The sequence below is a fragment of the Rummeliibacillus sp. NPDC094406 genome (assembly GCF_044763875.1).
Lineage (GTDB): Bacteria > Bacillota > Bacilli > Bacillales_A > Planococcaceae > Rummeliibacillus.
In genome coordinates, this window is record NZ_JBIWGZ010000003.1 from 230,501 (window position 1) to 271,443 (window position 40,943).

39 protein-coding genes are annotated in these 40,943 nt (G+C 35.7%); 4 read left to right on the forward strand and 35 right to left on the reverse strand.

Annotated elements, in window-relative coordinates:
* The first annotated feature begins 694 nt into the window (after positions 1 to 694).
* Genes ACIQ4I_RS09530 through ACIQ4I_RS09540 form a run of 3 tightly spaced genes read left to right on the forward strand, consistent with a single transcriptional unit; the run spans position 695 to position 3,139 of the window.
* Entirely contained in the window at positions 695 to 922 is a 228-nt protein-coding gene (locus tag ACIQ4I_RS09530; RefSeq protein ID WP_403095662.1) for a FeoA family protein, read from the forward strand.
* Positions 919 to 2,931 carry a ferrous iron transport protein B gene (feoB, locus tag ACIQ4I_RS09535; RefSeq protein ID WP_403095664.1) on the forward strand — a complete coding sequence of 671 codons (2,013 nt, stop codon included), beginning with the start codon at positions 919 to 921 and terminating at the stop codon, positions 2,929 to 2,931. Before ACIQ4I_RS09530 ends, feoB begins: the two co-directional genes overlap by 4 nt.
* A gap of 19 nt (positions 2,932 to 2,950) precedes the next feature.
* Positions 2,951 to 3,139: a FeoB-associated Cys-rich membrane protein gene (locus tag ACIQ4I_RS09540; RefSeq protein ID WP_403095666.1), complete on the forward strand. Its 189-nt coding sequence runs from the start codon at positions 2,951 to 2,953 to the stop codon at positions 3,137 to 3,139.
* Positions 3,140 to 3,245: 106 nt separating this feature from the next.
* Here ACIQ4I_RS09540 and ACIQ4I_RS09545 read toward each other — a convergent pair whose 3' ends face one another.
* The 7 genes from ACIQ4I_RS09545 to ACIQ4I_RS09575 form a co-directional block, all read right to left on the reverse strand.
* Positions 3,246 to 4,019 (reverse strand): IclR family transcriptional regulator, encoded by a 774-nt coding sequence (locus ACIQ4I_RS09545; RefSeq protein ID WP_403095668.1) that lies wholly within the window; start codon positions 4,017 to 4,019, stop codon positions 3,246 to 3,248.
* Between the two features lie 77 nt (positions 4,020 to 4,096).
* Positions 4,097 to 5,254 carry a CaiB/BaiF CoA transferase family protein gene (locus ACIQ4I_RS09550; protein WP_403095670.1) on the reverse strand — a complete coding sequence of 386 codons (1,158 nt, stop codon included), beginning with the start codon at positions 5,252 to 5,254 and terminating at the stop codon, positions 4,097 to 4,099.
* Positions 5,255 to 5,361: 107 nt separating this feature from the next.
* On the reverse strand, positions 5,362 to 6,171 hold the full coding sequence (locus tag ACIQ4I_RS09555) for an enoyl-CoA hydratase/isomerase family protein (protein WP_403095672.1): 810 nt from the start codon (positions 6,169 to 6,171) through the stop codon (positions 5,362 to 5,364).
* A 12-nt stretch (positions 6,172 to 6,183) separates the two neighbouring features.
* Complete coding sequence (locus ACIQ4I_RS09560; RefSeq protein WP_403095674.1) at positions 6,184 to 7,251, reverse strand: acyl-CoA dehydrogenase family protein; 1,068 nt, start codon at positions 7,249 to 7,251, stop codon at positions 6,184 to 6,186.
* Entirely contained in the window at positions 7,248 to 8,396 is a 1,149-nt protein-coding gene (locus ACIQ4I_RS09565; protein WP_403095676.1) for an acyl-CoA dehydrogenase family protein, read from the reverse strand. Before ACIQ4I_RS09565 ends, ACIQ4I_RS09560 begins: the two co-directional genes overlap by 4 nt.
* A gap of 997 nt (positions 8,397 to 9,393) precedes the next feature.
* Positions 9,394 to 10,890: a class I adenylate-forming enzyme family protein gene (locus ACIQ4I_RS09570; RefSeq protein WP_403095678.1), complete on the reverse strand. Its 1,497-nt coding sequence runs from the start codon at positions 10,888 to 10,890 to the stop codon at positions 9,394 to 9,396.
* Between the two features lie 377 nt (positions 10,891 to 11,267).
* Entirely contained in the window at positions 11,268 to 11,567 is a 300-nt protein-coding gene (locus ACIQ4I_RS09575; protein WP_403095680.1) for a hypothetical protein, read from the reverse strand.
* Between the two features lie 181 nt (positions 11,568 to 11,748).
* Here ACIQ4I_RS09575 and ACIQ4I_RS09580 point away from each other — a divergent pair, with 181 nt between their 5' ends.
* Positions 11,749 to 12,591, forward strand: coding sequence for a DUF2268 domain-containing putative Zn-dependent protease (locus tag ACIQ4I_RS09580; RefSeq protein WP_403095681.1), 843 nt, complete (start codon positions 11,749 to 11,751; stop codon positions 12,589 to 12,591).
* Between the two features lie 21 nt (positions 12,592 to 12,612).
* Here ACIQ4I_RS09580 and ACIQ4I_RS09585 read toward each other — a convergent pair whose 3' ends face one another.
* The 28 genes from ACIQ4I_RS09585 to hemW all read right to left on the reverse strand — a co-directional run bounded on the left by ACIQ4I_RS09585 (position 12,613) and on the right by hemW (position 40,794).
* Entirely contained in the window at positions 12,613 to 13,320 is a 708-nt protein-coding gene (locus tag ACIQ4I_RS09585; RefSeq protein ID WP_403095682.1) for a class I SAM-dependent methyltransferase, read from the reverse strand.
* Positions 13,321 to 13,498: 178 nt separating this feature from the next.
* Entirely contained in the window at positions 13,499 to 14,452 is a 954-nt protein-coding gene (locus ACIQ4I_RS09590; protein WP_403095684.1) for a cation diffusion facilitator family transporter, read from the reverse strand.
* A 14-nt stretch (positions 14,453 to 14,466) separates the two neighbouring features.
* The gene (locus ACIQ4I_RS09595; RefSeq protein ID WP_403096125.1) at positions 14,467 to 14,790 is read right to left on the reverse strand and encodes an ArsR/SmtB family transcription factor; all 324 of its coding nucleotides are present in this window, start codon (positions 14,788 to 14,790) and stop codon (positions 14,467 to 14,469) included.
* A 916-nt stretch (positions 14,791 to 15,706) separates the two neighbouring features.
* A complete protein-coding gene (gene recO / locus ACIQ4I_RS09600) occupies positions 15,707 to 16,528 on the reverse strand; it encodes a DNA repair protein RecO (RefSeq protein WP_403095686.1) in 822 nt (273 codons plus the stop codon).
* Positions 16,529 to 16,551: 23 nt separating this feature from the next.
* Complete coding sequence (gene era / locus ACIQ4I_RS09605; protein ID WP_403095688.1) at positions 16,552 to 17,463, reverse strand: GTPase Era; 912 nt, start codon at positions 17,461 to 17,463, stop codon at positions 16,552 to 16,554.
* Positions 17,450 to 17,857 (reverse strand): cytidine deaminase, encoded by a 408-nt coding sequence (locus ACIQ4I_RS09610; RefSeq protein ID WP_397539356.1) that lies wholly within the window; start codon positions 17,855 to 17,857, stop codon positions 17,450 to 17,452. The genes era and ACIQ4I_RS09610 overlap by 14 nt, the downstream gene beginning before the upstream one ends.
* 9 nt (positions 17,858 to 17,866) lie before the next feature.
* Positions 17,867 to 18,229 carry a diacylglycerol kinase family protein gene (locus ACIQ4I_RS09615; RefSeq protein WP_403095690.1) on the reverse strand — a complete coding sequence of 121 codons (363 nt, stop codon included), beginning with the start codon at positions 18,227 to 18,229 and terminating at the stop codon, positions 17,867 to 17,869.
* Complete coding sequence (gene ybeY / locus ACIQ4I_RS09620; RefSeq protein ID WP_403095692.1) at positions 18,216 to 18,704, reverse strand: rRNA maturation RNase YbeY; 489 nt, start codon at positions 18,702 to 18,704, stop codon at positions 18,216 to 18,218. Before ybeY ends, ACIQ4I_RS09615 begins: the two co-directional genes overlap by 14 nt.
* Positions 18,705 to 18,720: 16 nt before the next feature.
* Positions 18,721 to 20,850 carry an HD family phosphohydrolase gene (locus tag ACIQ4I_RS09625; protein ID WP_403095694.1) on the reverse strand — a complete coding sequence of 710 codons (2,130 nt, stop codon included), beginning with the start codon at positions 20,848 to 20,850 and terminating at the stop codon, positions 18,721 to 18,723.
* Between the two features lie 268 nt (positions 20,851 to 21,118).
* Entirely contained in the window at positions 21,119 to 22,075 is a 957-nt protein-coding gene (locus tag ACIQ4I_RS09630; RefSeq protein ID WP_403095696.1) for a PhoH family protein, read from the reverse strand.
* Between the two features lie 2 nt (positions 22,076 to 22,077).
* Positions 22,078 to 23,196, reverse strand: coding sequence for a sporulation protein YqfD (locus ACIQ4I_RS09635; protein WP_403095698.1), 1,119 nt, complete (start codon positions 23,194 to 23,196; stop codon positions 22,078 to 22,080).
* A gap of 5 nt (positions 23,197 to 23,201) precedes the next feature.
* The gene (locus tag ACIQ4I_RS09640) at positions 23,202 to 23,441 is read right to left on the reverse strand and encodes a hypothetical protein (RefSeq protein WP_403095699.1); all 240 of its coding nucleotides are present in this window, start codon (positions 23,439 to 23,441) and stop codon (positions 23,202 to 23,204) included.
* Between the two features lie 50 nt (positions 23,442 to 23,491).
* Complete coding sequence (locus ACIQ4I_RS09645; RefSeq protein ID WP_403095701.1) at positions 23,492 to 23,947, reverse strand: hypothetical protein; 456 nt, start codon at positions 23,945 to 23,947, stop codon at positions 23,492 to 23,494.
* Between the two features lie 30 nt (positions 23,948 to 23,977).
* The gene (gene floA, locus ACIQ4I_RS09650) at positions 23,978 to 24,988 is read right to left on the reverse strand and encodes a flotillin-like protein FloA (RefSeq protein WP_403095703.1); all 1,011 of its coding nucleotides are present in this window, start codon (positions 24,986 to 24,988) and stop codon (positions 23,978 to 23,980) included.
* A gap of 10 nt (positions 24,989 to 24,998) precedes the next feature.
* Positions 24,999 to 25,754 (reverse strand): NfeD family protein, encoded by a 756-nt coding sequence (locus ACIQ4I_RS09655; RefSeq protein ID WP_403095705.1) that lies wholly within the window; start codon positions 25,752 to 25,754, stop codon positions 24,999 to 25,001.
* A gap of 88 nt (positions 25,755 to 25,842) precedes the next feature.
* The gene (locus ACIQ4I_RS09660; protein WP_403095707.1) at positions 25,843 to 27,834 is read right to left on the reverse strand and encodes an ABC1 kinase family protein; all 1,992 of its coding nucleotides are present in this window, start codon (positions 27,832 to 27,834) and stop codon (positions 25,843 to 25,845) included.
* A 195-nt stretch (positions 27,835 to 28,029) separates the two neighbouring features.
* Positions 28,030 to 28,203 carry a 30S ribosomal protein S21 gene (gene rpsU / locus ACIQ4I_RS09665; protein ID WP_004227078.1) on the reverse strand — a complete coding sequence of 58 codons (174 nt, stop codon included), beginning with the start codon at positions 28,201 to 28,203 and terminating at the stop codon, positions 28,030 to 28,032.
* Positions 28,204 to 28,321: 118 nt separating this feature from the next.
* Entirely contained in the window at positions 28,322 to 28,990 is a 669-nt protein-coding gene (gene deoC / locus ACIQ4I_RS09670; protein WP_403095709.1) for a deoxyribose-phosphate aldolase, read from the reverse strand.
* A 659-nt stretch (positions 28,991 to 29,649) separates the two neighbouring features.
* Positions 29,650 to 30,456, reverse strand: a complete 807-nt coding sequence (locus ACIQ4I_RS09675) for an SDR family NAD(P)-dependent oxidoreductase (RefSeq protein ID WP_403095711.1) — start codon at positions 30,454 to 30,456, stop codon at positions 29,650 to 29,652.
* A 207-nt stretch (positions 30,457 to 30,663) separates the two neighbouring features.
* The gene (locus ACIQ4I_RS09680) at positions 30,664 to 31,548 is read right to left on the reverse strand and encodes an N-acetylmuramoyl-L-alanine amidase family protein (RefSeq protein WP_403095713.1); all 885 of its coding nucleotides are present in this window, start codon (positions 31,546 to 31,548) and stop codon (positions 30,664 to 30,666) included.
* 84 nt (positions 31,549 to 31,632) lie between these two features.
* The gene (mtaB, locus tag ACIQ4I_RS09685) at positions 31,633 to 32,967 is read right to left on the reverse strand and encodes a tRNA (N(6)-L-threonylcarbamoyladenosine(37)-C(2))-methylthiotransferase MtaB (protein ID WP_403095715.1); all 1,335 of its coding nucleotides are present in this window, start codon (positions 32,965 to 32,967) and stop codon (positions 31,633 to 31,635) included.
* Positions 32,968 to 32,982: 15 nt separating this feature from the next.
* Positions 32,983 to 33,720, reverse strand: a complete 738-nt coding sequence (locus ACIQ4I_RS09690; protein WP_403095716.1) for a 16S rRNA (uracil(1498)-N(3))-methyltransferase — start codon at positions 33,718 to 33,720, stop codon at positions 32,983 to 32,985.
* 12 nt (positions 33,721 to 33,732) lie between these two features.
* Entirely contained in the window at positions 33,733 to 34,677 is a 945-nt protein-coding gene (prmA, locus tag ACIQ4I_RS09695) for a 50S ribosomal protein L11 methyltransferase (protein ID WP_403095718.1), read from the reverse strand.
* A gap of 18 nt (positions 34,678 to 34,695) precedes the next feature.
* On the reverse strand, positions 34,696 to 35,814 hold the full coding sequence (dnaJ, locus tag ACIQ4I_RS09700) for a molecular chaperone DnaJ (RefSeq protein WP_403095720.1): 1,119 nt from the start codon (positions 35,812 to 35,814) through the stop codon (positions 34,696 to 34,698).
* A 245-nt stretch (positions 35,815 to 36,059) separates the two neighbouring features.
* Positions 36,060 to 37,889, reverse strand: coding sequence for a molecular chaperone DnaK (gene dnaK, locus ACIQ4I_RS09705; protein ID WP_397539373.1), 1,830 nt, complete (start codon positions 37,887 to 37,889; stop codon positions 36,060 to 36,062).
* Between the two features lie 45 nt (positions 37,890 to 37,934).
* A complete protein-coding gene (gene grpE, locus ACIQ4I_RS09710; RefSeq protein WP_403095723.1) occupies positions 37,935 to 38,510 on the reverse strand; it encodes a nucleotide exchange factor GrpE in 576 nt (191 codons plus the stop codon).
* A gap of 25 nt (positions 38,511 to 38,535) precedes the next feature.
* Complete coding sequence (gene hrcA / locus ACIQ4I_RS09715; RefSeq protein WP_403095725.1) at positions 38,536 to 39,561, reverse strand: heat-inducible transcriptional repressor HrcA; 1,026 nt, start codon at positions 39,559 to 39,561, stop codon at positions 38,536 to 38,538.
* A gap of 99 nt (positions 39,562 to 39,660) precedes the next feature.
* The gene (gene hemW, locus ACIQ4I_RS09720; RefSeq protein WP_403096126.1) at positions 39,661 to 40,794 is read right to left on the reverse strand and encodes a radical SAM family heme chaperone HemW; all 1,134 of its coding nucleotides are present in this window, start codon (positions 40,792 to 40,794) and stop codon (positions 39,661 to 39,663) included.
* Positions 40,795 to 40,943 lie beyond the last annotated feature (149 nt).

The following is a 40,943-nucleotide window of genomic DNA, read 5'->3' on the forward strand; positions in this document are numbered from 1 at the left end:
TTTTTATGACTAGTGAAATATATTAAAAATCAAACATTGACCCCTAGTCCCACTTGTAAAAAAGTAAATAAAAAGCCTTGCTAAATGACACAGCAAGGCTTTTATTTTTTTCTAAATATATCTTATTAGTATCTATAGGTTATTCGAAATCAACCTAAAATTGACTTCTTCTAAGAGTATTCTTATGAATCTGAAAGACAGGAGTAAGATCAATAATTTTTACAGCATTTTTAAAGTTTAGCCATGTAAATCAATTTCATAATCCAATTATTTAATAAAGTACACGAACATTAAATGGGCCATTGTTATATACCATATCTATTAGAACATTGTCTATGAAGCGGAAGATGGCGACTCCTGCGGGAAAGCGAGACAGGTGAGACCCCGCAGAGAAGCGCGGAACGGGCTTCCGAGGAGGCTCAACGCTCGCCCGCGGAAAGCGCCATCTGGAGCGGCATACTGAGTAAATACTGAGTAAATACTGGAAATGAAATATTATTCGAATTATTGAGTTGTTTATTTAGAAAATATTTGTATTTTTTAACTAGAAAAACATTTATGAAATTGATTCATGTATGTTGCATACCATATAATGCTTTCTATAAAAAAATTCCCATTCTAGTATCGACTATCTAATTGAGAAATGTTATCATATAATCAAAAAGTAATATCCTTGTCTGTTGGAGGAATTCAAATGTCACTTAATGAGTTAGAACTTGGAGAAAAAGCGGTAATTATTAATTTGTCTAATTTAAATAGATATGTAAAACGAAGATTATTAGATTTTGGAATTTTAGAAGGTGAAGAAATAGTGCTAAAAAATCGTATGCCATTTCATGGTCCTTTTATGCTTGAGCATAATGGGCAAATTTTAGGAATTCGTTTTAAAGAAGCATCATTAATCGAGATTAAACCATCATGATAAATATTGCATTAGTAGGAAACCCAAATACAGGAAAAACCTCACTATTTAATTATCTAACTGGTTCATATGAATATGTTGGCAACTGGAGCGGAGTTACCGTTGAAAAGAAAGTTGGTACATTAAAAAATAAAACTGGACATCTCATTGATCTTCCTGGTATTTATACTTTAAGCCCATTATCAAAAGATGAAAGTGTTGTTTCAAACTATTTTATTTCTGAATCCTTTAATGGCATTGTAAATATAGTTGATGCATCCCAATTAGAACGCAATTTAGTTTTGACAATTCAACTCCTTGAATATGGAAAACCAATTGTGATTGGCATGAACATGTCAGACGTTGCAAAACAAAGAGGAATTTCATTAAATGAAGAAAAACTTTCAAAAGAATTGAAAGTACCTGTCATTTCGATAGTTGCTCGCTCCGGTAAGGGCTGTAACATAATGATGGATCAAATTTCAACTATCGAAACAAAGGATCAACACCCTCTTAAACTTGATTATGGTGAAATTTTGGAAAATGGGATTGACGAGTTTTTTGAACTAATTCCATCACAAACAGTTCAAAACCTTCCACTTCGATGGCTTGCACTGCAATTCTTTGAAGGTAATCAAACCGTACGGAGCTATTTAAATACGCTTACTTCTAGCGAGAAATTGGATGAACTATTTAAAAAAGTAGAAAATCAAATTAAGAATTCTAGCAATATTCAAAGTCTATCACAATGGATCTATAGCGTTAGAAAGGATTATATTTCTTCTATTTTAGATCAATCTCTAGAAAAAGAACGTACTAATCAAATTCCGTTATCTGATCGAATTGATGCGATTGTTACAAATAAACTTTTTGGAATTCCAATCTTTCTAATATGTATGTTGTTTATGTTTAAACTAACGTTTGATTGGTTAGGAACTCCGCTTTCAGATTCACTAGATTATTTTATATCAGGTCCATTAACTTCGTGGATTTCCACATTACTTCAAAGTTTAGGGACTTCTAATTTCATTCAGTCATTAGTATTAGATGGAATTGTAGCTGGTGTCGGTGGAGTAATCGTCTTTATACCGCAAATTTTTATTTTATTTTTCTTCATTTCATTTCTTGAAGATTCTGGGTATATGGCGCGTGCAGCACTTGTGATGGATAAGCTAATGGAATCAGTTGGCCTAAACGGTAAGGCTTTTATTCCAATGATTATCGGTTTTGGCTGTAATGTCCCAGGTGTTATGGCAGCAAGAACAATTGAACAACCGAAAGAACGATTAATCACCATTCTGTTAACACCTTTAATGTCATGTTCAGCAAGATTACCTGTTTACGCATTATTTGTAGGAGCTTTTTTTGCTAAACATCAAACGATGATTGTGTTTTTCCTTTATGTATTAGGAATTGTTTTAGCACTTCTTATGGCTAAAATATTCTCTAAAATATTACTAAAAAACGAAACATCTATATTTGTTGTAGAATTACCGCCTTATCGAATTCCACAAACTAAGACATTACTTCGTAGCACTTGGGATAAAGGAAAAGGATTTATCCGTAAAGCTGGTACCTTTATATTCGGTGGATCTGTAATCATTTGGTTATTATCTTATGCGGGCCCGAATGGACTAGGCGTAGAGATGGATGATAGTTTCCTTGCGATAATTGGTGGATTATTTGCACCTATACTTGCACCACTAGGATTTGGTACTTGGCAAGCAGGTGCATCTCTGTTAACTGGATTTTTGGCAAAAGAAGTGGTTGTATCAAGTATGAACATTATTTATCATGCACCGAACATGGATAGTCTACAAGGCTTATTGACACAGGCTTATACACCACTTTCTGCATTTAGTTTTATTGTATTCATACTGTTGTATGTACCTTGTTTGGCTACTGTTGGTACGATCAAAAAAGAAACAGGTTCGACAAAGTGGACATACTTTTCAATTATTTACGCATTGATACTAGCCTATATTATTTCGTTGATCATTTATCAAGGCGGTAAGTTGTTAGGATTCTAGCTGAAAGGAAGCGGGACAAATGATTGCCAGTATTATAATAGGTACTATCATTTTTGGATATGCAGGTTGGACAATTTACCGTCATGTTCAAAAAAGTAAAGAAGGTAAATGTGGAGCTTGTGAATTGAAAAATAATTGTAAAAGTGGCTGTGATATCAGCGCATTGCAATCAAATTCTAAAAACCATTTTGAATCATTAAATAAATAATTATTAAAATCAAAGCTCCCCTCTTCTATTTCGGAAGAGGGGAGCTTTTTACTAGTACTCTTTATTAATCTAATAAGAAAATTGTATTCGATAGAAGTATCAGTTTTTAATAAAGTTGTGATTCAATTGCTTTCGATGCCGCAAGTACACTTTCTGTTAGTTGAGTTTTATCATAATCATCGTTTCTTACAACAGGAATAACAATAGTAATGGAAGCTACTGGTCGACCATCAGCTAATCGAATAGGAGCACTGACAGAAAATGCACCTTTTACTCGTTCACTATTGCTGATCGCATAACCTTGTTGGCGAATTTCCAGTAAATTCTCTCTTAATTGTTCCTTGGAAATAATCGTATTTTCCGTTATTCCAATTAACTCAACTTCCTCTAAATATTGTTCAAACTCATCTATAGGTAAAAAAGCAAGCAAACTTTTTGAAGAAGCACCAGCATAAAGTGGAGATGAATCCCCTACATAAGTTTTGGTGCTTAAGGCAAATGTACTTTCAAAGTTTAATATACATCTACGCTCTTTTCCATCAATTACGTTTAGAGATATACTCTCACCCGTTGATTCATTTAATTTGCTTAATATTGGTTTTGCTACTGTTAATAAGCTAGATTCTTCTTCTACAAGTCTTCCTAGAAAAAGTAAGGATAATCCTAATTGATACTGTTTCGTTCTTTCATCCTTATGAAGAAATCCTTCACATACTAGTGTAGTAAGGAATCGTTGTAGACTGGATATTGCAATGCCTGTTTTTTTATTCAGTTCGGTCATTGAAAGCTGTGGTTCTTCTTTACTAAATGCATTTAATACCTTAATAGCCTTCTGCACGGACTGCATGGTGTAATTATTGCTATTATTTTCTTTGTACATCCAACCACCGGCTCTCTATCATTTTTCTTCTCTTACTATATCAGAGTTATTCGATGATTGGTTAAAATAAATCGACATTAGCCATTTTTACTATCCGCAGCTATATGGAAAAATTGATTGGTATGCTCACCTAGAATCGGCGGTGCTAATTTATAATCAATGTTTAATCCAGAAAATTGCATAGGGTTCTTAATGAATTTCACTTTCCCATATTGTGGATGTTCTATTTCTCCAATCATATCTCTTGCAATGAGTTGTGGCTGTTCTAAAGCTTCAGCAATTGTATTTACACGGCCACCTGGAATTTTAAAGTTTTGTAATTGTTCAATCCACTCATCTCTCGTTTTTTGAAGTAGGATTTCTGCTATTTTTTCAACTAGCTCCCTTTCATTCTCTTTCCTTTTCGTATTTGTTTTGAAACGCTCATCTTGAGCCCATTGTTCTCTGTCAATCATCTTACAAAACTTTTCAAATTGACGATCATTTCCGACACAGACCATTAAAGGACCATCCGAACATTGAAATACTTGATAGGGTGCAACATTATTATGGCTATTTCCAAGCCTTTTCGAAATTGTTCCTCCGTTTAAATAACTACTTGCGACATTCGCCAAGTTGCTAACTTGTACATCTAATAAGGATAAATCAATACATTGGCCCTCATTTGTAATATCACGCATTCGTATTGCAGCTAAAATACTGATAGCTACATAATGTGATGTCAAAATGTCAGCAATCGGTATGCCTACTTTTGTCGGATCCCCATCTATTGCACCAGTTACATCCATTAATCCACTCATTGCTTGAATAACTGGATCAAATCCCGGTTCAGTAGCCAATGGACCAGTATGACCAAATCCAGTAACCGAGCAATAAATGATTCTCGGATTTAATTTCTTACAGTCCTCATATCCTAAGCCCATTCTTTCCATATCGCCTGTTTTGAAATTTTCAAGAATGATATCTGCATCTAACAGTAACTCTTTAAAAACTTGACGATCATTTTCTTCTTTCAAATTTAATATGATTGACTTTTTGTTTCTATTCGCACAAAGATAGTACGTACTTTGGTCATTCGTAAACGGTCCCCAATCACGCGTACTATCCATACCATTTGGATGCTCCACACGAATTACTTCTGCTCCTAAATCTGCCAAAATCATTGATCCAGCTGGTGCTGCATAGACACGAGATAAGTCTAAAATACGTACATCTTCTAATGGCTGTTTCATCATTTATCACCTACTCTCATCGATTTTTCTGTAGCTCTCTTATGATTAATAACAAGATGCTTCCGCATTCTAATAACATAGAGCGTGGACGAAAATAACGCCTCTATGAATTACTTATTGAATACCGATTTTCTCTTTTCAACCACTGCTTTTACGCCTTCTTTGTAATCAGGTAATTCTGTCACTAGACCCATTTTCGATGAAATATAATCTAAAGATGAACGTAAACTCATAGATTGACTTTGGTACACAGCTCGTTTAGTGAGTTGGATGACTGTTGCTGGTCCATTTGCTAATTTCGATGCATATTCAAGTGTAAATTGTTCAAGCTCGTGATCTGGAACGACAAAAGTAACAAGCCCTTTCTCTTTTGCTTCTTGAGCAGTTAATACTCGTGCAGTCCAAAGCATGTCTAATGCTTGATCAATTCCAACAAGTTTCGGTAGAAAATAGGCACCACCATCACCAGGGACAATGCCAACGTTAACGTAACTTTCTGATAATTTAGTAGTCTCTGCAACAATTCGAATATCACACATTAAAGCCATATCTAATCCTGCTCCAAAGGCAAACCCATGAACTTGTGCAATTACTGGCTTATCGATTTCTTCTAGTAATAATGGCACACGCTGAATTTTCTTCCATAAAGAATTTTTTCGCGCAAGTGCTGTTGATGTTACATCATCAGAACTTTCAAAGAAGCCTTTATCAGACCCCATCGCCTTAATATCGCCACCTGCACAGAAGCATTTACCATTCCCTTTTACGATTAAAGCCCGGATATCATCCGAATCGCGAACAGTTTCCAATGCGTGAATCCAATTTAATATCATTTCTTCACTAAAAGCATTCATGCTGTTAGGACGGTTTAAAGTGATTGTGGCAATATGATCCTGGACATCAAATAATAAGTCAGTCATCTATAGTCCCCCTTAATATGTTTGGTAAACTTTATTCGCAATTGTTAAGCTCTCCCAAAGACTTTCATCTGATTGGAGTAGTTCATTTGCCAAAATTTCACTCCATTCAGATTGAGTAACACCTTCATCGCGGTAAGACCATAGTCGTCGCGTATATTGATGTAAATTATGTTCATGTGTAACACCGATTGCCCCATGAACTTGATGTGCTGAAGTGGAAACTGTTTTAGTCGCTTCATCTATACGAATTCTTGTAAGAATTACTTCATTTTGATGACGATTTTCTACTAACGCTGCAATCATATTATCTACAGCTGATCTAATAATTACAGTTTCACCAGCTAACAATGCTAGATGTTCTTGTACAAGCTGGAAGCGATGAATTGGACGTCCAAATTGTTCCCTTTCTTTCGTGTACTGTACCGTTAAATCATTAATTTTTTCAATTGTACCTGCCATCAAGGCAACCTTCGCAGCCGTTTCAACATGCATAATGGTTTGCAATTGTTCTGATGTAAGGGCTACAACACTTTTGTGTAATACTTTTACATTTTCAAGTATTATTGTATCTCGGGGTTCGCAAGATAGATTTATATTTTGTTCTAGAAACGTATCTTCTATAGCAACTTTTACTAGATAGTCGCCTTCCTCCGCTTTCGCGATTGCGACAAGCTCATCAGCATGTCGAGCCCAAGGGACATTCGTTAGTGTACCTCTTACCGTTTGATCGCCAGTGAAAACTAATTTCTCATTGGTATTTACTGTATACGTTACTTTTCGTTCTGTTATAGGAAGTTTAACAAGCTCCAATAAATAGTTGGCAAATGTATATTCAACAAATGGAATTGGAACAGCATATTTTCCAACTAGACGGTAAATGTTCAGTAGATCCTCTAAATCCCCATCTGCACCACCTGCATCTTCAGATATAGTAACGCCCAACATTCCATTATCATTTAATATAGACCATACGTTTTCTGCCCACTTTCCTTCCTCAACGAGGTCAACAGTTTCTTTCTGTACATGGTCTTTAAAAATTTTCTCGACTACATCGATTAACATATCTTTAATTTCACTCATCCAGCAACAACCCCTTTCGCAATGATTCCATATAGTATCTCTGTTGTTCCTCCCCGAATTGTAAAACCAGGAGAATGTAAAATGGATTCTGCGAGTAAGCGATCCAATTTACGATCTGCATCTTTTCGTGGATAAGTTGTTACTAATAAACGTGCAATTTCAGGGATACTTTGCTCAAATTTTGTTCCAATCGCTTTCACTAATGCTGCTGGGATTGCAACTTCTCCACCTTCTTCAAGTACTTTTGCAACACCGATTGATAAATTTCTTAAACTCCATAATTGTGCAACCAGTTTTGATACCTGGGTTAATCCTGCTATATCATTTTGACGTTTTAATTCAGCGATTAATTCTTCTAGGAGTGGGAAAGTACTTAAAATTCGTTCAGGACCACTGCGTTCGAATGCTAACTCAGCTAGGCCCTGCTTCCATCCGTTGCCAAGTGTTCCAACAACTCTGTTATCCGGAACGAAAACATTTTCGAAAAATACTTCATTAAAATGATGCTCTCCCGTTAAATATTTAATCGGTACAATGCTAACACCTTCTGCATGTAAATCTATAATGAGTTGGCTTAAACCATTATGCTTTTTGACTCCATCAAATGGCTCCGTTCTTACAAGCGTGATCATATAATGAGCATCATGAGCATTACTTGTCCATGTTTTCGAACCATTGAGAATCCAGCCACCGTCTACTTTTTCAGCTTTTGTACTAACTGATGCTAGATCTGAACCACTATTAGGCTCACTTAAACCAATAGCAAAAAAGCACTCACCATTTGTGATTTTGGGTAAGAAAAATGCTTTTTGATCTTCTGTACCATAGCGTAAAAGAAGTGGTCCCGATTGTCGGTCAGCAATCCAATGTGAAGCAACCGGTGCACCTACTGCTAGGAACTCTTCTGTTAAGATGTAACGTTCGATTGAGCTACGTTCCTGGCCACCATATTTTTTGGGCCACGTCAAACCAATCCAACCCTGTTCACCGATTAATTTAGAAAAAGATGGATTACAACCGCTTAACCATGAATCACATTTCGTATTAAATGTTCCTTTTTCAAGCTCCTTTTGCAAAAAAGAACGTACTTCTAAGCGGAATTTTTCTTGCTCTTCTGTAAATTGTACTGTTGGCAACTTAACCATTTAGCTCCTCCTTTTACCGTTATGCGGTAACTATTATTGTATATGCGTATTTTACCAATAATTCGAGATTCACACAATTTATTTTTTCAGAAAATTCAGAAATAGTTATTTGGAAAAAGTTTATTTTCTTAGGTTAGATTTAGAAAATCCAATAAATGTTCACTTTCTTGAATTCAAAATAATATACTAAAATAAATTAATTTCTAATAATTTTTCTTTTTCAACCTAATTGAATCAATTTCATAAGTCCATTTTCGGTTTTAAAATACAAACATTTTAAAACATTAACTTTTCCATATTCAAATTTGGATGTTCCGCTACAGACGGCGCTTTCCGGGGCTTGGCCTCAATCTCCTCGTTAAAGTAAGCTCACTTTGCTAGCTTCTACTTAGTAGCACTAAGTTTAGGGTACTGGAAAGTGTTTAAAAACAAATATTAATAGTATTAATCTGTTTTCTACATGATGTGGAATTAGCTTCGCTTTCCGCGGGCGAGCGTTGAGCCTCCTCGCTCACTTCGTTCACTGCAGGGTCTCACCTGTCTCGCTTTCCCGCAGGAGTCTACGCTAATTCCACATCAACAAACATAGCAATACAAGATTTTTATAATAAATTTTCATCTATTTTACTTTTTCAGTTCCTTTTCTACGTTCCTGAGGGGGTCTGCTCAAGCTTTTCCTGTAAGTCTATGAATAATCTTCACTTAATTAACATCGCACGAAGGAAATGCGAATGCATTTTTGAGGACTCGCCGTCTGCAGTGATGAAGCAATGACCAAAGTTGGATACCATTAAATGTTCGAATACTTTTTATAAATTTTGTATTATGAAATTGATTAAACTGAAAATTTATAAAAAAAGCATTCACTAGTGTTTTACACACAGTGAATGCTCTAGATATTCTTCTAATTTATCATGCAATTTGAAGTAAGGTTTGTTTCATGCATAAGTTGTAACTCTTTTTGAATTCTCATCCTACAAGTAAAATGACTAATTACTTACCTGTTGCGTAATGAGTTTTTCAATACTTTTCCGCTAGCATTCCTAGGGAGAGTATCCACCAATTCTATTTCTTCTGGTAATTTATACTTCGCTAATTTCTTAGAACAAAATGCAATAATTTCTCCTTCAGTTAATTGCTTACCTTCTTTTAATACGACGAAAGCTTTCGGCACTTCTCCATAAATTTCATGAGGAATACCTACTACTGCTCCTTCTAATAATTCAGGAATTTGATATAATACTTCCTCCACTTCTACTGGATATACATTTTCTCCGCCACGAATTATCATGTCTTTTTTACGGTCTACAATATATAATAATCCGTCCTCATCAAATCTTCCTAAGTCCCCACTAAATAACCAGCCATTTTGAATTGTTCGTCTCGTTTCCTCTTCATTTTTCAAATAACCTTTCATAACTTGCGGCCCTTTTACAACTATTTCTCCGACCTGACCAACTGGTAAGGGTTGACCAAACTCATCTACTACTTGTACTTTTGTCAAAGGTAACGGCTCCCCTACAGATCCTACTTTTTCAAGTGCATGATGATCTTTTAGTGTAGAAGTAGCTGGTGAATTTTCTGTTTGACCATATAAGTTTTGGACCTTTACTTCCGGATAAAGTGCTTTTATTTTACGTATTAATTCAAATGGCATTGGAGCAGCGCCATAGGTAAACAAGCGGAGATTAGGTAAGTGTAAACTTTCCATCTTTGGTATATTCAATAAAATACTGTACATAGACGGTACTCCAAAGAAAATAGTAATATTCTCTTTTTCCAATGTATTTATCGTTTGCTCAGGTGAAAATGCCTCCTCGATAACGATCGTTCCTCCTGCGTAAATAACAGGAATACACAACACATGACTTGCTGCGCAATGGAATAATGGTGCAATTATATGCATACGATCTTTCGAATTAAGATCCATTGCTTGTCCCCAAATTTCTGCAGCTGCACTTACATTGCCTGCTGTCAACATGACTCCTTTTGGTTTTCCAGTCGTGCCAGAAGTATAAAAAACAACTGTTGTCGTATCTGCATCAACATCAACTTCTTTATATGAAATCATCTGATCATTGAATACCGCTTCCAGTGTTTCTTGACCACCTACTTGTAAATAATCTTGAAAATTATTAGTAGTCTCAGGTAATTCATTTAAAATAGATTCTAAACGAACATCATATATCAGTGCCTTTGCTTCCGAATGATTGAAGATATAGTCAATCTCTGTTGCAGTTAATTTTGTATTGACTGGCATTACTGTAAAGCCACCGAGTTGGCAAGCATAGTAACATGTTAAAAAATAATCTGAGTTAAATAAGTACACTGCGATTATGTCTTCTTGTTTATAGCCTTTCATTTGAAAATAACCAGCTAATCTTTTTGCTTGCTCGTAAAACTTCGCATAGGTTGTATTTCTACCATTAAATTGAGTGATCAAATGATTTGGTTGTTTTTTTGCATATAATTCCAATTTTTCTGAAACGAGCATCTTTAAATCCCCCTTAGTATATTTTTCATAAATAACTCCACAACATTTCTTTATTTTCTATTTTGAAACTATTATATTTATGAGTTTTCCATAGTATGCTATTTTTTTGAACACATAGTTATTTTTTTCTTATTTAAAGCTCTTCATTTCGGGTTGAAAGCCAAAGCTCATGATTGTTTTATTGAAAAATAAAATTAACTCCACCTATTAAATCAAGCGATTTAGTAGGGGGAGTTATAATAAAACGGACGCTGTTTATTCTTGCACTCACTTTATAAATTTCACTGTATGAACAAAACTTAGATGTTAAATTTATCGAAGCTTTTCTAAATTAGGGATGTTACATATTAAATACTTAACGAAAATCTCTTGCCTACTTACCAGAAAAACACTGAAGCTAAACCAATTCCAATAATTGTACCAAGTGCTATACCAATACCGAATGCAGCAACACGACGTCTACGGAAACCAAAAAACGGTGTATTGAAACCGAATCCCGGCCCACCTAACCCAAATCCTAAACCATAGCCTCCCATATTTCCATGCGGGCGAATCCAGACCATATCACGATCAACACGTGTAATTTCTCCCACATGAACACTACCATCCCTACATCTAATTCTCACCATTTTTCCATGATGTTGACAACATAAATTATATACATTAGACGGATTCATTATTATCCCCCCTCCATATTTTTTTACATACAAGTATGCCTTGCTATTATATGAAGTGAATCCTACTGCCAAGAGGACAACGGTCTAGACATCTTAAAGTTGTTATACATCTTTAATTTTCAAAAACAAAGCGCTTATTGCTACATATGATACAAATAAAAGATTAAAAGGGATGAGGCATTTGTCAGTTATTCAGACTCAAAAATGGCTATATGATTTTGTAGATCGATGTAAGGAAGAATCAATTATGGATATGGGATCTATACAATGTGAAACCCTCTGTAATCCTTTAAAAAAGGTATTTCCGAAAGTAAATCCTCAAGTTATGCAATATGAACTTTTAAATCATGGATTATTCGAGCCTTATGAATGGTTTAAAATCGAATCAATTGTAAAAGAAATGGAAAGACAAAACGTTTGGAAAATAGTAGAAAAAGAATATCAATATTTAAGTAAATTGTGGAATGGACCTAATATACCAATCTATATTTTCCCAATAAAAAAAGGAATGTTGGGGTTCCGTAAGCATTTGCGTAAAAATGGCGTTGCATATAAAGAAGCTATTTTTCTATTTTTATCGACAGAGCTCTCAAAAGAAGAAGTAAAGGCAATGTTGGCACATGAATACAACCATGTTTGTCGGATAAATCAGATTAAATTAACTCCAGAAAGAACACCTCTTAAGGATTCACTCATTATTGAAGGTCTTGGGGAGTATGCAGTAAAGGAGTTGCATGGAGAAAAGTTGTTAGCACCATGGACAAATCTTTATCCATTTGATAAGGCTGTAGATATTTGGAAACGCCACTTTTTACCATCATTAAATATGATGGGAGTAAAAAATCACCATCCATATTTGTATGGTCAAAAAGGCAGCCCGTTTCCAAAATGGATCGGGTATTATATTGGTTATCAAATAGTTAATAGCTATCAGGAAAAGAATGGTCCTTTCAAGGATAACGAGATATATAAAATATCAACAGATACGTTTATTAATGGCTCTAAATTCCCTACAAAGGAATGAACCATTCAATATTTCTGAACATCAAGTTAGGTGACATTTAAATACACGGTATCTAATGAGATGCCCATTTTGCTCGATAAATTGATTATGTTCTTCCCACAAATCATATAAATCGATCGAAATGTTGTCCGATATGTCCATATCATCAATATCACTAGGACTTAGTACGGAGGGAGTTCGCAGCTTATCAATTTTTGTAAAGCCTTTTTGCTGCAAACGGAAGATCCACTCTTCTTCGTTTAAAATTTCTTTAATTCCATAGAGATTGCTTACCTGTTCTTGTAAATCTTCAGACAAAGATTGTTCTGCTGTCATTTCAATCATCATCAAACTACCATTTTCTTTTAATACTCGCGATAGCTCAGATAAAGTTTTATCAATATTAGTAAATGAAATAACTGATTCAGAAACAATGAAATCAAAAGAATGATCCACAAAATTCATATCTTGTATATCTCCTAAAATTACTTTGATATCAAGTCCATCATTTTCAAATCGCTTTTTCGCTTTTTCAATCATGATTGGATTAATATCTATGGCTGTTACTTTGCAGCCAAAGTGATTCGCTAAAAAAGCTGCGGTTTGTCCGGTGCCACATCCTATATCAAGAACATGATGATCAGGCTGGATCAATTCTTTTTCAAAAATTTCAATAGTAAGAGGAAACCCTCCTGGATGTGCCCCGCCAATTCCAAAATAGGCCAATAAATCTAAATAACTGTTAGACATTAATATTCCCTTCCCTCTATTTTTACTTCTATTGTATGCATGCTACAGATTGGTATCGATAGGCAATGAACCTTAAGTTAATTGTTTAATTACATGATTCTATCAGAATATAGCCATAAAAAAGAATTCATCTAGAATGTTTTCTAGATGAATTCTTTTCAATACTATTATAAATGAATTAATGTTCATGATGATGCTCGTACTTTGAATCTAAATTACATAAAATCGTATTTTCATGTTTATGAGAATCCATCTCAAGCTGGACTGTCATATGACCAATACCTAAATGATGTAATTTATGCTCGAGTACTTGAAGAATATCTTGACTTTCTTTTATGGTTAATGAGCCATCAACGACAAGATGACAAGAAAGAGCATTTTGTCCACTTGTAATCGTCCATATGTGTAAATCATGTAAGTCAGTAACCCCATCTGATTCACGTAATGTACGAATAATATCGTCCATTTCTACATTAGAAGGCGTACCTTCCATTAGTACATGAACTGAATCTCTTGTAACTCGCCATCCACTCATTAATACCAGTACCGCAACAATAATACTTGCTAATGGATCAGCCCATTCCCAGCCAAAGAACATGATGAATAAAGCTGCTAAAATAGCTCCAACAGAACCAAGCATATCGCTAATTACATGTAAGAAAGCTGCACGCATATTCAAATTATCATGTGTATCCCCACCACGCATCAATATCCATGCCACTAGAATATTCACTAATAGTCCTATGACGGCAATAATCAACATCCCATTTGAAGCTATCTCCGGAGGATTTGCGAAACGTTGAATTGCTTCGATAAAAATGAAAATAGCAATCAAAATTAATGTCACACCATTTAAAACCGCAGCTAAAATTTCAAATCGTTTGTAACCATACGTATTTTGGTAATTCGCTACCCTTTCACTGATAGAAAATGCGAATACACCAATACCAAGAGACATCGAATCACTTATCATATGTCCAGCATCTGATAATAACGCTAAACTATTTGTGATGTATCCTCCTATCACCTCAACAATCATATAAGCTGTAATGATGATAAATGCTATTAGTAACGTTTTCTTGTTTGCACCATGTGTATGATCATGGCTATGCCCCTCATGTGAATGCCCCATAACTACTTCACTCCCTAATTATGTTTTGCATGATCAATAGTTTGCTGCAGGATTGCCATGACATGCTCATCATCTTGTGAATAATAAAGAGTCGTTCCTTCACGACGGAATTTTACTAATCTTAAATTTTTTAAAAAACTCAATTGATGAGACACGGTAGATTGTTTTAAATTTAATGTTTCACCTATCTCATTTACTGAGTGCTCTCTTTTACTTAATAAATTTAAAATCCGAATACGAGTAGGATCACTAATAGCTTTAAATGTTTGTGAAACGAGAAATAATATTTCTTCGTCTAAATCTTCTGTTTCAAATGGTATTTTTTCTTCTCGCAAAATAAAGGCTCCTTTCAATAAAGTTACAGTACTAAATGAATATATGATTATCCGTTCATATATTCATATTATATGCAATTCATTTGAAAAAAGTCAAAATTAATATTAAAAGAAGTTCAATTGAATCAATTTCATAAATGCTTTTCCGGTTTTTAAATACCAACATTTCAACACATAAACTTTTCAGTTTTCAGATTTGGATGTTTCGCTACAGACAGGCGCTTTCCGCGGGCAAGCATCAGATGTTTTCCTGCATCGAAAGTGAAACGTCAGATGCAAGCCTCCTCCTCACTGCGTTCGTGCGGGGTCTTGATTCGCTTGCTCTTCCCGCAGGAGTCGCCTGTCTTTCGCTCTATTGGTAACTTTTCATTCATATATGGCATCAATCTTGGAATATCTAAATGAATCAATCTCAATAATCAATTTTAGGTTTTTCCATATTCAAAATTAGATTTTCGCTACAGATTGTAAATGTGAATATAAAAATGTACATCATTAAACAATCATTTTTGTACATGCTTAAATTAGCATTTGTAGACGGTGTTTTCCACGAATCTCCTCGTTGAAGTCTGCATCGCGTAGCACACTTCAACTAAGTAACACTAAGTTGAAGGCATTCAAAAAGTAAAAATAAATGAAAGATTATATAAAAATCTTGTTTAGCAATCTTTGTTGATGTGGAATTAGCAAAGACTCCTGCGGGAAAGCGAGACAGTTGAGACCCCGCAGGCAGCGAGGAGCTGCCGAGGAGACTCAACGCTCGCCCGCGGAAAGCGAAGCTAATTCCACATCATGCAGCAAACAGATTAATACTATTAATATTTGTATTTAAACACTTTTTCAGTACCCTTACTTACCCTCAAATTTTATATTTCAACTTCTTTTTATCCAATATGAATAAAATCCAAGCAATCAATGATTATACTTCATCATCGTTTGCTTGGATTTTCCCCTCTTCATTCTCATGAGTTTGACTATTAAAATGAGCATTGAAAAGCAATGGTGTTCTCTCTAGTTGTTCAATAAAAGATCGACTTTTAAATCGCATGCCGGTTTGTTCTTCATAGATTGTAGTTACAATTTTACGTATAAAACCCTTTGTCTCTTTTTTTAACGTAAGTTTACCAATTTGATCGATTGGTACATTATAAAACATACGGATTAGTTTCAGTTGAGTTGGTGTTAAGCGAATGAGATAGGGATCTTGATGAAAGCACCGATGACATAAAAAACCACCTTGCGTAAACGAAAAGGCGAATTCCCCTTCAACTGCACCGCAACTTGCACATGCATGTAAAATTGGTTGGACACCAGTGTATGGTAACATCTTCCACTCCACAAACGTTGCAATTGCTTCTGGATCATAGCCTTCTTCAATCGCATGGAGTGCTTGTGATAATACATCAAATGCATAAGGATCTGGTCTATCAGATTCTACTAAACGATCAACAATTTCAACAACATAACTAGCATAAGCTGTTGCAACAATGTCTTCTTGAATATGTCGCATGGATTCTAAAGGTTCCCCTTGTTGCAATGTCCCCATGCCACGACCTTGCTGAATCATAAAGGTTCCATGTACAAATGGTTGGCTAATGGCAGCTAATCGACTAGAAGGCTTTTTAGCACCTCTAGCCATGGCTGCAATTTTGCCAACTTCTCTTGTCATCAGTGTGACGACTTTGTTTGTCTCACCGTATGGTCGTGTTTTTAAGACAATGCCTTCCCATTTATTCAGCAATTGTCTTCACTTCCTAGCGTTTTTTAATATTCATCATCACGATAGCCGTAATCACGAAGTTGCGATGCACGGTCACGCCAATCCTTTTGAACTTTTACCCAAAGTTCCAAATAGACTTTACTTCCAAGTAACGTTTCAATATCTTTACGAGCACGCGTACCAATTTCTTTTAATAAAGCACCACGTTTACCTATGACAATCCCTTTTTGAGAGTCACGCTCAACAATTATAGAGGCATTGATACGAACTAAATCTTTTTCTTCATCTTTTGCAATTTTTTCAATTTCTACTGCTATAGAATGTGGTATTTCATCGCGAGTTAAGTGAAGAACTTTTTCACGAATAAGTTCTGCAATGATAAAACGTTCTGGGTGATCTGTCACTTGATCAGCAGGGTAATATTGAGGGCCTTCTGGCAAATATTTTTTCAATGTATCAAGTAATTGTTGTACATTGTTACCTTGAAGGGCTGAGATTGGAATGATTTCTGCAAATTCAAATTCAGCTTTATATGATTCGATTATTTCAAACAACTCATCAGGGTGTATTGCATCAATTTTATTCACTACTAAAAAGACAGGTGTTTTAGTGCCTTGTAGCATTTCCATAACGAATTTATCACCAGCACCAAGCTTTTGTGTCGCATTTACCATAAACATAATGGCTTCAACTTCACGCAAAGCATTTTTTGATACTTTTAGCATGAATTCGCCAAGTTTATGCTTTGGTTTATGAATACCTGGTGTGTCGATGAAAATCATTTGTGAATCATCTGTTGTGTATACACCTTGTACTTTGTTACGGGTAGTTTGAGGTTTGTCACTCATAATAGCAATTTTTTGACCAATTACATTATTTAAAAACGTTGATTTACCTACGTTTGGTCGTCCTACGATGGTAACAAATCCTGATTTAAAACCTTTATTTTCCTGCATTCAATAAATCCTCCGGTGAAAAGGCGCCAGGTAACAACTCTGCTACAGTTGTTTCTTTCACGTCGCCTTTCATATTTGTTAAGTATACTGGCATATTTGGTGCGCAAAATTCTGAAATAACTTGTCTGCATGCTCCACATGGTGAACAAGGTCCATCAGTATCAGCTACAATCGCGATTGCCGCAAAATCTCGTTCCCCTTCTGAAACAGCCTTGAACATTGCTGTACGTTCTGCACAGTTCGTCATTGAATAACCTGAGTTTTCAATATTACATCCTTTATACACTTTGCCATCCGCAGTTAATAATGCTGCGCCAACTTTAAATTTTGAATAGGGTACATATGCTTTTTCTCTACCTTCTTTTGCAAGGTCCATTAACTGTTCTTTATCCATTTAAACACCTCAAATCCATAAATTCATCCATTTAGGTAAAAATATAAGTATTCCGATTATAACACTTGCGCATGCAAAAACAAATACAGCACCTGCTGCGATATCCTTTGCAGCTTTCGCTAGTGGGTGTCTTTCAGGAGAAGCTAGATCTACAACTCGCTCAATTGCCGTATTAACCATTTCAAGCGATAGCATAATTGCCATAACGAGAACGAGAATCATCCACTCTATTTTAGATAAACCTGTAAATGCACCTGCAACAATGACAATGCATGCTACCATTAAATCAAAGCGAAAGTTTTGCTCAGCCATTACTTGTTTTAGCCCTGCAATTGCATATTTAAAAGAATGAAAAAACTTACGCGTGTCCATTATTATCACGTGATAAACCGTAAGATTCTAAAATCGCATCTTGCTTACCAAACATAATTTTTTCATCTTCAGGAACCATATGGTCATATCCAAGGACATGAAGGAAACCGTGTACAGCAAGGAATCCTAATTCACGCTCAAATGAATGACCGTATTCTTCCGCTTGTTCCCTTGTACGGTCTATTGAAATAATGACATCACCTAAAATCCGTGGCATACCCTCAGCAATAATCGGTGTTTCTCCTTCTCCAACTTCTTCAAGCGCAAAAGAGATTACATCTGTTGGCGCGTCTTTATGGCGGTACTCACGGTTTATCTCATGTATGGCTTCATTTGTTACAAAGGTGATTGAAATTTCAGTACCATCTTCGATATTTTCTACTTTTGCTGCGTGTTGCAAAAGACTTTCCACTAGTGCAACATCAGATTCCTTTACTTTTCCTGTTTCATCTAAAAAATCGATGTTCAAACTCATTTTATGCCTCCTAGGCTTATTTTGGCTTCGGATATTCAATACGTGAATGGAAGATTCCATTTAAAGTTTCACAAAAAACATGTTCTACTGTTTTAAGTTCTCGGAAAGAAAGATCACATTCATCAAACTGTCCATCCTGCAATTTGTCTTGTACAATATTGTGAACGAGCTGCTGAATTCCCTCTGATGTTGGATTCTTCATCGAGCGTACAGCTGCTTCAACACTATCTGCTACACATATTATAGCAATTTCTTTCGTTTGTGGCTTCGGTCCTGCATAACGAAATGCAAATTCGTCCACATCCGGGTTATTTTCTTTCTCTTTATAGTAAAAAAACTTCACTAAACTTGTACCATGGTGTTGTCTTGCTATATCGACTATTTCTTTTGGCATTTTATGTTGCTCTAATATTTTAGCACCATCTTCTGCATGAGCAATAATAATATCTCTACTTGTCTTTGGTGGCAATTGATCATGTGGATTGATCCCTGACATTTGGTTTTCAACAAAAAAAGCAGGTCTTTTTGTTTTGCCAATATCATGATAATAACAACCCACTCGCGCTAGTAAACCATCTGCCCCAATTGCTTCACAAGCTGCATCCGCTAAATTGGCTACCATGACACTATGATGATAAGTTCCGGGTGTTTCCACTAATATTTTCTTCAATAATGGATGGTTCGGATTTGAAAGTTCGATTAAACGGTATGTAGATAACATACCAAATGCTGATTCAATAAAAGGCAGTAATCCTAGTGTTAATGCTCCTGATAATATTGCGGATACGATTGCTGCTATTAAATAATAAATCAATTCTTTTGCACCATAATTTGATTGTGAGAGAAGCAGATAAAACGCGATAAATGCAATATTAACAGCAGAAACATAAAGACTATTGGACATAACACTGGATCTTTTTTTCGCATTCCTCATGAAATAGATACTAGCAAATCCGCTGAATATAATATACAAAGATACTTCCATCTGAATAACAGATGAATAGCCTTCTTGGAATACAATTCCCCCAACTGCTGCTGTCATTATCGTAGTAAGTATTGCAATACGCTCATTAACTAATACCCGTATGAGCATAGGTACAACTGCTGCTGGGAATAAAAAACCTATCATAACATCGAATTCACTGGATACTAAATCTAATAACTTCATTACTACAATTGATGAAAGATAAATTATAATCGTAATCATCAAATTGCGCGTTTTTAGTTTTGTATCAGCCTTCCAATTATAAAATACTGCATAAAAGAATGCCATCTGTAAAAGGATGAACAACCCTAGACCCACGATTGGCTTAACCGAATGATTATTAGATAACATTCCTGTTATTTCAAGTTGGTGATAAACATCTCGATCGATTAATTGGCCTTCTTGTACAATAATTTGGCCTTGTAAAATTCTAGTCGGATCGACATTTGCTTTTTCTTGTTCTATTCTTTCTTTCGTAAGTTTACTATCTACCTTGTCAGTTTCTACGATTGATGTTCTCGATATTGTTATAGCAATTGCTCGGAGATTATCTGGTATGGTAAAACTATCTCGGACAGACTTTTCAACACTTGCTTTAGCATCAGTAACTTGTTCTTGACGAATCGGCTCAGATAACTTTTTAGATACGATTGATGTTAATGCATCTCGAGTTGATATGAGATCTTTCTCATCTTGTGATAATAGTGTTGAAAGTTCTTGTGTAGTAAATCGTATAGTTTGTCCATTCGTATCAATTCCATCTAATTTCTCTCGCAAACTTTTAATCTCTTCTACTAATAAACTGTCTTTACTTAACTTTTTCTTTTCACTTCCTATCGTTTCTTTCACTTCGATTATGTAGTCGAATGTAGATTTAATGATGGCCGCTTGGTTTTTTCCGATTTCTGGAGAAAACGAATAAACTGGAGTGACTTCACTAGCAACTCTTTCTCGATCTTCATCTGTTTTCTCTGTATCCTCCACTGTTTTTACAGAGCGGATTGTTTCAGGGGATAATTGAAATAGCTTTAAATCATAATGCTCTCCCTCTATATCTCTTACCATAAGGACAAATTGTATAATTCCCGTTATTGCTAGTAAACTTGCTAATAATAAGGGAAAACGGACATATTGGTGTAGTGTTTTTATGAAATTAATCACAGTACTACCTCCTATCTACTTTTATCATACCAAGTGTCCGAAGTTTTTCCATCATTATTTAGTATCAATTAGTAATATTATTTCATTTTTCCATAAATTAGATGACATCTTCACATTGGTGATTGGCACTACTTGGTTTTTATTAGCACCATACACAGCTCTAATAACTCACCCTCTTATTAGCAATACTTACTAAACTCCCCCTCTTTTACAATTCAAAAAAAATCAGAAGCACAATTATGCACCCCTGATTTCAGTTTATTCTATGTTATTTGTGTTCATCATAAGCTTGAATAATTTTCGCAACGAGAGGATGTCTCACAACATCAGCTTGTTCTAAAATTCTAATTTCGATATCTTTTACATGACGCAGGGTGTTTTCTGCACTAATAAGACCGGATTTCGCACCCTTAGGTAGGTCAATTTGTGTTTTATCACCTGTTATGACCATTTTAGAGCCAAATCCTAAACGCGTTAGAAACATTTTCATCTGAGCTTCTGTTGTATTTTGTGCTTCATCTAAAATAACAAAAGCATCATCTAACGTACGACCACGCATATAAGCTAGAGGGGCAATTTCAATTGTTCCACGTTCAATCATACGTGCAGTTTGTTCCGCACCTAAGACATCGTGTAACGCATCATATAGCGGTCTTAAATAAGGGTCAACCTTTTCTTTTAAATCTCCAGGTAAGAAACCTAAGCTTTCACCAGCTTCAACTGCTGGTCTTGTTAAAATAATTCTTTTTACATGACCATTCTTCAATGCTTGTGTAGCCATGACTACAGCCAAATACGTTTTACCTGTTCCAGCAGGTCCAATACAAAAAACCAAATCTTTATGACGGATTGCTTGAATATACTGTCTTTGCCCTATTGTTTTTGCACGGATTATTTTTCCTTTTGTATTACGTGCAATCACTTCATCATAAAGCTCAGAAAAATATTCAACCGTGCCATTTTTAGACATTTCGAGTGCTGACACTACATCACGCTGATTGATGTTAATGCCTTTTCGGATTACTATCAATAATTGCTGTACTAATAAACTTGCTTGTTGTTTATTTTCTTCTTCTCCGACAATGACAATCGAATCACCGCGGGTAATCATTTGAATTTGGAAAGCTTCCTCGATTAATTTTAAATTGGCATCAGAAATGCCTAGAAGCATGACTGCTTCATTTGGATCTTGCATTTGTAATTGAATTGGTTGTTGTTCTGTCATGCTCAATCTCCTTGGTTAATCGCTTGTTTAATTGCAATATTTTCATTCACTAAAAACAATACTTTCCCCTTAACTGTATCATTATCAATAGTAACATTCAAAAGTTTTTCACGTTTTACAACGGTTTTTGGTGGTAATTCTTTTACATATTTTTGATGCAATAGGGGAATTACGATATCTTCCACTGATTTTTCATCAAGCGTAACCTTTTTTTCGATTAATTCTTGCTGTAAGTAGACCTCACCAATCGATGAAAACCACTTAGGTAAATTTACAACTTTCCATTCCTTGTTACTCTTTTTTTCATTTGCCCATCGAAAATGATATGTTTTTTCTCCCATCGTCTGATAAGAAATCTTTTTAGGCATTGAAAAATCTGATTCTATCCAGTAATCTGCATATACTTCTCCTTCAGCTCCATAGACAATATCTTCTTCACCACGTTTTAAAACACCTGATACCAGTAATTCACCATTTTTGACAGCATCATTTTCTTCAACCACTCTTTCTCCCTTTTGTAAGTTAAAATGTGTAATTACACCGCTTTTATTTGCGATTAAATTACCTTTTACTGTATCATTGTTTACTTCGTTTTCTATTGTTGGGGCAGCTAATGGCTCGAAAATCACCTTACTTCCTCTTCGATGAATGTGGACCCAAGATAAATCTCGATGTTTTGATAAAATATATTGCCGTATTAGTGAATCGTCTGGTTTATCTTTTTTCATAAATGGTCCTGCTAAGTGCATTTCTTTTAAAGTTGTGGATAATTCTTCGGTTTGCTCTGGAGTGGCTTTTTCTATAGATACTTGCCAAATCCATTGTGAAAATAAAAAAGGAATGACAAGTAAGATGGCTAATCCTGCATAGACAATCCACTCTTTACGTAATACTTGATCGTCATCTAATGACTCAATCCGAAAAGAAATACCATATTGATAGCGTAATTTTCGAATGGTCGGAAGATGTCTTCGAACAGTGTGGAAAGTCACTTCATTTTCAGTTGTTGTGAGGTGACGCAATACGATTTTAGATTTTGTTAGAGCGTTCAAAAAAGCTGGGAGTCTTTTCGTTCGTTTGATACGAATTCGAACAATGCGATATTCTCGACTTTTTTTCATACATCCTAATCCTCTATTCTGGTAAGCTCAATTTTTTTTAAGTTTTTCATTTCAAGTGCCAACAATTCATCTCGAAGAAGTTTCACATGAAAGGATTCTGCTTCAATTTTAATACGGAAATCTTCATGCAAAAAAATCATGTGGTGGTCTGCAATCGTTTCAAGCATTAAATCTCCTCTGATTCTAATTTGCTGGAAGTTTTCAATTTCGATCAGAGGCATGACTTGTAACAGCCTTTTCGACATAAAAAACCCCCTCTCTTTTTAGCATATGCTTCAAGAGAGGAGGGCATGTGTTATCTTTTTGATTTTGGTGGTCCTAAAATTTCAGCCATTACAAATGCTTGAGCTAACTCATTTGAGTTTTTTGGAAATGTAAATCCAGTTGAGGTAGTGCTTTCTTTTTTAGAAACGGACTTTTTTACCGCTGTTTGCATGATTGCAGTTCGATCAGTTGCAGTTCGATCAGCTCGTTCAAATATCTTTTTCTCTACTGGTTGCTCCACTTTTCCAAGCATTTGAGTAGCTTGTTTTTTCAATTCATCTGATTCAGGAACTTTTTTCTCAATATCTTGTAAAACAGTTTTCGTAACTTCATCCAACTTACGACGCATCGTTTGTTCTATTTTTTTTGGTTCTACCCGTTGCATTCTACGGTTAACTGGAGGAGGTGTTTCTGAAGCTTCTTCGCCTTTGTTTTTTAAGAAATAGCCGATAATCGAAGAGATGATTATGATTATTAGCGCTTCCACAAATGCATCCCCCTTTCTTCATTCACTATATCATTTTTCATCAGTTGTTTTATTAGTATCATAACCATTTTGATTCATCTTACCGATGGAATCACGCATACCAGTATCCGCTTGAATATTTTTGTAATTCATATAATCCATAATACCGATATTTCCTGTACGCAAAGCTTCTGCCATTGCCATTGGTACTTCTGCTTCTGCTTCAACCACTTTCGCTTTCATCTCTTGTACTCTAGCAATCATTTCTTGTTCAGATGCAACTGCCATTGCACGACGTTCTTCAGCTTTCGCTTGAGCAATGTTTTTATCCGCTTGTGCTTGCTCGATTTGCAATTCCGCACCGATGTTTTTGCCGACATCAACATCTGCGATATCAATGGAAAGAATTTCAAATGCTGTACCTGAGTCTAAGCCTTTTGACAATACTGTTTGTGAGATTGAATCTGGGTTTTCAAGTACATCTGTATGACTTTTCGAACTACCAATTGTACTTACAATCCCTTCACCAACACGTGCAACGATCGTTTCTTCACCTGCACCACCGACTAAGCGATCAATATTAGCGCGAACTGTAATACGCGCTTTTGCTTTTACTTCAATACCATTCATCGCAACACCTGCGATAAATGGCGTTTCGATAACTTTTGGATTTACTGACATTTGTACTGCTTGTAACACGTCACGTCCAGCTAAATCAATTGCAGCGCAACGTTCAAATGTTAGCGCAATATTGGCGCGGTGAGCTGCGATCAGTGCATTCACAACGCGATCGACATTACCTCCTGCAAGATAATGGCTTTCAAATTGGTTAATTGTTACAGGAAGACCTGCTTTATGAGCTTTGATTAAAGGATTGACGATACGTGAAGGAATTACTCGACGTAAACGCATCCCCACTAAAGTGAAAATACTTACTTTAACACCCGCTGCTAATGCAGAAATCCAAAGTGCAACTGGTACAAACGTAAATAATACTACAAGTGCTAAAAATACCACTACAATTCCGATAATTGTAGCAATTAAACTACTTGTTAAAACCATTTTTATCCCCCTAAACGTTATGAGACTCTCGTACGACTATACGAACGCCTTCTACTTTAATAATTGTTACCTTTTTATGGGCATCGATATAGCCACCTTCTGTTACTACATCAATTCGCTCTTCTCCAAGCATTGCTGTACCTGAAGGACGGAGAGGAGTCGTTGTAATCGCTTCCTTCCCTAATAACTCTACCCGATTTTCATTTGATACATAGCCTTTCTCCGTATCGGTTGAATCGTTTAAAACCATTTTGTTAAAAACATTTAACTTTTTCCCAAAAAATTTCATCATAATCACCATTCCTAAGACAGCCACGATTAAGGCTGTCAAAATTGCATAAGCCATATGCATCGTATCTGTCCCTGAACTAAGTAAACTCACAATAATTGCTGCAAACCCCATAATACCCAATATTCCGCCGGGCACGATTAATTCTAAAAGTAGTAATATGACACCTAATACTAATAAAAGAATGCTTTGCCATGTTGCATATCCTGCAATCATATGAATCATGTAAAAGAACAATAGTGCTAAAATACTCATGATGCCACCGAAACCAAAATGTGGCGAAAATACTTGTAACACAATACCAATACTTACAATACAAAGTAAAAGAGTAACAACAATTGGTTGTGTCATCCACAAAAGCCAACCACTAATTTGCTGAGTATCAGCCCCGGCGGCATGTACCGTAATAGTATTGTATGGACTAGCAATAAATAATACGGATAATATGGCGACTATTACAATATTCGCTTTTTTCATCAGCTAACTCTTCTCCCCTCCCTTCATTCAAACTATCTCATCTCTATAACATACGAATGAACATGATATAAGTTTCATCAATTTTCAACTAAGCCTTTTTTGAACTACGTATTGCGTGAATGGATAGTCGAACAAGAATTACTGCACTAAGGAACAACCCTAAGAAGGAAGCTGTATTTAAATAGATTGCAGAAACCGAGTTGATAAATTGAGAGATAGCTAATAAAGACACTGAAATAATCCCAATGGTAATTCCCACGAACAACAACATGAAAAGAGATAACCATTGATTGACAAATGAATTACTAGCTCTTTCTGAAAAAACATCTAATTTAACTGTTACTTTTCCTTTTTCAATAGCTTCTGCCATGCTTTCGAAGCGACGAGGCAAATCTTGTAATGTTGGCAATAGCATAACAAGTTCTTGCTCCAACAATTCTTTGGCATCTCTAAAACTTGATACCGGTAGAAAATCTTTTTTGTTTTTTGATGTAAAACGTTTTGCTTCGGTGAAAAGGTTATAATTTGTATCAAGTACATTTAGTGAACCTTCCAATGTAATAAGTGCACGTAAAGCAACTCCTACCATCGGATATAGCCGTAATTCAAATTTTTGAATGATGACAAATAGACATTGAACTAATTCTTGTGCTGAAATTTTATCCAAATAAGATAACTGAATTAGTAACTGACTAAGCGCTTGTAATAGATTTTCTTCCTCATGAATTTCTCCATCTTGAATTAAATGCTTTAGCCCTTCCAATACAATCCGTGGGTTATTCCGTTCGATGCCGATGAACAGTGTTCGAAGCCCTTGTTGTTGAATTGGTCCAATTCTTCCAACCGCACCGAAATCCAAAAAGCACGCTTGACCTGTTCTCTCTTGTACGAAAATATTTCCTGGATGTGGATCTGCATGGAAAACCCCAGTAACAAGTAATTCCTGTAAGAATGTTTCATAAATTGAGCGCAATAAATCTGCTTCCTTAATACTATGTTGTTTCAATAATAATGCACTATCACGTATACTTACCCCATGTATAAATTCAATAACTAATATCATTCGATTACTATATTGTTTGTAAACCTTTGGAATTTTGATACTCTTTTTATCTTTGTGCAAAGCATTTGTCAGTTGTTCCATATTCCTTGCTTCAATTTCAAAATTAATTTCTTCTCGAAGATTATTTGCAAATCCAGTAGCTAATTGATGCAAGCCTAAATTTTCCGCCCAGGAAGATTCTTCAACAAGCCATTCCGAAAAGTGTAAAAGAATATCTAAATCTTGGTTAATTACTGAAGCCACATCTGGTCTTAATAGTTTGACGATTACTTCTTCTCCAGTTTCTTTTAATAACGCTTTATGCACCTGTCCGATTGACCCCGCGGCTAAAGGCTTTTCATCAAAATATTTGAATACCTCTTCAAGCGGCTTTTGAAGACCTATAGATAATTGATCATGTAATTGGTCAGCCGTCATTGGTTTGACGTTTTGCTGAAGCTTTGAAAGTTCTTCGATAAAGGCAGGTGGTAAAGTATCTTTTCTAGTTGAAAGGACTTGTCCAAATTTGATAAAAATACCGCCACATTCTTCTAACGTGTTGCGGAGTGTACTAGCTAAATATCGGTCATTTTCATAGGATCTTTTGTACTTTAGTGTACGCCCTACACCTTGTTTAAAAGCTATTCTAAAAACTTGCGTGAGACGTCTTTGTCGTTTCCAAGTACCACGTACTCTAGTGATAATATTTCGATTGCCAGTCAGTCTCTCCCCACGTTCTCCTAGCTTGATCGGGTCAAATAGCTCCAATATTAAATAAAATAGCATTGTAATGAGCAACATACTACCAACCCAAACAAGCGTGCTAATATTCGTTACTTCATGAATCATGTCTTCCTTTGGGAAGTTGGTATATCTTAAATATGAATACCAATAAACAAACGTTGTGAAGGCCACACTTAACGTAGCAGAAAGTACTTTTTTAATAAAATTAAGTTTTGTTCCTATAAGACGTCCACTAACAAAATAGATCAAGATCCCTATTCCAATTAGCTGTAAAGCTGTCCATAGATATTGCATGGAATCACCTTCGAAGTTATTATTTTCTTTATTTATATTAAAACACAAACTACTTGGTAAGGCTTGTAAAAACATAAAAAAAACAAACTAAATAAGCCGAGAAATCAATTAAGATTTCTCGGCTTAGATCATTTGCGAGTTTATTAAATCATGATAGTGCGTGTTTAGAACGTAGGGATTGTCTAGGAATTTAAATTACCACTTACGTTTACGTGCAGCTTCTGATTTCTTTTTGCGTTTTACGCTAGGTTTTTCATAAAATTCGCGTTTTCTTACCTCTTGAATTGTACCACTTTTAGAAACAGTACGTTTGAAGCGGCGAAGAGCATCTTCAAGCGATTCGTTTTTTCTAACGACAGTTTTTGACATCTCTCTTTCCCTCCCTCCGAACACACGTCAAAGCACAACATTACGTAATAACGTAATAACGTTGTGTACTAAAGAATTATAACTTATTACTATGTTTTGGTCAATACTATTGGGCGAATTAATAGTCTGTTTTTGCACTTTGACCTTTCATAATCTTAACACCAGAGCTTGCACCAATACGTGTAGCTCCTGCTGCTACCATTGCTTCTAAATCTTCTAAACTTCTGACACCGCCAGATGCCTTTACTCCAAGTTCAGGTCCAACAGTTTTACGCATTAATGCAATATCTTCTGCTGTAGCGCCACCTGTTGAAAAACCAGTAGACGTTTTCACGAAATCTGCTCCAGCTGCAACAGACAATTCACACGCTTTTACTTTCTCTTCGTCTGAAAGAAGGCAAGCTTCGATTATTACCTTTACTAAAGTACCGTTAGCTGCTTCTACAACCGTTTTTATATCATTTTCAACTACATCATATTGACTACCTTTTAAAGCACCAATATTGATTACCATATCAATTTCTTCTGCGCCATTAGCGATTGCATCTTTTGTTTCAAATGCTTTTGTAGCACTTGTAGAAGCTCCTAATGGGAACCCGATTACTGTACAAACTTTAGATGTTGCATCTTTTAATTCAGCTGCAGCAACACTAACCCAAGTTGGATTTACACATACTGAAGCAAAACCAAATTCTTTTGCTTCTGCACAAATACTTTTGATTTGTTCTTCAGTTGCTTCTGGTTTCAATAGGGTGTGATCAATATATGAAGCATAGTTTTTAGACATAATGGAAAACTCCTTTAATAATGTAGATGTACGTACATCTCAAGTCTATCATGATTTATTATATCTTTTCCACTAATAACGCAAAACAAACATTAAACAATAATAGTTAATTCCTAGTAGTTCTTTCAAAAGATACTGGAAATAATCTACTTTCTGCACGATGTGGAATTAGCTTCGCTTTCCGCGGGCGAACCGACGAGCCTCCTCGCTACGCTCCGGGGTCTCGTCTGGCTCGTTTTCCCGCAGGATGTTGAATGAACTTCACTGAATTAACATCGCACGAAGAAAATACGAATGCATTTTCGAGGACTCTTCGCTATTTCCACATCAACAAATATAGCAACACAAAATTTTTATAATAAATTTTCATCTGTTTTTACTTTTTCAATGCCTTTTCTACGTTCCTGCGGGACTTTCGGCTCAAACTTTTCCCGTAGTACTATGAGTGAACCTCACTGAATTAACATCGCACGAAGGAAATGCGAATGCGTTTTCGAGGACTCGCCGTCGAAAGCGGTGCGTTGAACAAAAATGGATATTGTTAAATGTTCGTATATTTTATAAATTTTGCATTATGAAATTGATTCAATTAAACAAAACCGTATAATTTTTTTACATACGGCTTTCTGTTTAATTGAATTTCATTTTACATCATGATTTTATTTTTGTTGTGTAGCCATCCATGCATCAAGATCTGCGATTGTTGGGTTACCAATGTAGTGTCCACCTTCAATTTGTAATACTTGACCAGTCATGAATTTAGATTCATCAGAAGCTAAATAAACTACTGCATAGCCTATATCTTCTGCTTCTCCATTGTAAGGAAGTGCATTGTATTTAGTGAAAATATCAAGCATTGCTTGAGGTAAATTATTTTTTGCTGCTGGCGTTAATATTAATCCAGGTGCTATAGCATTACAGCGAATTTTTTCTTTACCGTATTGAGTTGCGATATATTTTGTTAAATGTGCTACGGCTGCTTTTGATGCACCATATGCTGAACGAATTGAGTCAGATGCAAATGCAGCCATTGAAGTAGTATTTATAATTGAACCTCCACCTGCTTTTTGCAAATAAGGAATAGCGTAACGAGCACCAAGTAGAACAGATTTTAAGTTGATGTTCATCAAACGATCCCATTCTTCTAAATCCATATTAACAACATCTAAATCTTTTTTTAAGTTTGTAATACCAACATTGTTATAAAGTACATTAATCGTACCATATGTGTTCACAGTAAATTCTACTGCAGTTTTAATAGATTCTTGTTGACCTGCATCTAGGAATACAGCAGAAGCTATATAACCTTGTTCTTGTAATGCTTTTGCTTCTTTTTCAGCACCTTCAATATTAAAGTCTGCTAAAACAACTTTAGCTCCTTCTTTTGCCAATAATTGTGCAGATGCTAAACCAATACCTGATGCTGCACCTGTTATTAATGCTACTTTACCTTCGACACGTCCCATTTTGGATATTCCTCCTTTAATTAATAAGAAATTTATTTCTTATCCCTTTCTAAATATACTTTAACATCTAAATATTAGATATTAAAATAAAAAGCATAAAAAAAGATTCTACCCAAAAATATTTAGGTAAAATCTTTTCCGACATAGCTAGCAAAGCAATGCAGGAGCAAGTTTTCTATTCAAAATTAAGCACACATATAATGTATTTTACTTTTGATTTTCATGTAGATATTTCCCTACTCCTTTTGCGATAGAAGTCGTTAATTTATCCATATACTTTTTATTCGAAAGATTGCGATCTTCCTCTGGATTTGTAACATAACCTAATTCAACTAATATTACAGGTACCTTTGACCAGTTAAATCCAGATAAGTCTGCTCGATAACTTAAGCCGTTTTGGTAAAGTGGAAATTCTTTTCCTACTTGCTGAACGATTGTCTTGGATGCCTTTTGGCTATTTCCAAAGACATTTTTTGTGTATGGATTATTCTTAGATGGTGCAATGATTGAAAATCCTTTCGCATTCGAATTCTCTGCTCCATCCGCATGCACTCGGATGAATAAATCTGATTTATGCTTGTTCGCTAATTCAGCTCGATCACGATTAGATAAATCTACATCATTTGATTTGCGAGTCAAAAAAACTTGATATCCTTTTTTCTTCAATTTCTTTTGTAGCATCTTAGAAGCCTCTAGTGTGATTGCGTATTCTGGTTTTCTTGTAACAATCCCCCTTGAACCGACAGTGGCTTTATACTTTGTTTGCGAAGATCCAGGCGCAACAGGTTCCTGCTCAATATTTGCATACATTTGATGACCAGGGTCAATTGTGATGACAATATTTTTCGATTTCTTTGCCTGGTTAGAAGATTTGCTGGTAATTTGCTTATCCTTAGTTTTCTCAACTTGCTTTGTTACATTCTTTGATGGCTTTTTGTTTTGCTCTACTATATTATTGATAGAACTATTACTATTCATATGATTCGTAATACTATTATTCAATAATCCTTGATTTGTTTGATGATTGACAATCAATATAACGCTTGAGACAACGAGCGTCATAATGATTAATGATATGGTCAATTTTTTCATCTTCATCGCCTCAATTCATTGTTATTTATAACTATAACAAAAAAGCCTAGCTTTGGTCGCTAGGCTTTTTGACATATTCTAAAATTATGCTTCGACAGTATCCATAACTCGAACAAATTGTGCGTGAGAATGAGGATATCCTGCATTGTCAATTTTGACTTTTACTAGTTTACCGATTATATCTTCAGTACCTTCAAATACAATTTTCAAATAGTTAGCAGTGTATCCTGTAAGTAACCCAGCTTCTTCACCATCTGTGAACATTTCTTCAGGAATCACTTCAAGAACTTGACCTTCAAATTTTGAAGCATATTCTTTTGCAAGTTGATCGTTTAAAGTTAATAAACGGTGAACACGTTCATTTTTCACTTCTTCGTCGACTTGATCTTCCATACGAGCTGCAGGAGTTCCTGTACGTTTTGAGAATGGGAATACATGAAGTTCTGCAAATTTATGTTTTGCAATAAAGTTATAAGTTTCCATAAATTCTTCTTCTGTTTCGCCTGGGAAACCGACAATTACGTCAGATGTTACCGCAAGGTCTGGCAACACTTCACGTAAACGATCTAAACGTTCACCGAAGAATTCCATAGTATATTTACGACGCATACGTTTTAAAACTGTGTCAGAACCAGATTGAATTGGAATGTGTAAATGATTCACAACAACTTTAGAATCACGTAATACTTCAATGACCTCATCTGTTAGTTGACTTGCTTCGATAGAACTAATACGTAGACGTTTTAAACCTTTTACATTGGTTTCTATATCACGTAAAAGTTGTGCTAAATTATAATCTTTTAAGTCTTGTCCATAACCACCAGTGTGGATACCAGTTAAAACGATTTCTAAATAACCTGCATCAACAAGTTGTTGTGCTTGGTGAACAACTTCTTTTGGGTCACGAGAGCGCATTAGTCCACGAGCCCATGGAATAATGCAGAAAGTGCAGAAGTTATTACAGCCTTCTTGAATTTTCAAGGAAGCACGAGTACGGTCTGTGAAGAACGGTACATCCAATTCTTCATATACTCTATTTTTCATTATATTTTTTACTGCATTAATAGGTTGACGTTCTTGTTTATATTGTTCAATATATCCAAGCATTTTCATACGGTCTTGTGTACCTACAACAATATCTACGCCAGGGATAGCCATTATTTCTGCAGGAGAAGTTTGAGCATAGCATCCTGTAACACAAATTACTGCATCTGGGTTTTGGCGAATCGCACGACGAATGACTTGACGACTTTTTTTATCCCCTGTATTCGTAACAGTACATGTGTTAATCACATATACATCCGCTTGATGATCAAATTCTTTTCGTTCATAACCTTCATCTTTAAACAGTTGCCAAATAGCTTCTGTTTCATAGTGATTCACTTTACATCCAAGTGTGTGAAAAGCCACTGAAGACAAGGCTGCTCACCTCTTTCATTCAAATTCATAAGAAATAGCAGAAAGCACATAGAAAGGTGCAGTTTCCGCTCTTAATATTCTAGGTCCAAGTGATATACACTGACATCCTAATTGTTTTAGAGCTTGCGCTTCCCCTCGATCAATTCCACCTTCTGGACCGAAGATGACAAGCATTGATTTATAATCATACACCTTTTTTAACTGTTCGGCAAATCGCGTACGTGCCTCTTGTTTGGCATCTTCTTCATCTGCTAGGAAGACAACATCATAGTTTTCCACTTCTTGTAAGAGCCTTTTGAAACTAATAGGCTCGTCAATTGTTGGTATATGTGTACGATGTGATTGCTCAGCAGCCTCTTTCGCAATTTTCTGCAATCGTTCTTGCTTCTTTTTGCTTTTTTTATAGTCCCATTTCACAATTGAGCGTTCAGCTTCAAAAGGTATAAATGAGTACATTCCTAATTCTGTTGATTTTTGGACGATTAACTCTAATTTATCGCCTTTCGGTAAACCACATGCGATGGTTACATTGATAGGAAGTTCTGGAGATGGAAGAGTACGTTGTGTTTTTTGCACATGTACTCCTTCATCACTTAGTTTGGCGATTTCACTAATAGTCGCTTCCCCATTATGTACGACGATAACTTCATCGCCGGCACGCATACGCATAACTTTCGAAATATGGTGAGCATCATCCCCACTGATGATGGCTAATTCATTGTCAAATGATTCATTGATAAAATAACGTTGCATGAGTACACTCCATTAGTTTTCGGCTTTACGAGAAATAATTGTAACCCAGTCTTCCATCATCATCACTTCATCAATAATAAAGCCAGCACTTTCAAGAGATGCTTTCACATCCTCTTTTTTTGCTTCGATAATTCCAGAAGTGATAAAATATCCGCCTGGTTTAACAACAGTATAAGCATCATCTGTAAAAGTCATAATAATTTCCGCTAAAATATTCGCTACGACTATATCAGCTGGTTCTTCTACAGTGTCTAAAAGGTTTCCTTGAACAATGTCGATATGGTCTTGGACTTTGTTTAGTTTTACATTTAGTTTTGCCGATTGTACTGCTACTTCATCCAGATCAAGTGCATGAACATGTTTAGCCCCAAGCATTGCTGCACCAATTGCTAAGACACCTGAACCTGTACCAACATCAGTAACCATAGAATTTTTTGTCACATACTTTTCTAATGCTTGTAAACTCATTACAGTCGTTGGGTGTGTTCCTGTTCCAAAAGCCATTCCAGGATCTAATTCAATAATTAGTTCATCACTATCAACTGGTTCATAAATTTCCCATGTTGGAACGATCGTAAAACGATTAGAAATCTTCACTGGATGGTAGTATTTTTTCCATGCAGTTGCCCATTCTTCTTCGTTTACTTCACTAATAGATACTTCGTTGGCCCCAATATTAATATCAAAATTAATAAGGTTAGTGATTGCAAGTTTAATTTCTTCTACTGTTTCTCCTAAAAAACTTGTGACAGGTAAATAGGCTTTTACTATTACTCCATCTACTGGGAAATCTATTGGATCTAATTCGTATAACTCACCAAATACATTTTCTCGAATCTTGAATAGATCTTCTGAATCTTCAATAACGACACCGCTTGCACCTGCCTCATGCAAGATATTTGAGATAGGTTCTACAGCTTCGTTTGTTGTATGGATGGATAACTCCGACCATTTCACTTGCAATCACTCCTCTAATTATTCACCTTTAAATTTTTTCTTCAATTTATCAATTAATGAACTACCTTGTTCTTCAGGTATGTCTCCTGAAATATTAGCAAATTCTCTTAATAGTTCTTTTTGTTTTTCAGTTAATTTTTTTGGAGTTTTGATTTGGACGATGACATGTTGGTCACCATTTCCATAACCATGAACGTTTTTAACTCCCTTACCTTTCATGCGGAAACGATCGCCTGATTGAGTACCTGCTGGAATTTTCATTTTTACGTTTCCATGAATTGTTGGAACTTCAATTTCATCACCTAATGCAGCTTGAGGGAATGTAATCGGTAATTCTAAATAGATATCATCACCATCACGTTCAAATCGATCATCTGCACGAACTTTGAAGACGATATATAAGTCACCTGCTGGCCCACCGTTTACTCCAGCTTCACCTTGACCACTTAAGCGTAATTGTTGACCATCATCCACACCTGCTGGGATATTGACTTTGATTTTTTTACGTTTTTTAACTGAGCCTGCACCATGACATGTTGAACATTTTTCTTTAATAATTTGCCCTGTACCTTGACAGTGGTTACATGCGCGACGGTTAACCATTTGACCAAATGGTGTATTGACCGTTTCAGAAATTTGACCAGAACCATTACAATGATTACATGTTTCTTTAGATGTTCCTGGTTTTGCACCTGATCCATGGCAAGTATCACATGATTCTTCACGAGGAATTTCAATTTCTTTTTCTTTACCGAATACAGCTTCTTCAAAGCTGATTGTCATACGATATTGAAGGTCATCACCTTTACGTGGGGCATTTGGGTCTCTACGAGTTCTTCCGCCACCAAAGAATGAACTAAAGATATCCTCAAATCCACCAAAGCCCTCAGCACCACCGAATCCACCAAAGCCTTGGTTTGGATCTTGGTGACCGAATTGGTCATAACGAGCACGTTTTTGATCGTCACTTAATATTTCATATGCTTCAGCTATTTCTTTGAATTTTTCTTCTGCTCCAGCTTCCTTGTTTAAATCAGGATGATATTGTTTTGATAGTTTACGATAAGCTTTTTTAATCTCGTCTTTAGACGCAGTTTTTTGAATGCCTAAAATTTCGTAGTAATCGCGTTTCTCCATCTTTCACACTCCGCTCTTTTCACATAATTATTATTGTACCATGTATCGATAAAATGGCAAAAGCAATCTAACTAATTGTGGCTAGTGATCAAGCTACCTCCGCTTTTATACTTATCCAGCTTTGGCGGCAAACCCGGTCGAATAACCTTTACCCGTTTCGGAAAAAAATGCCACTTAACCTTAAATTAAAAAAGCCAAAGCCCGAGAGCGGTCTTTGGCTTTTCATATTGCTTTATAAACGATGATTATTTATCGTTAACTTCTGTGAAGTCTGCGTCAACAACGCCATCGTCTTTTTTATCTGTAGCTTGGCCTTCTGCACCAGCTTGAGCTTGTTGTGCTTCAGCAGCTTGTTGGTAAACTTTCATTACTAATGGTTGAAGAATACCTTCTAATTTTTCTTTAGCTGATTTAATTCCTTCGATTTCACCAGCTTCAAGAGCTTTTTGTAATTCTTCTTTTGCTTCAGTTACTGATTTCTTTTCATCTTCAGTAATTTGATCGCCTAGGTCAGTGATTGTTTTGTCTACTTGGAAGACTAATTGATCTGCTTCGTTTTTAAGATCAACTTCTTCTTTACGTTTTTTATCAGCTTCTGCATTTGCTTCTGCTTCTTTTACCATACGATCGATATCTTCTTCAGATAAGCCTGAATCAGATTGGATTGTAATATTTTGTTCTTTTTGAGTACCTAGGTCTTTTGCTTTTACGTTAACGATACCATTCTTATCAATATCGAATGTAACTTCGATTTGAGGGATACCACGTGGTGCAGCAGGGATATCTGTTAATTGGAAACGACCTAAAGTTTTGTTGTCAGCAGCCATTGAACGTTCACCTTGTAGTACGTGAATGTCTACAGCAGGTTGGTTGTCTGCAGCTGTTGAGAATACTTGTGATTTAGAAGTTGGGATTGTAGTGTTACGATCGATTAACTTTGTGAACACGCCACCCATTGTTTCAATACCTAGTGATAATGGAGTTACATCAAGAAGTACTACGTCTTTAACGTCACCAGTAAGTACGCCACCTTGTACAGCAGCACCCATTGCTACTACTTCATCAGGGTTTACACCTTTATGAGGTTCTTTACCAGTTGCTTTTTTAACAGCTTCTTGTACAGCTGGAATACGAGTTGAGCCACCCACTAAGATAACTTGATCAATTTCAGAAGCTGATAGACCTGCATCAGATAAAGCTTGGCGAGTTGGTACCATTGTGCGTTCTACTAAATCAGCTGTGATTTCGTTGAATTTCGCACGAGAAAGTGATACTTCTAAGTGTAATGGTCCAGCTTCACCTGCAGTAATGAATGGTAATGAGATTTGTGCAGATGTTACACCTGACAATTCTTTTTTCGCTTTTTCAGCTGCATCTTTTAAACGTTGTAATGCCATTTTATCTTGTGATAAATCGATGCCGTTTTCTTTTTTGAATTCTGCCACTAAATAATCGATAATTTTTTGGTCAAAGTCATCGCCACCAAGACGGTTGTCACCAGCAGTTGCAAGTACTTCGAATACGCCATCACCTAGTTCAAGAATAGATACGTCGAATGTACCACCACCAAGGTCAAATACTAATACTTTTTGATCTTGATCCATTTTTTCTAAACCATATGCTAGTGCTGCAGCAGTTGGTTCGTTGATAATACGTTCAACTTCAAGACCTGCGATTTTACCAGCATCTTTAGTAGCTTGACGTTCTGCATCGTTGAAATAAGCAGGAACAGTAATAACTGCTTTTGTTACTTTTTCTCCAAGGTAATCTTCAGCATATTCTTTTAAGTGTGTAAGAATCATTGCTGAAACTTCTTGTGGAGTATATTCTTTATCTTCAACTTTTACTTTATAGTCAGTACCCATATGACGTTTAATAGAAATAATTGTATTTGGGTTTGTAATTGATTGACGTTTAGCTACTTCACCAACTTGGCGTTCACCGTTTTTAAACGCTACAACTGATGGAGTTGTACGAGCGCCTTCTTTGTTTGCGATAACTACAGGTTCGCCACCTTCTAATACAGATACGCAAGAGTTAGTTGTACCTAAGTCAATACCAATAATTTTACTCATTTTGAATTTCCTCCTAGATTTCTTTTCATCAAAGTATGATGTGTTTTATTCATTAACTTTAACCATCGCTGGTCGTAATACACGTTCTTTAAGTATATAACCTTTTTGCAATTCTTGTAAGACAATTCCAGATTCTTTTGTTTCATCTATTTCTTGCATTACTGCATGATGAATATTCGGATCAAACGGTGCATCTTCTGTTGCAATTGGTTCTAGGCCTTCGTTTGCTGTTGCTTCTATTAATGAACGGTATACCATTTCGATTCCTTGTTTCATCGATTGGGCATCTTCCGTTGTTGCTTCTACTTGTAGTGCACGTTCAAAATTATCTAATACAGGTAGTAAATCTGTAAGCAATTTTTGGGCACGATATTTTTCTTGTGCTACGCGATCAATTTGTGTGCGTCTTTTTAAATTATCAAAATCAGCACGTAGGCGTAAATAACGTTCATTTTCATTTTCTAGCTTTTCTTTTAGTAGCGCTAGTTCGTCTTGTCCATCTTCTTTTTCAGTATCTTCAACTGTTTCGTTTGTTTCAGCTGTTGTTTCTTCTACTGTTGTTTCTTCAGTAGTTTTTTCATTTTCAACTAGCTGTTCTTTTTCTTCTTTTGATTGAGACAATTGTCATCCTCCTCTAATGTCGATCTTACTGGATTCTTTTTGTAAATTGGTATGATAAACCATTACTCATAAAATCTAGAATTGAAACTACTCGTTTATAATCCATACGAGTAGGACCGATGATAGCAATAGATCCTTTTAGCTCTTCACCAACTGAATAAGACGCAGTAATTACACTACAATCTTCCATTGCTAAATGGTGGTTTTCAGAGCCTATCCGGATATGAATACCTGTTTCATGTAATGGAAAAATCGTTTGTATTTGGCTTGTTTTCTCCATTAGTTCCATTAACATTCGGACTTTGTTTAAGTCATGGAATTCTGGTTGATTGAGCATATTCGTCTTTCCACCGTAGTATATTTTACCTTCCCCTTGATATTTGTTGATATCAAAGATTGACGATAATAAACCATCATAGGTACCTAAATGCGATTTAATCACTGCCGCTGCCTCTTGCTCAAGCTTATTTTGAAGCTGCTCAAGCGGAACACCGACAAGTCGTTCATTTAATATGTTAACGACTTTCTCAATATCCGAAGGAGAAAAACTTTTCGGAATAGAGATTAAGCGGTTTTCAACATGTCCATTATCCGTTACGATAATAGCCACGGCCGAGTCAGCTGTCAAAGGAACAATTGAAAATTGTCTTACCCTATGGAGCTGAACATCTGGACCCAAAATAATGGAAGTGTAAGTCGTCAAATCTGATAGAATATCAGCAGATTTACGAATAACCTGTTCCGTTTCCATCATCCGATCTTGGAATAAGGATTGGATGGTTTTGATATCTTGAGTAGTAATAACTTGAGGCTTTAATAAATGATCTACATAATATCTATAACCTTTTTCTGAAGGTACTCGTCCAGAAGAAGTATGGGTTTTCTCTAAGAAACCTAACTCCTCTAAATCAGCCATTTCGTTTCGTATCGTGGCTGCACTAAAGGTCATGCCGTCCTTCTTCGCAATTTGGCGAGATCCTACAGGTTGCGCTGTCGCTATGAAGTCATCTATGATTACTTGCAAAATTTGCAACTTTCGATTTGTTAGCATGATCATCACCTCTCGTTGTTAGCACTCACCATCGAGGAGTGCTAATACAGTTATTAATTTATCACCTCTATATTATGATGTCAACGGAAATGCACAGGTTTATAGTAAAAATTCTTCAAATACTTCATTTCCTACAAAACGTCCATTACGAGTTAGTTTTATATAATCATCATCAATTGCTATAAACCCTTTAAGGACAAGCTCTTGCAATTGTTTTTCATAAATACTCTCTATTGTACAATTGAACTTTTCGATAAAATGTTTTTTACTTACACCCTCTGTTTTTCGTAGACCTAAAAAGAGTTCTTCTTCCATTCTTTCTTGCTTTGTTTCAGTATGTGTTTCATTGATCGGCTTTTCTCCATTTGAGATTTCTGCCATGTATTTTTTTAATGGTCCATGGTTTGAATAACGTATACCATTAATATATCCATGTGCACCTGCACCAAACCCAACATATTCATCATTATCCCAATAAATACGATTATGGATTGACGAATAACCGTCTTTACTAAAATTACTTATTTCATATTGATGCAAATCATGTTGCTCCATTTGCCGCATCAGTACGTCATACATTTCAGCCTCTAAATCTTCTCCAGGTAATCTCAACTTTCTTTTAGCCATTAAATTATAAAAAATGGTTTTTGGTTCAACTATTAAAGAATATGCTGAAAAATGCGGGAGCTGTAGAGAAAATGCAATATCTAAAGTGCTCTTCCACTGCTGCATAGTTTGTCCTGGTAATCCATACATTAAGTCTATACTTATATTCTCAAATCCAGTATTCTTAGCATCTTCAATTGTTTTGAAAACATGTTCATTTGAATGTGTTCGACCCAATTTCTTTAATAATTCGTCTTGGAATGCTTGTACACCTAAGCTAAGACGATTGACACCGCCATTATAGAGCACTTTCAACTTTTCTTTTGTTAATTCATCCGGATTTGCTTCTGATGTAAATTCTGTGACATGTTCCACCGGTATATACATACGTATTAACTCTAATAATCTATTCAGTTGTTCAGGCGATAATGAAGTGGGTGTGCCACCACCTAAAAAAATTGTTTCAATCTTTGAAAAATCATGGTCACGAGTCCATAAGCGCATTTCTTCGCCCAAGGCTTCAATATATTCATCGACTGGCTGATTTTTAAAAAATACTTTGTTGAAGTCGCAATAGTTGCAAATCTGATGGCAAAACGGAATATGGATATAAACACCTCTAGCCAATCTAAAACCTTCTTTCATATAAAGTGAAACTTCCATCAGCGAGGGCTTTATCCCATACTGATAGTTAGTTGAACCAATCGGGCTTTTACGGGCAGTTATCTCCTCCTTCCTTCTTCGCTTCTCTCTCAATTTTGAAGTAGGGATGTTCG

Excerpts from the sequence above, each read along its gene's own strand:
- ACIQ4I_RS09530 (WP_403095662.1), top strand. The coding sequence starts at position 695 with ATGTCACTTAATGAGTTAGAACTTGGAGAAAAAGCGGTAATTATTAAT.
- feoB (WP_403095664.1), top strand. The coding sequence starts at position 919 with ATGATAAATATTGCATTAGTAGGAAACCCAAATACAGGAAAAACCTCA.
- ACIQ4I_RS09540 (WP_403095666.1), top strand. The coding sequence starts at position 2,951 with ATGATTGCCAGTATTATAATAGGTACTATCATTTTTGGATATGCAGGT.
- ACIQ4I_RS09545 (WP_403095668.1), bottom strand. The coding sequence starts at position 4,019 with ATGTACAAAGAAAATAATAGCAATAATTACACCATGCAGTCCGTGCAG.
- ACIQ4I_RS09550 (WP_403095670.1), bottom strand. The coding sequence starts at position 5,254 with ATGATGAAACAGCCATTAGAAGATGTACGTATTTTAGACTTATCTCGT.
- ACIQ4I_RS09555 (WP_403095672.1), bottom strand. The coding sequence starts at position 6,171 with ATGACTGACTTATTATTTGATGTCCAGGATCATATTGCCACAATCACT.
- ACIQ4I_RS09560 (WP_403095674.1), bottom strand. The coding sequence starts at position 7,251 with ATGAGTGAAATTAAAGATATGTTAATCGATGTAGTCGAGAAAATTTTT.
- ACIQ4I_RS09565 (WP_403095676.1), bottom strand. The coding sequence starts at position 8,396 with ATGGTTAAGTTGCCAACAGTACAATTTACAGAAGAGCAAGAAAAATTC.
- ACIQ4I_RS09570 (WP_403095678.1), bottom strand. The coding sequence starts at position 10,890 with ATGCTCGTTTCAGAAAAATTGGAATTATATGCAAAAAAACAACCAAAT.
- ACIQ4I_RS09575 (WP_403095680.1), bottom strand. The coding sequence starts at position 11,567 with ATGAATCCGTCTAATGTATATAATTTATGTTGTCAACATCATGGAAAA.
- ACIQ4I_RS09585 (WP_403095682.1), bottom strand. The coding sequence starts at position 13,320 with ATGTCTAACAGTTATTTAGATTTATTGGCCTATTTTGGAATTGGCGGG.
- ACIQ4I_RS09590 (WP_403095684.1), bottom strand. The coding sequence starts at position 14,452 with ATGGGGCATTCACATGAGGGGCATAGCCATGATCATACACATGGTGCA.
- era (WP_403095688.1), bottom strand. The coding sequence starts at position 17,463 with ATGCAGGAAAATAAAGGTTTTAAATCAGGATTTGTTACCATCGTAGGA.
- ACIQ4I_RS09610 (WP_397539356.1), bottom strand. The coding sequence starts at position 17,857 with ATGGATAAAGAACAGTTAATGGACCTTGCAAAAGAAGGTAGAGAAAAA.
- ACIQ4I_RS09615 (WP_403095690.1), bottom strand. The coding sequence starts at position 18,229 with ATGGACACGCGTAAGTTTTTTCATTCTTTTAAATATGCAATTGCAGGG.
- ybeY (WP_403095692.1), bottom strand. The coding sequence starts at position 18,704 with ATGAGTTTGAACATCGATTTTTTAGATGAAACAGGAAAAGTAAAGGAA.
- ACIQ4I_RS09630 (WP_403095696.1), bottom strand. The coding sequence starts at position 22,075 with ATGACAGAACAACAACCAATTCAATTACAAATGCAAGATCCAAATGAA.
- ACIQ4I_RS09635 (WP_403095698.1), bottom strand. The coding sequence starts at position 23,196 with ATGAAAAAAAGTCGAGAATATCGCATTGTTCGAATTCGTATCAAACGA.
- ACIQ4I_RS09640 (WP_403095699.1), bottom strand. The coding sequence starts at position 23,441 with ATGTCGAAAAGGCTGTTACAAGTCATGCCTCTGATCGAAATTGAAAAC.
- floA (WP_403095703.1), bottom strand. The coding sequence starts at position 24,988 with ATGGTTTTAACAAGTAGTTTAATTGCTACAATTATCGGAATTGTAGTG.
- ACIQ4I_RS09655 (WP_403095705.1), bottom strand. The coding sequence starts at position 25,754 with ATGAAAAAAGCGAATATTGTAATAGTCGCCATATTATCCGTATTATTT.
- ACIQ4I_RS09660 (WP_403095707.1), bottom strand. The coding sequence starts at position 27,834 with ATGCAATATCTATGGACAGCTTTACAGCTAATTGGAATAGGGATCTTG.
- rpsU (WP_004227078.1), bottom strand. The coding sequence starts at position 28,203 with ATGTCAAAAACTGTCGTTAGAAAAAACGAATCGCTTGAAGATGCTCTT.
- deoC (WP_403095709.1), bottom strand. The coding sequence starts at position 28,990 with ATGTCTAAAAACTATGCTTCATATATTGATCACACCCTATTGAAACCA.
- ACIQ4I_RS09675 (WP_403095711.1), bottom strand. The coding sequence starts at position 30,456 with ATGGGACGTGTCGAAGGTAAAGTAGCATTAATAACAGGTGCAGCATCA.
- ACIQ4I_RS09680 (WP_403095713.1), bottom strand. The coding sequence starts at position 31,548 with ATGAAAAAATTGACCATATCATTAATCATTATGACGCTCGTTGTCTCA.
- ACIQ4I_RS09690 (WP_403095716.1), bottom strand. The coding sequence starts at position 33,720 with ATGCAACGTTATTTTATCAATGAATCATTTGACAATGAATTAGCCATC.
- dnaJ (WP_403095720.1), bottom strand. The coding sequence starts at position 35,814 with ATGGAGAAACGCGATTACTACGAAATTTTAGGCATTCAAAAAACTGCG.
- dnaK (WP_397539373.1), bottom strand. The coding sequence starts at position 37,889 with ATGAGTAAAATTATTGGTATTGACTTAGGTACAACTAACTCTTGCGTA.
- hrcA (WP_403095725.1), bottom strand. The coding sequence starts at position 39,561 with ATGCTAACAAATCGAAAGTTGCAAATTTTGCAAGTAATCATAGATGAC.